Raw genomic sequence first — 54,697 nt, forward strand, 5'->3', positions numbered from 1 at the left:
TCTGCTCACGCTCGTCGTTGCCACCGCCTAAGCCGGCGCCGCGATGGCGGCCGACCGCGTCGATCTCGTCGATGAAGATGATGCAGGGGGCGTTCTTTTTCGCCTGCTCGAACATGTCGCGCACACGGGAGGCACCCACGCCGACGAACATCTCGACGAAGTCGGAGCCGGAGATGGTGAAGAACGGCACGTTGGCTTCACCCGCCACCGCGCGGGCGGTCAGGGTCTTACCGGTGCCGGGAGGGCCGACCAGCAGCACGCCGCGCGGAATGCGGCCGCCGAGACGCTGGAACTTCTGCGGGTCGCGCAGGAACTCCACGACCTCCTGCAGGTCTTCCTTGGCCTCGTCGATGCCGGCAACGTCATCGAAGGTGACGCGGCCATGCGCTTCCGTCAGCAGTTTCGCCTTGGACTTGCCGAAGCCCATGGCCCGGCCGGCGCCGCTCTGCATCTGGCGCGACAGAAACACCCAGGCGCCTATGAAGAGCGCGATGGGCAGGATGTTCATGAGAACCGCGATGAACCAGGGAGTCGAATCCGATTGCGGACGGGCCGTGATCTGCACGCCCTTCTGCTGCAGCTTCGTGACCAGCATCGGGTCGCTCGGCGCATAGGTCGTGAAGGTGCGACCATCCGTGTAGGTGCCGCTGATCTCCGGGCCTGAGATGACGACGCTGGTGATGCGCCCGGCATCGGCCTCGCTGAGGAGCTGGCTATAGGCGATGTCGCTGCCGCCACCGCGCTGGCCCGGGCTCTGGAAAAGGGTCACGAGCGCCAGCACCAAAAGGAAGATGACGACCCACAAGGCGAAGTTGCGGAAATTTGAATTCATCGGATCAGGTTCTGCCCCAGAGGGAGATGAAGCGTGAGGAAGTCTCCCCCCGCGGTTAAACTCAATGTAGGCACACCGTCTCGCCTTGCCAAGGGAATGCGGCGCCCGTGCGGCATCATCCAATAGCCTTGGCTAAGAGATTTGGCTAACGACCCCGGCGGCGTGGCGGTTCCGGCCCGATGGACACTCTGCCCGCACGATTCAGTCGTAGGAGCGCCCCGGCGATGGTGAGGCGCAATGCCTCCCCTGCTCTGACGGCCTCCCGCAGGCGCTCGGCACAGGTTTCGAGCCGGTGAAGACGGCTGTTCTCGAGCCCCGTCCGGGACAGGGCCCGCTCCAGCACCCGGACGGCAATCTCGAAAGGCTCGCTTGCAAGAATGCCGCCCTGGAAAGAGAGGGTTCCGTCCTCGAAAACGGGCCCGGCCCGGTCCAGCGCCTCCCCCGCCTTGAGATCGAGCGCCTCGTCGGCCTGGGCGGCGCGCTCGGCGAAGCGCACCAGGCGCTCGGCATCGAGCCCCTCCGCGGCCAGGAGCGGCATGAGCCTGCGCCAGCGGACGCGGGCATAAACTTCGTTGGCGTTGGACGGATCGGTGACGAAGCGCCAGCCCTGCCCCTGGCAGAGAGTGAGAAGGCTCGATTTCGGCCAGTCGAGCAGCGGCCTCGCATGGATGATGCCGTCCCGATCCGTCTCGCGACGCATGCCGGCGAGCCCGGACAGGCCGGACCCCCGGGCAAGGCGCATCATCACTGTCTCGGCCTGATCATCGAGGGTGTGGGCGGTGAGAAGATGCGATGCGCTGGCCTCGCGGGCGTATTCGACGAGAAGGCGGTAGCGCGCCTCGCGTGCAGCCTCCTGGATGCCGGTTCGAGGCTTGTCGCCGGTCCAGGCGAGAATACGGTGCGGTAGGTCGAGGGCTGTGGCCTCCCGTGCGACGAAGGCGGCCTCCTCGGCGGCTTCCGGCCGCAGCCCATGATCGATGGTGGCAACGAGAACGGGAGGTCGCGAACCGGTGGCGCGCCAGCGGGCGAGGCAATGCATCAGGGCCATCGAATCCGGCCCGCCGGAAACGGCCGTAACGATGCCCGAGGCTTGGTTCAGAGAGGCAAAAAGACGCTCCAGCCCTTCATCCGAGAGCGCATCGTCGGGAGGCGGGAGCGCGGCCATCGCTTGGCCCTTCAAAACTCGTCAGCGGCTCAGCTGCACTTGATGCGCTTCTGCTCGCGGTCGGAGGCCTGGCGGACGGGAGCCGAAGCCTGCGGGTACTTGCGGTCGAGCTCGGCAAAGACGGCGCAGGCGCGATCCTTGGCACCGAGACCGTTCAGCGAGATGCCGAGCCGCAGCAGGGCATCGGGCGCCTTGGCAGCATCGGGATGCTCGGCCGAGACGTTCAGGAACTGCTCCGCGGCCTCGCGATAGCGGCTGCGCTGGAGATAGGTCTCACCGAGCCAGAAGGTCGCCTCGGGCACCAGCTTGTCGCGCGGATTGGACTGGAGGAAGCGGCGAAAGCCCATCTCGGCCTGGTCGTACTGCTTCTGCGTGAAGGAGGCATAAGCCGCGTCGAAATCGGAGCGCGGATTGCCGACGCTCGTCGCCGCGACGCTCGGACCCGGGCGCTCGGCAATGGCGCCCTGGGGGATGGCCGCAGCGCGGTTATGGGAGTTCAGATCCATGGGAGCGCCGTCGGCACCCCCCTGCTCGTCCTGCTCGATCAGGTCGCCGATGCCGGCAAGCTGCCCGCCGGGCAACGGCATGGGACGGCCTGCGTCCGCCGTCAGGGGTGCCGACGGGGCCGTGGTGCCGAGCGGACGGGGAGCGCCGGGAGCATCCGGCGTCTCGGAGGGATCGAAGACGTCGCTGCGTCGCTGCGGCTGGGCCGGGGTCGGTTGCGCCGGGGGCTGGGCGGGACGCGAAGGAGTGGTCGTGGGCGACGAGGGTCGGGAGCCGCCGCGGCCTTCCTGGAAGCGGAATTCCACATCCTCCTGGAACTTGCGCAGCTGCTCCTTGAGCTGGCGGTTCTCGTACTGGAGCTGCTCCATCTGACCGGAGATCTGGCGGAACTGGCTCTCGAGCCGGTTCAGGCGCACGATCGCATCGGCCGCATCCTGCGCAGCGGCAGGGGCGGCCAGAGCAAGGGCAAAGGCGAAAAAGACAAACAGACGTCGAAACATGCTGGGATACCGTGAGGGTCCTCGATCGAGGAGGCCGATAACACAAAAGCGCCGCCACGGCGAGAATGTGGCGGCGCTCTGCGATTTCACGAGGGCTTGAACTCGAGCATCGGACCCAAAAGTAGACCCGCTTTTGGGGTCGAATCCGATGCTCCCCCTCTTGGCCGGCGCATCGTTGGGACGGAAAACCGGATCCACTTTCCTGCACGATGCGCCAGGTGAGGCTTTATGCCCCGGCGCCGCCGCCGAGCACGGTGACCGCGCGGCGGTTCTGCGACCAGCAGGAGATGTCGTTGCAGACTGCGACCGGGCGCTCCTTGCCGTAGGACACGGTGCGGAAGCGGTTGCCCGGGATGCCGCGGGAGATCAGGTAGTCGCGGACGACCTGGGCGCGGCGGGCGGAGAGCGAGTAGTTGTACTCGCGGGTGCCGCGCTCGTCCGCATGGCCTTCGAGGATGAAGGTGTAGTTCGGATAGCGCTGTAGCCACTGCGCCTGCTTGTCGAGAGTCGCGACGGCCGTGGGGGTCAGGTCGGTCGAATCGGTCTCGAAGAACACGCGGTCGCCCACGTTGACGACGAAATCCTGGGCGCTGCCCGGGGTGGCGGCACCGCCGGCTCCGAAGCCGCCGGCTCCATCGGCCCCATCTTTGTTGGACGAACACGCCGCCGCCCCGAGGGCGAGGACGATAGCAGCAGCGAACTTGACGGCGCGCAGCGTCATCATTGGCAATACTCCTTACACATACGTTTGCCGAACGTTGTGACTTTCATATCGGGAAGATGGTTAAAGGAGGGTTCCGTCAACCGTGAGGACGCATGCGGGATTAAGGTCAATTATGGCCAAGTTGTGGAAGTTGGGGTTAGGGTTAATCGGTCGTAAACAGCTTCGTGCTGCGTCGTTTATTCCTGCCGCAAGGGAAGGCAAATGAAGCTAGGCTGCCGCCGATCATCGGGTTCAAGCGTTGAGAGGTCATGAATATCGTGACGCCCCAGCCGGGAAGCCTCAGACAGCCCTATCGCAAAGCTCTGGACGATCTCCGCCTGGAGAGAGCTTTCGCGCGCATCGCCGACAGCGACCTGCGCCAAGGCAACGCCATCACCCTGCTGCGGGACTCAAAGGAGAATTACCCGGCCTGGCTGGAGGCGATCCGCTCGGCGCAGACCGTCATTCATTTCGAGAACTTCATCATCGCCGATGACGACACGGGTCAGGCGTTCGCGGAAGCCCTGATGGAGCGGGCGCGCGCCGGCGTGCGCGTGCGGGTGCTCTACGATTGGCTCGGATCTTCCTTCCGCGCCCTGCCCCATTACTGGCGGCGCCTGCGCGAGGCCGGCGTCGAGGCCCGCGTCTTCAATCCGCCCAGGCTGACCGACCCGTTCTGGATCCGCCGCAACCACCGCAAACTGATCACCGTCGACGGGCGCATCGCCTTCGTCTCCGGCCTGTGCGTGTCCGACAGCTGGGTGGGCAAGAACGGCACCGAGCCCTGGCGGGATACCGGCCTGTCGCTCGAAGGTCCCATCGTCGCCGATCTCGATGCCAGCTTTGCGGAGAGCTGGGTTCTTTCCGGCATGGCGCCGATCCCGAAATCGGAGTTGCCCCAAGCCGACCTGATCCCGCAGGCGGGATCGGTGGCGGCGCGGGTCATCAGCGGCGAGCCCGGCATGTTCCGCACCTACCGGGTGGACCAGTTCATCGCGGCGACCGCCCAGCGCAATCTTTGGCTGAGCGACGCCTATTTCGTGGCCACCACCTCCTATGTGCAGGCTCTGGGCGAAGCGGCGCGGGACGGGGTGGACGTGCGCCTCCTCGTTCCCGGATCGAGCGACGTGCCCGCCCTGCAGCCCGTCGTCCGGGCCGGCTACCGCTCGCTGATCGAGGCCGGCATCCGTGTCTATGAGTGGAACGGGTCGATGTTCCACGCCAAGACCGCCGTGGCGGACGGGCGCTGGGCCCGGGTCGGCTCCACCAATCTCAACATTGCGAGCTGGGCCACCAATTGGGAGCTCGACGTGGTGGTCGAGGATGCCGATTTCGCCGAGGCCATGGAGGCAGTCTATCTGGAGGATCTCGCCAACGCGACCGAGATCGTTCCCGGCTGGCAATCCCGGCGCCGTCAGGCGAGGAATATGCGTTCGCGCCGTGGCCATCGCTTCAAGAAGGGCGGCGTCCGCAGGCTCGCCGCCGGCGCCCTGGCGCTTTCGAGCACGGTCGGCAAGGCGGTCGGCTCGCGCTCGCTGACGGCAACGGAGGCGAGCAGCGTCGCCATCATCGGCTTCGCGCTGCTGGCGCTCGCGACCTTGATCACGTTCTTTCCGGTTCTGATCGTGTTGCCTATCGTCATCGCGATGGCCTGGTTCGGCATTGCGCTTCTGATCCGCGCCTTCCGGCTCAAGCGGCGCGTGCGCTTGAGGCGGCGCAAGCTTGCCCTGCGGCGCAAACTGACCAAGATCAAGGAGCATGAGGCCTCGCCGGGAGAGTAGGACCCGAAAAGAAGAAAAGGAAACCAATGGTCAAGCTTGGCGTTGATCTCGAGCAAGGCAGTACATTCCTTTTTCGAGGAGGACTCCTATGGCTACAGGCACAACCGGACCTTTCGATACCCTTGATCGCACCCACGCCATGAGCCAGCTTCTGGCGCAGAACTGGTGGGCCCTGGCGCTTCGCGGCGTCTTCGCGATCATCTTCGCGCTCATCGCCTTCTTCTCGCCCGGAGCCACGCTCCTGTCCCTGGTCTGGGTCTTCGCGGCCTATATGCTGGTCGATGGCGTGGTCGAGATTATCTCCGGCATCAGGGCAGCGTCCGAACACCAGCGCTGGGGCCTCCTCATCCTCGGAGGCATCCTGAACATCCTGGCCGGCGTTATCGCCTTCCTGATGCCGGGGCTGACGGTCCTGTTCTTCGTCACCCTGATGGCGGTGTGGTCGCTGATCACGGGCGTCCTGATGATCGTCGCCGCCTTCAAGCTGAACCCGACCTACGGACGCGGCTGGCTGATCTTCAGTGGCATCGTGTCGGTTCTCTTCGGTATCGCGCTCCTGCTCGCCCCCCTCGTCGGCGCCGTAGTGCTGACCTGGTGGCTCGGGGCTTACGCGATGGTCTTCGGCATCTCGCTTCTCGTTCTCGCCTTCAAGCTCAGAGGCCATAAGGACGAGACCGGCAGTGCGGCGCCGATGGCGGCTTGATCAAAGAAAAAGGGCGCTTCGAGCGCCCTTTTTCGATTGCGATCAGTTGCTCTGTCGGCTTTCGCTCAGGAGCGGCGACCAAGTCGGGTCGGACGCGAAGGACGGGGTCGGCACGGGCTGCTCGACGCGGCCGGTGATGTCGACCATGTAGAGCTTGCCGCCGGCCTGTCCGCCCGGATCGCGGAAGAACAGGATGTACTGACCGTTCGGCGCCCAGGTCGGGCTCTCATTGTGGAAGCCTTCCGTGAGGATGCGCTCGCCGGAGCCGTCCGGCTTCATGATGCCGATGGCAAAGCCGCCCGCACGCTGCTTCGTGAACGCGATGTAGTCGCCGCGGGGCGACCAGGCCGGCTGCGAATAGGAGCCGTCGCCGAAGGAGATGCGGCGCTGGTTCGAACCGTCAGCGTTCATGGCGTAGATCTGCTGCTTGCCGCCGCGATCGCTCTCGAACACAATCTGGCTGCCATCCGGCGAGAAGGACGGCGACGTGTCGATGGCGGCGGTCGAGGTCAGGCGCGTGGTGGCGCGCGAGCCCAGATCCATCATGAAGATGTTGGCATTGCCGCCCTGCTGCAGGCTCATGACGATGCGCTGCCCGTCCGGCGCGAAGCGCGGCGAGGAGGCCATGTCGGGGAAATTGCCGAGCACCTGGCGCGTGCCGGTCTCCAGGTTGATCACCTGGACGCGCGGCTGCTGGCCTTCGACCTGAGCCGAATAGGTGATGTCCTGCGTGGCGGGCGAATAGCGCGGCGTCACGACGGAGCTGTCGCCCTGCGTCAGGTAGCGCACATTCGCACCGTCCTGATCCATGATCGCGAGCTTCTTGCGGCGGTTCTCCTTCGGCCCCGATTCATCGACGAACACGATGCGCGTATCGAAGAAGCCGCCGAAGCCCGTCACCTTGGTGTAGACCGCATCGGAAATGATGTGGCCGACGCGGCGCCAGAAATTGGCGTCGGTGACGTATTGCTGGCCGGTGAGCTGCTGACCGGACTCGATGTCCCACAGGCGGAACTCCGCGCGAAGACGGCCCGAGGGATCGCGCGAGACGCGGCCCGTCACGAGAGCCTGTGCGCCCGCCATCTTCCAGGCGTCGAAGCGCGGCGCGGCATCGAACGACGGACGCTCGGGGAAGCGCGCCTTGTCGAGCGGCGCGAAATAGCCGGAGCGCTGCAGGTTGTTCGTAATGATGCCGGACACGCGCTGCCCGAGATCGCCCTCGCCGGAGAAATCGGCAATGGCGATGGGCATCGGCTGGAACTGCCCGCCCGGTCCGACGCGGAACGAGAGCTGCGCCTGGGCGGCAGGAACGAGCGCCGCCAGCGGCACGACAACGGCCAGCGCGACAAGAAGACGGGAGAGGAGGCGAGTGATCATTGGCTTATGTCCCAAGCTTTGGGCTTTAAGAGAGAGGAGGATCGAACTGGACGTTCAGGACCTTCCAATCCGCGTAGTAGGGTACGAATTTCGCGGGGATCTCGAACTGGCGGCACTTGCGGATGGCGCGAACGGCCGCATCGGCAACCGCACGATCGGTCGAGCTGCTCCCCGCTTGGAGGATCCTGGGCTCGGTGCTGAGCGATCCGTCCTGGTTCAGGCGGATATCGAGAATGGGAGCCGTGACCTGTCCGCCTGAGGCGGCAATCGGCGCGCTGTAGCAACGCTCGATCTGCGAGACCAAAAGGCCGATGAGCGCATCGCGCAGGCTAGGCGAAAGCTTCGCGGCCGATCCCGTCGCGGTGCCGAGCGAAGCGGTCTTCTGGACCTCCGCGCCGGTCGCGCCGGTGGACTGGTTCTTTTCCTTGCTGTCGAGGAACTGCTTCAGGTCGCCCATGTCGAGCTTCTTGGCGAGCTGAGCCTCCTTGCGCGCCTTGGCCTCGGCTTCTTCCTTGGCCTTGGCTTCCGCAAGCTTCTTCTCGGCTTCGGCTTTTGCCTTCGCTTCAGCCTCGGCCTTCGCCTTGGCTTTCGCTTCGGCGATCTTCTTGGCTTCCGCTTCCGCCTTGGCTTTCGCCTCCGCTTCGGCTTTCGCCTTGGCCTCGGCCTTGATCTTCGCCTGCTCGGCGGCCTTCGCCTTCTCGATGGCTTCGGCTTCCGCCTTTTCCTGCAGCTTCTTTTCTTCCTCGGCCTTGGCCTCGGCGGCTTTCTCTTCCTGCGAGCGCGTCGGTGGTGCCGGCGGCGGAGGCTGGGCGGCCACCGGCTCTTCCTTCTCGGCGACCTTCATCTCGGCCGGACGCTTCGGGGGAGCGGGTGCATCGCGCTTGTCCTCGCCCGGATCCTTCAGCTCGGTCTTGTCGGCGACGCGCTCGGCGCGGGGCTTGGGCTGCGGCGCCTTGGCGTTCGTCTCGCCCTTGGTGATCTGGGAGAGCTGGTTGTCGGTGATGATCTCGACCGGGATGCCTTCCTGCGCCTCGGGGAATTCGGTACCGACCGACAGGCCGATCAGGGCGGCAGCCAACAGCGAGGCGTGCGCGACGCCCGAGACCCAGAAGCCCGGCTCTGAGGTGTTGAATTTCAGCTTCAACGCCACGTGTGTTCGCCCCTTGTCCTCATCCCACTCAGCGCTGATCGACCTCGGTCACGAGGGCGACGCGCTTGTAGCCCGCCGTGGTCACGATCGACATCACCTGAGCGACCCGCCCGTAATCCACTTTCTTGTCGCCACGCACGAAAATCCGCTCGTCGAAGCCGGACTTCGACACTTCCGCGAGCTTGCCCACGATGGCCTCGTCCACCAGCTCGGTCTCGCCCAGGAACACCTGGCCCGTCGCCTTGATGGAGAGCGTCACCGGCGTCGCATCCGAGTTGAGCGGTGCGGCCTTCGTCTGCGGCAGATCGAGCGGCACGCCGGCCGTCATCATGGGTGCTGCCACCATGAAGATGATGAGCAACACGAGCATGACGTCGATGAACGGCGTCATGTTGATCTCGTTGATCGCGCCAGGCGTGCGGCCGCGCCTGCGCCGCCGTCTTCCGCCTCCTGCCGCTCCTGCCATCATGGCCATGTCGGATCTCCCTTAGGCCGCGTTGGCCGGGTGGTGGCCGGCATGGCCGATGCGCTCGTCCACCTGACGCGACAGGATGGCCGAGAATTCATCGGCGAAGCCCTCGAGCCGCGACTGCAGCTTGCCGACTTCCGATTGCAGCTTGTTGTAGGCGAGCACCGCCGGAATGGCCGCGAACAGGCCGATGGCCGTGGCGAACAGCGCCTCCGCGATGCCGGGAGCCACGACCGCAAGGCTCGTGTTCTTGGAGGCCGCGATGGAGGTGAAGGAATTCATGATGCCGATCACGGTGCCGAAGAGGCCGATATAGGGACCGGCCGAGCCGATGGAGGCGAGCACCGTCAGGCGGGCATTGAGCCGCTCCACTTCACGCTGAATGGTGACGTCGAGCACCTTGTCGATGCGCTGCGGCAGGGTCTGGAACGAGCGGCCCGAGCCCTCGAAGGAGCGCTTCCACTCGCGCATGGCGGCGACGAACACGGCGGCGAGGCCCGTGGCCGGGCGGCTCTGGAGCGAGCGATACAGCTCCTCGAGCGACTGGCCGGACCAGAACACGTCCTCGAAGCGGTCCATGGCGCGCTTGGTGCGGGCGTAGAGCAGGGTCTTGTCGATGATGATGGCCCAGCACCAGACGGAAGCCGCGAGCAGGCCCAGCATCACGAGCTTGACGATGAAATGGGCCTGCCAGAACAGGCCAAAGAAGGACATGTCGTGGGCCACAGGGACGGCCTGGGCCACATCAGCCGGGTTCATAGTCTGTCGTCCTCGCTCTTCGAGCAGCCTTGGAAGGCGATCCAAGGCCCACCGCAACTGGTTCTAGGAAAATCTGTTCTTGTATTACTGCTCGTTCGCCCCGGAATCTGTCGAAAATAAGGGCGGCAGGCGACAAGACTCGCAATCGTCCCGGACCGTTACCTGTTAAGCACAGAGTAAGGTTAAGGTCTGGTTTAAGTACGGCCGCGCAGAGGCGAATTACCTGAAATTGATATGGAAATTCCGGCTAGTATGCGCTGGAAGCAGGTCTCCTGAGCGCCCTACCCATAGGGCAAGGCACGGACCTATTGTTCCGCGGTCAGCGCCGCCCGCAGCTCGTCCGGGATCCGCACGGCCCGCCCTCCCCTGACGGCGGCGACCATGACATCGGCCGTGACCAGCACTTCGTCGCCGCGCCGGATCTCCTGGGCGAGCGTCATCGATGCGCCGCGCATCTCCTTCGGCCGGGTCACGATGGTCAGCACGTCGTCCATGACGGCCCCGCCGCGAAAATCGATATTCATCTTGCGGACCACGAAGGCGAGCCCGCCCATGTCCGCATGCAAATCCGACTGCGCCACCTCGACGGCCCGCAGCAGCTCGGTGCGTCCGCGCTCCATGAAGCGCAGATAGCTCGCGTGATAGACGCGAGCCGAAAAATCCGTGTCCTCGTAATAGACGCGGATGGGAAGCATATGCGCGCCATCCTGCATGAAGCCGGAGAGATGGGAGCCGATCATTCCGCCCTGATCGCGTTTCTCACTCATCATCGTCCCCGTTGAACAGCCCGAACTGCGCCGTGGTCTCGCGGGTGGGCTCCGGGATGCCGAGGTGCCTGAAGGCGTGGGGGGTGAGGATGCGGCCGCGCGGGGTGCGCTGCACGAAGCCCTTCTGGATCAGGTAGGGTTCGATGATGTCCTCGATGGCATCGCGCGGCTCGGAGAGGGCCGCCGCGATGGTCTCGATGCCGACCGGGCCGCCACCGAAGGAATTGGCGATCATCGTGAGATACTTGCGGTCCATCAGGTCGAGGCCGATGGGGTCAACGTCGAGCAGGCGCAACGAGCGGTCCGCGAGGTCGCGGGAGACTGTCTGGACGCCCTCGACGATGGCGAAGTCACGCACGCGGCGCAGCAGGCGGCCGGCGATGCGGGGTGTGCCGCGGGAACGGCGGGCGATCTCGTTTGCGCCCTCCTCGCTCATGCCGAGCCCGAGAACACGGGCGCCGCGGCGCACGATCAGCTCCAGCTCGTCGATGGTGTAGAATTCGAGCCGGATCGGAATGCCGAAGCGGTCGCGCAAGGGCGTGGTGAGCAGGCCCGCGCGGGTAGTCGCTCCGACCAGTGTGAATTTCGGCAGCTCGATCTTCACCGAGCGGGCGGCCGGGCCCTCGCCGATGATGAGGTCGAGCTGATAATCCTCCATGGCGGGATAGAGGATTTCCTCGACCGCCGGGTTGAGCCGGTGAATCTCGTCGATGAAGAGCACGTCGCGCTCTTCCAGATTGGTGAGCTGGGCCGCGAGATCGCCCGCCTTGGCGATCACCGGGCCGGAGGTCGAGCGGAAATTGACGCCGAGCTCGCGGGCGACGATCTGGGCAAGCGTGGTCTTGCCGAGGCCCGGCGGGCCGACGAAGAGCACGTGGTCCAGCGCGTCGCCGCGCGCCTTGGCGGCATTGATGAAGATCTGGAGATTGGCCCGCGCGGCCTTCTGGCCCGTGAAATCGTCGAGCGAGAGCGGCCGGATCGACGCATCAACATCGTCCTCACGCTTTTCAGGGCTGATCAGGCGGCGGGAATCGGTCAAAGAGGCTTACCTTCCAGAGGCTTCATATAAGCGATGACGCTCTAATACGCCATTCTTAACAAGATCAAAACAGGAACGCCCATGGGGCGATCAGGTCTTTGTCATTCCCGGCCAGAGCGTAGCGGAGAGGAAGGGAATCCATAGCGCCGCGCATGTGAATGGATCCCCTTCCCTCGCCTGCGGCTCGCCGGGGATGACAGCGGGTTATCGCGCCAACTCTCTCAATCCCAACCGGATCAGCGTCTTGGCCTCGGCCTCATCTCCCGCCTGCTTCATGGCGGCGGCGACGGCGGCGGAGGCCTGGACCTGCGGATAGCCGAGATTGACCAGGGCCGAGATGGCGTCCGCTACCGGGGCAGGCGCGCTCTTGTCCTCGACCGCTCCGGTGAGCCGGATGAGGGCCGGATCGATTGCGGCAAAGGCCGGGGCCTTGTCCTTGAGTTCGGAGACGATGCGCTGGGCAAGCTTCGGGCCGACGCCGGGGCCGCGGGCGACGGAGGCCTTGTCGCCGGTGGCGATGGCCGTGGCGAGGCTGCCGGGATCGAGCACAGAGAGGATGCCGAGCGCCACCTTGGAGCCCACGCCCTGGACCGACTGGAGCAGGCGGAACCATTCGCGCTCCGAATCCGAACGGAAGCCGAAGAGACGGATCATGTCCTCGCGCACATAGGTCTCGATGGACAGGGTCGCCGCCTCGCCGGTCGGCGGCAGGTTCTGGAGGGTGCGGGAGGAGCAATGGACCACATAGCCGACCCCGTGCACGTCGAGGATCACGAAATCCTCGCCATAGGAATCCACCACGCCTTTGAGTTTGCCGATCACGTTCTCATCCCCTCCTGTGTCATCCCCGCGAAGGTGGGGATCCATAACCGCTGACGGCTCTCGATCCTGCGATGCCGGTGGTTATGGATTCCGGGCTCGGCTTCGCCGCCCCGGAATGACAGTCGTTGCGTTGTAACACCCTAAAAGCTCGCCGCCAAAGCGCGGGCCTTGCGGTGGTGGGCGTGGGCGATGGCGATGGCGAGAGCATCGGCCGCGTCGGCTTTCTTGAAGTCGGCTTTGGGCAGCAGGATCTTCACCATGGCCTGGACCTGATCCTTGTCGGCATGGCCCACACCCACCACGGTCTTCTTCACCTGATTGGCGCCATATTCCGCCACCGGCAGGCCATGAAGGGCAGGAACCAGCAGGGACATGGCGCGGGCCTGGCCGAGCTTGAGGGTTGCCTGAGCATCCTTGTTGACGAAGGTCTCCTCCACGGACACCTCATCGGGCGTCCAGGTCCGGATCACGTCCGTCAGCCGGTCGTGGAGCTGCTTGAGGCGAAGCGCCAGCTCAAGGTCGCCGTCCGAGGTCACGACCCCGCAGGCGACGAAAGAGAGCTTGGTCCCCTCGACAGTGATGACGCCCCAACCGGTGTTGCGCAGGCCGGGATCGAGGCCGAGGATTCGGACGCGTTCACTCAAAGAATGTTCTCCACCGCCATGACTGCACTTGGTATGCGGCCATCCACGTCATCAACGGTTAAGAAGACGTGGATACCCGGGACAAGCCCGGGCATGACGCACAGCCAAAATTACCCAGCCATCTTCTGCATGAGGGCGTCAGATAGCTCGAAGTTACCGTAGACGCTCTGGACGTCGTCGTGCTCTTCGAGAGACTCCATCAGCTTCATGAGCTTCTCGCCGGTCTCGTCGTCGACGGCCACCGGAGTCTGGGGCTTCCAGACGAGCTTGGAGGCCTTCGGCTCGCCGAACTTGTCCTCGAGCGCCTTGGTCACCTCGTTGAGGGAGCCCTGGTCGCAATAGATCTCGTGGCCGTTCTCGGAGGAGACCACATCGTCCGCGCCGGCATCGATGGCCGCCTCCAGCATCGCATCGGCGTCCGCCACATCGGCCCCGAACTCGATATAGCCGACCCGGTCGAACATGAAGGAGACGGCGCCGGTTTCAGCCAAGTTGCCGCCGCTCTTGGTGAAATAGGAGCGGATGTCGGAGGCCGTGCGGTTGCGGTTGTCGGTCATGGCCTCGACGATGATGGCGGCACCACCGGGGCCGTAGCCCTCATAGCGGATCTCGTCGTAGTTCTCCGCGTCGCCGCCGGAGGCCTTGTTGATGGCGCGCTGGATGTTGTCCTTGGGCATGTTCTCGGCGCGGGCGGCGAGGATCGCGGCGCGCAGGCGCGGGTTCATGTTGGGATCGGGCATGCCCATCTTGGCCGCGACGGTGATTTCGCGGGCGAGCTTGGAAAACACCTTGGATCGCACCGCATCGACCTTGCCCTTGCGGTGCATGATGTTCTTGAACTGTGAATGTCCGGCCATCGGGGCCTCCGGAAAGTTCGGCCGAGAGCGGCTTGTGGTTCAAGCGCCCATCAGGCCGGAGAAGTTGACGATGGCAGGCTTATAAGGCGGCGAGGGGCTTCAGGCAAAGCCCCTTCCACGAGATCGGGAAAATACCTGCCGCTTCCTAAAACCCGAACCAGGACGGCAGGTTGTGAATGGCCGCCAGGATGAGGTGATAGGAGGCGCCCAGCACCGTGACCGTATAGGCGAGACCCGCCAGACCGATGAGGTAGCCGACGATCAGGAGATAGCCGTCCTCCTCCATGATGGCGATGGAGGCGATGACCAGCGCGATCGACGGCGGGAAATTGGTGCCAGGGAACGGGATCAGGACCGAAATCGCCACCAGGAAGGCGAAGAACCCGACCGCCCGATCTCCCAGGGGGCCGAAAAGCGGCAGCAGGCGCGGCCTGCAGAAGCTCTCGAGCTTCTGGAGCTTCGGCTCGGCGATGTCGATGAGGCGCTTGAACTTCGCGGTCGAGACGGTGCGCCGCAGGATGAAGCCGGGCAGCCAGGGCCGCGTGTGACCGAGCATCATCTGGATACCGAAGATCAGCACCGGAGTGCCGACGATACCGGCGATGCCCGGCGGGGCCGGCACGCAGTTCGGCAGGGAAAACAGAATCAGCACGAAGCCGAAAGCGCGCTCGCCGAAGGCCTCGATGATCTCTCGAATGGAGATCGCCTCGCCCTTGGCTTCGTCGATCACGGCGCGCAGGACCGCGGAGGCGCTCTGGTGCGCGTGCGCCCGATGGAACTCGCTTTCCTGGTGATAAATGCCCTTCTTCGGTCTTGCCGTCTCAGTATCCGCGTCCACCGGTTTCCTCCGTGACGGGAGAGATGGGAACGGTTCCGCTCCGCGCCAAGGGAGCGGCACCATGATCCCCTCCCCCTTGCGGGGAGGGGAAGGGGTGGGGTGGTTCAGCTGGATGAAGGACGAGACCAGCGAGGCGCTGTATTTACGTTGAGAAACCTGAATAGCGTGCGGCGCTCTGACTTTGCGACCCTCACCCTTGATCCCTCCCCGCAAGGGGGAGGGAAGAAGCCGAGGTCAATCCCAGAAGCGCGGCCAGGTTTCCTCCAGGTGAGGCCCGAGCCTCACGGCAGCCACCCGCTTGGCGAGACCCGTGCGATCGTCGGTCTCGATGGCGATGCCGGAAATCGTACCTTCGCCGAGGCCCGGCTCCAGGCGGGCGCCCGGCGTCTTCTGAAGGAAGCGGCGGATCGCCTCCTCCTTCTGCATGCCGAGCACGGAATCGTAGTCGCCGCACATGCCGGCATCCGACATATAGGCCGTGCCGCCCGGCAGAACCCTATGGTCGGCGGTGGGCACATGGGTATGGGTGCCGACGACGAGGCTCGCCCGCCCGTCGAGATAGTAGCCCATGGCCTCTTTCTCGCTCGTTGCCTCGGCATGCACATCGACGATGATCGCATCGGCGACCTGACCGAGCGGGCAGGTTTCGAGTTCCCGGTCGACGGCGGCAAAAGGATCGTCGAGCGCGTCCATGTAGAGGCGGCCCATGACGTTGACGACAAGCACCCGGTGGCCGGAGCGGGTATCGATGAGGTTCGCGCCGCGCCCCGGCGTTCCGGGCGGGTAGTTCACGGGACGAAGCAGCCTCGGCTGGCGCTCGATGAACACGAGCGTCTCGCGCTGATCCCAGGAATGGTTGCCGAGCGTGATGGCATCGGCTCCAGCCGCGAGGATCTCGTCACAGATCGCCTCGGTGATGCCGAAGCCACCGGCGGAGTTCTCGCCATTGATGACCACGCAGTCGAGCTGCCAGCGATCGCGCAAGGCCGGAAGGCGCTCGATCACCGCATTGCGGCCGGGCCGCCCGACGATGTCGCCGAGGAAGAGAAGACGCATGATGGGTCCTTAAGCGGATGCTGTCCGAATGAGTTCGGCTTCGGTGATGATAACGTCGAGGAGTCGGTCATGGGGCTCGACCGGCACTTCGTCGATCTCCTGAACCGCATAAGCCAAGCCGACGGTCAAGACCGGATGCTGTGTTTCCAGCGCCGCGATGGCCCGGTCGAAATGCCCCTTGCCGTAGCCGATGCGTCCTCCCCGGCGGTCGAAGGCGACGAGCGGCACGATGAGCGCCTTGGGAAAGACCTGCGGCGCATCGGGGCCGGGCTCGCGCACGCCGAAGCCGCCTTTGACCAGCACGTCGCCGGGCTGCCACAGGCGCCAGCTCAGGTGGGGATGGAGGATCTGGGAGAGGGCGACGTCCTGCCCGCGCGCGACCAGCTCTTCCATGAGAAGGCGCGGATCGACCTCGCTGCGGATCGGCCAATAGGCCCCGACGGGGGTGATGCCGTTCAATTCGGGAAGGTCGAGCACACGTCCAATAATTCGGTCGGAGGCCTGCTCGCGGAAATCGTCAGGGAGCGCGTCGCGACGCGCGATCATCTCGCGGCGTTGGCGCTCTTTCAGTTCGGGAGAGGGAGGAGATTGCATAGAAGGTGCGGAGCCACAGAAACCGTCGGAGAAGCGATCCCGGGAACCTACAAAGTAGGTGGGCGCCGTGTGTCCCAGTCCACGGACCGGGTCAGGGACAGCTCCCTTCAGGATCGATAAGGCCCCGGGGAATATGAACTCCTAACGCGCCCCGCAGCCCCGCCTTCTCTATGTAGGGAGGATGGGGGCCGGTTGAAAGGGGAAAAGTGAGGACGGGCTGAGATCTTTCGCGCCGCCAGGGATGCCGGCGCATCCGTAATATTACGGAATGGCCGTGGCTGCCGAAGCTCCGTCAAATGGCCGTGTGGGGGATGTGCCATCCACCAGGGAGGAGGAATCATGGCTCATCTGAAACAGAACAACGACGCCGAATTCCGGCGCAGAGACGGCACCGATTCTCCCAGCATCGACGCCATGATGCGAGAAGTGCTGCACATGCTCGGCAACATCGATTTCGAGTATGAAGTGGAACTGGAGCGAGCCGAAAGGAGCAGCTCGGACCAGAGGCTGAAAGTCCACGTCAAGCGCCGGATCAGGGCAGCCCATCACGAGCGGCGGGAGCCCTATGTGGAGCTTTTGGCCAAGCTCCGACAGCGCCAATACCGCCTGTCTCACTTGTCTTGAAACAGCGTCATCCCGGGCTGCGCAGCAGAACCCGGGATCGCTCTCGGAATGAGCGCTCAATCTGCTAGAGCATCGGACCCAAAAGTGGGTCCACTTTTGGGATTCAATCCGATGCCCCACTCTTTGAAGAGCGCATCGTTCGGTGCGGAAAACCGGGTCCACTTTTCACTGGCGTGGCCCTTCGGGTCGCTGACGTGGCCCTCTGGGTCCGCACGATGCACTAACGATCCCGGATCGCCTGACGGCGTCCGGGATGACGATGAGGCATGACGGGTTAACCCTGCCCTGCCGCGTTCAGGCTGCGCGCCAGCTCCTCGATCCGTTCGGCCGCCATCTGGACGCCCTCGGCGAGCCTGGCCTCAATCCGCTCCAAGCGCTCGTCCCGTGTGGCGTTGATGCTGTTCAGAGCCGCCACTTCCGCTTCCAGGGCGGCGACCCGCCTTTTCGTCTCATGCAGCTCGTCGGCTTGAGCGATGGCCGCCATCACGTGAAGGCGTAGGTCGCCGATCTCGCCGAAGGAGCCGCGCATGTCCTCGATCCGCGCATCGTAGGACGCAGCCAGGCCCTCGAGATGCCCCTCCTCACCCTCGGCGCAGGCCATGCGGTATGTCTGTCCGGCAATCGTCACCGTCACCTGAGGCATGGCCTAGCCCCCCTCCGGCTCGAGCTGACCGGCCTGGGCGAGCACCGTCTGGACGGCACCGATGGCCTGGCGGACCCTCCGGCCGACATCGTCGGTCGCGGCCTCGAAGCGGTGGAGGCGGGTGAGCGCACCATCGAGCTCCACGGCAAGGCGGGCCCGGTCGTCCTGCATGAGCTGAAGCTCGGTTTCCAGAGCGCCGCGCCGCTTCTCGGCCTCCAGGCGACGGGAGACCGATGCCTCGAGAAGCCCCAAGGCCATGTCGAGCCGCTTCATTGCTTCCTCGAGTGTCGGCGCCATCATGCCTCCTGAATCGCCGATACACTAGCGCATCGTGCGGAAAAGTGGATCCGGTTTTCCGAGAGGAACGATGCGCCGCTTAAGGGATTGAGCATCGGATTGGATCCCAAAGGTAGGTCCGCTTTTGGGTCCGATGCCCAGCATTTCCCGGCGCAGTGGACACCGGTTCACCCCAAAAATACGATAAATACCCGAACGCGCAGGCCGCGCCAAACAACGCTTCGTGAGGGGATTTGACCCCCGTGAAGCCTTTGACTCGCCCCTGTCGCGTGTTAAGGAGCCCACGCCTTTTCCAGACAGACCGCCCCACCGCCCCGTTGCGGGGCCCTCAAGACTTGTGGATCTCGCCGTGCAAGATACCGTCTCCGCCGATCGCGTCACCCATTCCGATCTGGCGAACGCCGTGCGCGTCCTCGCCATGGACGCCGTCGAACAAGCCAAATCCGGCCATCCGGGCCTGCCCATGGGCGCCGCCGACATGGCGACGGTGCTGTTCACCAAGTTCCTGAAATACGACACCGCCGACCCGACCTGGCCCGATCGCGACCGGTTCATTCTCTCGGCCGGTCACGGCTCGATGCTGCTCTACTCGCTCCTGCACCTGACGGGCGTGAAGGGTATGACCATCGAGGAGCTGAAGAACTTCCGCAAGCTCGACTCGAAAACCCCGGGCCACCCTGAGAACTTCATGACGCCGGGCGTCGAGACCACCACCGGTCCGCTCGGTCAGGGTATCGCCACAGCCGTGGGCTTCGCGCTCGCCGAGCGCATGCTGAACGCCGAATACGGCGACGACCTCGTCAACCATTACACCTATGTGCTCGCCTCCGACGGCGACCTGATGGAAGGCATCAGCCACGAGGCCATCGCGCTTGCCGGCCACCTGAAACTCAACCGGATGATCGTGCTGTTCGACGACAACGGCATCTCCATCGACGGTCCCCTGTCGCTCTCCGACTCGGTCGATCAGGTGAAGCGCTTCCAGGCCTGCGGCTGGAATGCGGTGCGCGTCGACGGCCACGACCCGCAGGCGATCCAGCGCGCCATTTCCCGCGCCCAGAAGTCGGACAAGCCGACCCTGATCGCCTGCAAGACGACCATCGGCTACGGTGCTCCGAAGAAGGCCGGCACCTCCAAGGCCCATGGCGAGCCGCTCGGCGCCGAGGAGCTCGCAGGCGCCAAGGCGGCGCTCCGCTGGAACCACGCGCCCTTCGAGATCCCGGACAACATCCGCGACGCCTGGGCGAAGGCCGGCAAGAAGGGCCGTCGCCTGCGCAAGGCCTGGGAAGATCGCCTGAAGGCGCTTGCGCCTGAGAAGCGCGCCGAGTTCGAGCGCCGCGTGAAGGGCGTGCGCCCGCAGGGGCTCGCCGATGCGGTCGCCAAGCTGAAGGACAAGCTTGCCGCCGAGCCGCAGAATGTCGCGACCCGTAAAGCCAGCGAGATCGCGCTCGAGGTCATCACCGAGGCCGTGCCGGAGCTGGTGCTGGGCTCGGCCGACCTGACGCCTTCCAACAACACCAAGACCAAGAACCTGACCGCGATCTCGCCCGGCAACTATGCCGGCCGCTACATCCATTACGGCATCCGCGAGCACGGCATGGCAGCCGCCATGAACGGCATCGCGCTCCATGGCGGCTACGTGCCGGCTGGCGCGACCTTCCTGGTCTTCACGGACTATGCCCGTCCCGCCATGCGCATCGCGGCGCTTGCCGGCGTTCCGGCGATCTACGTGATGACCCACGACTCGATCGGTCTCGGCGAGGACGGCCCGACCCACCAGCCGGTGGAGCATCTGGCCGCCCTTCGCTCCATGCCGAAGATGCGCGTGTTCCGCCCGGCGGACGCCATCGAGGCGGCGGAAGCCTGGCAGCTGGCTCTTGAGCGCACCGACGGCCCGTCGACGCTCGCGCTCACCCGCCAGAACCTGCCGCAGGTTCGGAAAGAAGGCGGCGCGAAAAACCTCTCGGCCACGGGTGCCTACGAGCTCTCCCCCGCCAGCGGCAAAGCCCGCGCGACCATCTTCGCGTCGGGCTCCGAGGTCGAGATCGCGCTCGCGGCCCAGAAGCTGCTGGAAGAGCAGAGCTTCCCGGTTCGCGTCGTGTCGGTGCCTTCGCTCGACCTCTTCCTGGCTCAGCCCGAGAAGGTCCGCCAGCAGATCATCGGCGATGCGCCGGTCAAGGTGGCCGTCGAGGCGGCCGTGCGGTTCGGCTGGGATTCGGTCATCGGCCCCGACGGTATTTTCGTGGGCATGCATGGGTTTGGGGCGAGCGCGCCCTACAAGGACCTTTACAAGCACTTCGGCATCACGGCCGAAGCCGTGGCTGAAAAGGTTCTTCGGACACACAATCTCTGAGGCACGAGAAACGTTTAAGCCTCGTTACACAAGGGAGCTAAGACTATGACGGTGAAGGTCGCGATCAACGGGTTCGGTCGCATCGGACGCAACATCCTCCGCGCCATCGTGGAGAGCGGCCGCAAGGACATCGAGGTGGTTGCCATCAACGATCTCGGCCCTGTCGAGACGAATGCCCACCTGCTCCGCTTCGATTCCGTCCATGGCCGCTTCCCGGCCGAGGTTGCGGTCGACGGCGAGTTCCTCATCATCAACGGCAAGAAGATCCGCGTGACGGCGATCAAGGATCCGGCAGCCCTGCCGCACCGCGAACTCGGCGTCGACATCGCCATGGAATGCACCGGCATCTTCACCTCGAAGGAGAAGGCCTCGGCCCACCTCACCGCCGGCGCCAAGCGCGTCATTATCTCGGCTCCGGCCGAAGGCGCCGATCTCACGGTCGTCTACGGCGTCAACCACGACAAGCTAACGAAGGATCACGTCGTCATCTCGAACGCTTCCTGCACCACGAACTGCCTCGCCCCGGTGGCGAAGGTGCTTCATGACGCGGTCGGCATCGAGAAGGGCTTCATGACGACGATCCACTCGTACACGAACGACCAGCCGACGCTGGATCAGATGCACAAGGACCTCTACCGCGCCCGCGCAGCGGCCCTGAACATGATCCCGACCTCGACCGGCGCCGCCAAGGCGGTGGGCCTCGTCCTGCCCGACCTCAACGGCAAGCTCGACGGCTCGTCGATCCGCGTGCCGACCCCGAACGTCTCCGTGGTCGACTTCAAGTTCGTCGCCAAGAAGGCGACGACGAAGGAGGAGATCAACGCGGCGATCAAGCGCGCGGCCGAGCAGGAGCTGAAGGGCATCCTAGGCACCACGGACCAGCCGAACGTCTCCTCGGACTTCAACCACGATCCGCACTCCTCCGTGTTCCACCTGGATCAGACCAAGGTGATGGAAGGCAACTTCGTGCGCGTGCTGTCCTGGTACGACAACGAATGGGGCTTCTCGAACCGCATGGCGGACACCGCCGTCGCCATGGCGAAGCTCATCTAAGGGAGGCCGCTTCATGACCGCCTTCCGCACGCTCGACCAGGCAGAGGTCAAGGGGAAACGCGTTCTCGTCCGGGTGGACCTCAATGTCCCGATGGAGAACGGCCGGGTGACGGACGCGACGCGCATCGAGCGCGTGCTCCCCACCATCCGGGAGATCGCGGACAAGGGCGGAAAGGTGATCCTTCTCGCCCATTTCGGACGCCCGAAGGGGCGCGACCCGAAGGAATCCCTGAAGCCCGTCGCGGAAGCGGTCTCGAAACATCTCCACAGGCCCGTGGCCTTCGCCGATGACTGCATCGGCGAGGCTGCAGCCAATGCTGTCAATTCCCTCAAAGAAGGCGGTGTACTGCTCCTCGAAAACACCCGCTTCCATGCGGGCGAGGAGAAGAACGATCCGGCCTTCGTGCAGGATCTGGCGAAGCTCGGCGACGTCTATGTCAACGACGCCTTCTCGGCGGCGCATCGCGCTCACGCCTCGACCGAGGGTCTTGCCCGCGTGCTGCCCGCTTTCGCCGGCCGCACCATGCAGGCGGAACTCGATGCCCTGACCAAGGGTCTCGAAGCGCCCAAGCGCCCGGTCGTCGCCATCGTCGGCGGCGCCAAGGTCTCGACCAAGATCGACCTGCTCGAAAACCTCGTCACCAAGGTCGATGCCCTCGTCATCGGCGGCGGCATGGCCAACACCTTCGTGCATGCGACGGGCCTCGGCATCGGCAAATCGCTGGCCGAGAAGGATCTGGCGGCGACCGCCATGCGCATCATCGACAAGGCACGCCAGTCGAACTGCGCCATCATCCTGCCCGTCGACGGCGTCTGCGCCTACGAGTTCAAGGCGGGCGCCCACAACCACACCTATGGTATCGATGCGATCCCCGAGGATCAGATGATCCTGGATGTCGGCTCGCAATCGGTCGAGCGTATCTCGTCTGCGATCAACGACGCCGCGACGCTCGTCTGGAACGGCCCGCTCGGCGCCTTCGAGATCGCGCCCTTCGACCAGGGCACGGTCGCGGCGGCCCGCCATGCGGCCCAGCGCACCAGGGAAGGCAAGCTCGTCTCCGTCGCCGGCGGCGGCGATACGGTCGCGGCCCTCAACCACGCTGGCGTTGCGGACGACTTTACCTATGTATCGACTGCAGGCGGCGCTTTCCTCGAGTGGCTCGAAGGCAAGTCGCTGCCCGGCGTGGACGCGCTGAGGGCCTGAACGATCGCTCTCGGGCAAGGGAATTAACCCTCCCTCGCAAGAGTAACGCGGCCCGAGGCTCGCTTAAGCTCAGGTTCAGTTTCGGCGCGCTTAAAACAGCCGCCCAATAAGGAGGACGAAATGGCACGCATCACCATGAGGCAGCTTCTGGATCACGCAGCCGAGCAAGGCTATGGCGTGCCTGCCTTCAACATCAACAACATGGAGCAGGCGCTCGCGATCATGGCGGCGGCCAACGAGGTCGATGCGCCGGTGATCATCCAGGCGAGCCGCGGTGCGCGCTCCTATGCCAACGACGTCATGCTCAAGCACATGATGGATGCGGTGACCGAGATCTATCCGCATATCCCGGTCTGCGTGCATCTCGATCACGGCAACGAGCCCGCCACCTGCATGACCGCAATCCAGGCCGGCTTCACCTCGGTGATGATGGATGGCTCGCTGAAGGCCGACGGCAAGACCCCGGGCGACTGGGACTACAATGTCGGCGTGACCAAGAAGGTGGTCGAGATGGCCCATCTCGGCGGCATCTCGGTGGAAGGCGAGCTCGGTGTGCTCGGCTCGCTGGAGAGCGGCACGGGCGAGGCCGAGGACGGCCACGGCGCCGAGGGCCAGCTCTCGCACGACCAGCTGCTGACGAATCCCGACGAGGCGGTGAAGTTCGTGGCCGAGACCAAGGTCGACGCGCTTGCCATCGCGATGGGCACCTCGCACGGCGCCTACAAGTTCACCCGCAAGCCGGACGGCGCGATCCTTGCGATGAATGTGATCGAGGAGATCCACAAGAAGCTCCCGAACACTCACCTCGTGATGCACGGCTCCTCCTCGGTGCCGCAGGACCTGCAGGACATCATCAACCAGTATGGCGGCCAGATGAAGCCGACCTGGGGCGTGCCGGTGGAAGAGATCCAGCGCGGCATCAAGCATGGCGTGCGCAAGATCAACATCGACACCGACAACCGCATGGCGATGACCGGCCAGATTCGCAAGATTCTGACCGAGAACCCGGGCGAGTTCGATCCGCGCAAGTATCTGAAGCCTGCCATGGAGGCAATGACGAAGCTCTGCAAGCAGCGCCTGCAGGAGTTCAACACCGCCGGCCAGGCCTCGAAGATCAAGCGCGTGTTCACGCTGGCCGAGATGGCGAAGCGCTACGCCTCCGGCGAGCTCGACCCGACCATCGCTACGAGCCGTCAGGCGGCGGAGTAAAGAGAGCCTTCAGGCATCGTGCCTCTTCCCTCCCCCTTGCGGGGAAGGATCGAGGGTGGGGGTCGCAAAGTCGAAGCGCTGCGTCTCATTCAGGGTGTCCCAGGCAGCTACAGCGCTTCGCTCGTTCAATCCCTCATCTGGTCGCACCACCCCCACCCCTGCCCCTCCCCGCAAGGGGGAGGGGAAAAGCGGCCGCGCTCAACATTCGCCTTAATCATGATCGACAAGCGGGGCCTCGCAAGATGGCCCCGTTTTCGTTATGGGAACGCTGTCTGTCCTTTTTCGTGACCTTAGAGCCCCATGGCCGATACCCTCGCCCGCCTCTATCTCATCACTCCTGTCCTGGAGGATGCCTCCTTCGCGCCGCGTCTCGCGCAAGCCTGCGGGACAGGCACTGTTGCGGCCGTCCTGCTGCGACTGGCGCCTGCTGATGAGCGAAGCCTCATCAATCTGGTGAAGACCCTGGCCCCCGCCGCGCAGGAGCATGGGGCAGCTGTGATCGTTGCAGCCGAGGGCAAGGCTGATCTCGCAAACGTCGCTGCCCGGGGCGGCGCGGACGGCGTTCATGTTCCGGCCGATCCGGCCCGCGTGCGCGAGCTGCGCGATCGGCTGAAGTCAGAGCGCGCCATCGGCGTCGGCGCGATCCGCACCAAGGACGACGCCATGACCTTAGGGGAAGCCGGGGTCGATTACCTGCTCTTCGGCGAGCCGCGTCCCGACGGTTTCCTCCCCTCCCTGGAGAGCGTGGTGGAGCGGGCCTCCTGGTGGGCCGAGATCTTTGAAACGCCCTGCGTTGCCTATGCCCCGAGCCTCGATGCGGTCGAGACCCTAGCCGCCACGAATGCGGAATTCGTCGCGCTGGGCGATGCAGTCTGGAATCATGCGGACGGCCCCACCGCCGCCGTGAAGGCCGCAGCGGAGATCCTGGAGCGGCAGGAGGCATCGCGCTGATGCGGCTCCCCTGGATCATCGGCGGCGCCCTTCTCGTGGCAGCCGCGACGTCAAGTCATGCGGCGGAGCCCGATCTCGCCTATGGCGCCTATCAGCGCGGCCTCTACCAGACGGCCTTCCGCGAGGCGAACCTGCGGCTGGAAAAGAACAGCAACGATGCCGCCGCCATGACCCTCTTAGGGGAGCTCTACAATCAGGGCCTCGGCATCACCATGGACCCGAAGAAGGCCTCCGAGTGGTATCGGCTGGCGGCGCAGCGCGGCGACGCCAATGCGTTGGCCTCGCTCGGTCTCATGGCCCTCGACGGGCGCGGCATGGCCAAGAACCCGGCGCAGGGCCGGGCCTGGCTCGAACAGGCCGCCGCGAAGGGCAGCCCCCTGGCCTCCCACAACCTCGCCCTGCTGCTGCTGACCAGCGGCAACGATGCGGATCTGCAGAAGGCCGTCGAGCTGTTGAAGAAGGCCGCGGCAGCGGAAATCCCGGACGCGCAGCATGCGCTCGGCGTGCTCTATCTCAAGGGCCGGGGCGTCGCCCAGAATGCGCAGGAGGCCGCCCGCCTGTTCGAGCGCGCGGCCCGCAACGGCAGCTCGATCGGCGAGGTGGAATACGCGATCCTGCTCTTCAACGGGGATGGGGTACCGGCCAGTGAGTCCCAGGCGGCGCGCTATTTCCGCCGCGCCGCCGCCAAGGGCAACGCCATCGCCCAGAACCGCCTTGCCCGCCTGCTCGTCGCAGGACGTGGCGTGCCTGCCAACAAGATCGATGCGGCCGCCTGGCATATCCTGGCGGCGGCACAGGGTCTGGCCGATCCCTGGCTCGACGACGCGCTCAAAGACCTGAGCGCCGAGGACCGCAAGCGCGTCGAAAAGCTGGCGGCGGAGCGCTTGGGGATGCGCTGAGCGCTCTAAATACTGCAAACCTGGATCATTCGCACGGCTGCTCGGTTGATCCACCGCTTGACGCAAACCTTCGCGTGGTTCATCGACCACACGTCTCTTTGAAAACCGCTCTTTGCCAGGACCTGCCCGATGATCCGTTCGCCCCTCATGACCGTCATGACCGATGCCGTGATGAAGGCCTCGCGCTCGCTGAAGCGCGATTTCGGTGAGGTCGAGAACCTGCAGGTCTCCCGCAAGGGCCCGGGCGATTTCGTGTCCGCCGCCGACCGCAAGGCGGAGAAGATCCTGCGCGAGGCGCTCGAAAAGGCCCGTCCCGGCTATGGCTTCGTCATGGAAGAGCAAGGCGTCGTCGAGGGCACCGATCCAAGCCATCGCTGGCATATCGACCCGCTCGACGGCACCACCAACTTCCTGCATGGCCTGCCGCAATTCGCGATTTCCGTCGGCCTGGAGCGCGACGGCCAGATCGTCGCCGGCGTGATCTACGATCCGGCCAAGGACGAACTTTTCATCGCCGAGCGCGGCAAAGGCGCCTATCTCAACAACCGCCGCATCCGCGTGGCGGCCCGCAGCGATCTCGCCGACGCGGTGGTGGCCAACGGCCTGCCCCATATCGGCAAGGGCGATCACGGCCTGTACCTGCGCGAGGCAGCCGCCGTCATGGCCTATGTGGGTGGCATGCGCCGCTGGGGCGCGGCCTCCCTCGACCTCGCCTATGTGGCCTGCGGACGCTTCGACGCCTATTGGGAGCGGGGCCTCAATTCCTGGGACATCGCCGCCGGCATCCTGATGATCCGCGAAGCGGGCGGCTTCGTCTCGGACGCCGACGGCGGCAGTGACCCGCTCACCAAGGGGACGATCGCCTGCGGCAACGAGATCATGCACCGCGAGCTGCTCAAGCTCCTGAAGAAAGCCAAGGCCTGATATTTCTGTTCGTGCCCGTCGAAGGGGACCATGGTCGCGCTTGATCCTTCGGACGGGCGCGGTCACATTGGTGCAGCCCCGAAGCACGAATGCACAGGATAACGATGGCGGACCAACCCCTTACCCCACCGCGGATATATCTGATCCGCATGGCGGTCTTCCTGGTTCTGGCGGGGTTTGTCGCCTTCATCCTCTACCGGCAGATCTGGGAAGCCTTCCAGGCCAATCCCGGCCTCAACGCCCTGATTCTGGGCGTGATGTTCATCGGCATCGTGCTCGCGATTCGGCAGGTCTGGCGCCTGTTTCCAGAGGTGCGATGGGTCAACACCCTCCGGCAGACCGAAGAAGGACTGGTCGCCCCCTCCCCGCCGGTCCTGCTGGCGCCACTGGCCGCTCTTCTCGGCAACCGCCCCGGCCAATCCGGATTTTCCGTCGCGGCAACCCGCTCGGTCCTCGACTCCATCGGCGCGCGCCTCGATGAGAGCCGGGAGATCGTGCGCTATCTCGCCGGCCTCCTGGTTTTCTTAGGCCTTCTCGGCACCTTCTGGGGCCTGATTGACACGGTGGGCTCAGTCGGGCGCATCATCGCCTCGCTCCGCACCGGCCAGGATACCGCCGTTCTCTTCGACGAGCTGAAGAACTCGCTCGCCGGCCCTCTGCAGGGCATGGGCCTGTCCTTCTCGGCCTCGCTCTTCGGCTTGGCGGGCTCCCTCGTCCTCGGCTTCCTCGACCTTCAGGCCGGCCAGGCCCAGAGCCGCTTCTATACGGAGCTGGAGGACTGGCTCGCCACCTCGACCATGGACACGCCTACCGATGCTGCCCTGCGCCCTGGAGCCACCTCGCACGATCTGACGGTGGCCCTGAACCGGCTCACTGCCGCCGTCAATGATGGCGCGGGCGGGCGGGCGGCGACCCAGGCCATGGCGAACCTTGCCGAGGGCGTCCAGGGCCTTGTGCAGCACATGCGGGCGGAGCAGCAGATGATCCGCGACTGGGTCGAGGCCCAGGCCGCCCGTGAGAAGGAGTTGAAGCAGGTCCTCGACCGCCTCTCCCGTGAAAGGCTGCCCTGATGCCAGTCTCGAGCGCGGGAGGACGTCGGCGCGGACGCGGGGGACAGATCAATTACTGGCCGGGCTTCGTGGACGCCCTGTCGACGCTGCTGCTCGCCATCATCTTCCTGATTTCGGTCTTCACGGTCGGGCAGTTCTTCCTGTCCCGCGAATTGTCGGGCCGCGACACGGTGCTCGACCGCCTGAACCGCCAGATCTCCGAGCTGACCGACCTTCTCTCCCTGGAACGCTCGAGCCGCCGCACCATCGAGGATACCGTCACCTCTCTGCAGACGACGCTGCGCGCCAACGAGGCCGAGCGGGCGCGCCTGCAGAGCCTTCTCGACAGCGGCGGTGCGGCGCAGGTCCAGGCGCAGGAGCTGGGCACGCAGCTCGAAACCGAGCGCCAAGCCACTGGCCGGGCTCTGAGCCAGGTCGAGATCCTCAACCAGCAGATCGCCGCCATGCGCCGCCAGCTCGCGGCGTTGGAGGAGGCGCTCTCGGCGTCAGAGAACCGGGACAAGGAGAGCCAGGCCCGCATCGCCGATCTCGGCAGCCGCCTCAACGTGGCCTTGGCGCAGCGCGTGCAGGAACTCGCCCGCTACCGGTCGGACTTTTTCGGGCGCCTCAGGCAGATCCTCGGCAACCGCCCCGATGTGCGCATCGTCGGCGACCGCTTCGTGTTCCAGTCCGAGGTGCTCTTCCCCGCCGGCCAGGCCACTCTGCGTCCGGAAGCCTCCGGCGAGATCGACCGCATCGCCTCGGCCCTGGTCGAGCTGGAGCGCCAGGTGCCTCCGGATATTCCCTGGGTGATTCGCGTCGATGGCCACACCGATCAGCGTCCCATCAACACGGCGCAATTTCCGTCGAACTGGGCCCTGTCCTCTGCCCGCGCCATCGCCGTGGTGCAGGCGCTGATCGCCCGCGGCGTCCAGCCCCAACACCTCGTCGCCGCCGGCTTCGGCGAGTTCCAGCCCCTCGACAACGGCACCACGGAAGAAGCCTTTGGCCGCAACCGGCGCATCGAGCTGAAACTCACGGAACGGTGAGTCGCGCGAAACGATCCGTCGCGGCGACGATGCTCTCCGTCATGCCAGGGTCGCGCGCATCGTGCCCGGCTTCGCCGACGACGATCAGCTCGCTGCCCGGCCAATTCTGCTGAAGCGTCCAGGGCGTGACGAGCGGGCCGCCGATGTCGAGGCGGCCGTGGATCAGGATACCGGGAATGCCGGCAAGACGGTTCGCATCCCGTACCAGAGCGCCATCCTCGAGCCAGGCCCTGTGCCGCCAGTAATGGGTGACGAGCCGCGCGAAGCCCAGCCGGAAGGCAGGATCGTCATATCGGGGATGTGGCTTGTGGTCGGGATGCACCGCGACGATGGCCATTTCCCAGTCGCACCAGTCCCGCGCGGCCTTCTCGTGGATGGCGGGATCCGGGTCCATGAGGAGACGGTGATAGGCCTCGACGAGGCTCCCCTCCCGATCCGCCTCTGGGGCGCCTGCCCGAAAAAGCTGCCATGCCTCGGGAAAGAAGGCGCCGACGCCGCGGGTGATCCAATCGATTTCCGATGCCGTGGTGGTGGCGATGCTGAACAGCACCATTTCGGTCACATGCGCAGGATGCCGCTCGGCGTAAGCGAGCGCCAGGGTCGAGCCCCAGGATCCGCCGAGCACCAGCCATCGCTCGATCCCGAGATGCTGCCGCAGCCGCTCGATATCGATCAGCAGATGCGCCGTCGTGTTCGTGGAGAGATCGATGTCCGGAGTGCTGGCGTGCGGCGTGCTCCGTCCGCTCCCGCGCTGATCGAACAGCACGATGCGATAGGCGCGTGGATCAAAATAACGCCGCGCATTCACGGTGCAGCCGGAACCGGGACCGCCGTGGAGAACGAGGGCGGGCTTCCCGGCAGGATTGCCGCAGGTCTCCCAATAGATGCGATGCCCGTCGCCCACGTCGAGCATGCCGGAATCGTAGGGCTCAAGGGGTGGGTAAAGGTCGGGCATGAGCCTGTTTATCATGCCCGGATTGCCACGCTAGGTCCGGCTGAAAGCCAGGCGGCAGGTCTCCGCCTACCTCTTGCCCAAAGCCTGCGCGACGTCGTGGACTTGGTCGCCGACGCGGCGGATGGTTTCGACCACCTGCCGGCGCGGGACGTTCCAGCGGTCCGACCAGTACTGGAGATCCCACGGCTCAAGGATGTTGATGCGGGGCGAGTCCTGGGGATGTCTCCTGCTGACCACCATGCGCCTCCTCCCAGCCGGACGAATCGCTCATGCCGGTCCTGTCTCTCACGAAAGCATGGCAAACATGGGTCCGCTGAGCGCGCTACTCCGCCGCCTCGATATGGCCCGTCGCACTCGTGAACTGGAGCCTGGCCAGGCGGGCGTAGAGGCCGCCCGTGGCGAGGAGCGACTCGTGCGTGCCTTCCTCCACGATCACGCCCTTGTCCATGACCAGGATGCGGTCGGCGGAGCGCACGGTGGCGAGGCGGTGGGCGATGACCAGGGTGGTGCGACCCTCCATCAGCCGGTCGAGAGCGGTCTGGACCTTGCGCTCGCTCTCCGCGTCCAGCGCTGAAGTCGCCTCATCGAGGAGTAGAATTGGGGCGTCCTTCAGGATGGCGCGGGCGATGGCCAAGCGCTGCCGTTGGCCGCCCGACAGGGTCACGCCACGCTCCCCGATCATGGTCCGGTAGCCCTCCGGCAGGGCCTGAATGAAGCCGTCGGCGGAGGCGAGCTCGGCGGCGCGCCGGACATCGTCCTCGCTGGCCTCCGGGCGGCCGTAGCGGATGTTGTCGAGCACGGATGCTGCAAAGATCGTCGGTTCCTGCGGTACCAGGGCCATGCGGGCGCGCAGCGCGAAGGGATCGGCCTCGGTGACCGGCACGCCATCGACCCAGATGGTGCCGCCCTGCGGATCGTAGAAGCGCAGGAGCAGCTGCAGGATCGTGCTCTTGCCGGCGCCGGAAGGGCCGACGATAGCGACCCGTTCGCCGGAGGAAACGGTCAGGCTCAGGCCGTGCAGGGCTCTCTGCTCGGAGCGGGTCGGATAGGCAAAATGCACATCCTGGAAGGCCACGGTGCCAAGGGGCGGATTGGGCAGCGGCCTGGGGTTGCGGGGCCGCTCGATGGCGGGCTTCGCCGCCAGGATCTCGCCGAGGCGCTCCGCCGCACCCGCCGCCTGGGCCAGTTCGCCATAGACCTCGGAGAGCTGTCCGAGGGAGCTTGCGGCAAAGACCGCATAGAGCACGAACTGCGACAGGCGCCCGCCCGTCATCTCGCCCGCCAACACGTCCTGCGCGCCATACCACAGCACGCCAACCACGCTGGCCGAGACCAGGAAGATGCCCGCGCCTGTCAGAAAGGCCCGCATGGTGGTGGAGAGCCTAGCTGCGCCGAAAGCCTCCTCGGCGGCAGCGGTGAAGCGGGAGGCGGTGAAGCTTTCCATGCCGAAGGCCTGCATGGTCCGCACCGCGCCGATAGCCTCCGCCGCATAGGCCGAGGCATCGGCGAGGCGATCCTGCGCTGCCCGCGAACGCCGCCGCACGGCCCGGCCGGAAAACACCAGGGGCAGGACGATGACCGGAATGGCGAGGAGTACGAGTGCCGAGAGCTTCGGGCTCGTGATGATCATGAGCACCGTCGCGCCGAGAAAAAGAAAGAGATTGCGCAGCGCGATCGAGATGCTGACCCCGAAGGCCGACTTGACCTGCGTGGTGTCGGCCGTGAGCCGCGAGACGATTTCGCCGCTCTTGGTCTGGTCGAAAAAGGCCGGGTCGAGGGAAGTCAGATGCCGGAATACGGCGGAGCGTAAATCCGCCACCACCCGCTCGCCGAGCGTGATGACGCAGTAGTAGCGAAGGGCACTGGCCAGGGCGAGGACACCCACCACCACGATCAGGAGGACGAAATAGGCGTTGATGTAGGCCCGTCCCTGCTCCGAGAAGCCGAAATCGATGACCCGGCGCACGGCGACGGGCACGACGAGCGTGGCCGCGGACGCCATCGCCAGGGCCACCAGCGCCGCCGCGATCCGTCCCTTGTAAGCCAGGCCGTAGGGAATGAGCGGCTTTAAGGCGCTGAGCGCAGCCTTGGGGCGGTTCTGCCCCTGGGAATGATCGGCCATGACACCTTCGTTTTCCGGAATCGGGATACCGGGCGGTTTAGCACCTTTGCCCCGGCTTGTTTCAAGGTCTTAAGTGAGGTATAGGCGCGCATTCATCAATTCAGGCTCGATCTCAACATTGCGGGCTGACCAGATCCGGCTGGCCGCAAGAAGGACTATGGCAATGGCGCGCAAAGAAACCGAACATCCCGATTACCACTTCATCAAAGTGGTCATGACCAACGGCACCGAGTACACCACCCGCTCGACCTACGGCAAAGAGGGCGACACCCTCAACCTGGACATCGACCCGAACACCCACCCGGCCTGGACCGGCGGTACGCAGCAGCTGCTCGACCGCGGCGGCCGTCTGTCGCGCTTCAACTCGAAGTTCGGCAACCTGGGCCTCGGCGGCAAGAAGTAAACCGGCGTCTCGCGCTGGATACTTTGAACCAGAATACAAAAAGCCCCGCTCAAGGCGGGGCTTTTTCTTTGGCGGTGGGATTTTCACAGCCCTCGTGAAGCGCCATGCTGATCCAGCTCAGCGCCGGCACCCCCACCCTTAATCCCTCCCCACAAGGGGAGGGAATTAGCGCCTGCGCCTCAGTGATGATGTGCCAGACGTACAGACCTGAGGGCAGTCCGAACGAGAATCCTTACTCCGCCACTCCAAAAGCCCGTTGCAGCATGCCGAGCTGGGTCGCAACCGGGTTGGGAGCGGAGGGCCGAGGGGCCTCACCCGCCTCCGCGATAAGGCGTTCGAGATGGAGGATCCGGGCGTGGAGCCGGGTCGCGAGGCCCATCAGCTCCCGCAGGCGGGCAGGCAGCGCCTCGTATTCGGTGATGGTCGTCGCGGTGTCGTGCGAGTTCAGGCGGACGCGGTTCTTCTCCAACTGGGCCTGATCGGAGGAGATCTCCCCTTCCGCCACGGCGCGCTGCAGCAGGAGCCAGGAGGCGACCTGCATCAGGCGGGTGGTGAGCCGCATGCTCTCGCTGGCATAGACGAGACTTTCCTGTCGCGGCAGGTTGCGGGATTCCTCGCGGCCCGGGCCATCGAGATAGGCGGCGGTTTCCTCGATGAGCTCCATGCCCTCCTGGAAGAGGGCCCTGAAGGCCTCGGAACCCACGAAGCTCTGCCCGAACCGGACAGGATCGACGTCGAGCTGGATCACGTCGGGTTCGTTCACGCACATCTCCCAAAACCTATCCTCCGCCTGAGATTGTCGGAGGTTTTGAACTGTTGGGATGATTATAGGACGGACCGTCGAGACTTGCCTCGGTAACCTCTTCTTAAGGTTAAACCAGCGCATCGTGCGGTCCCAGCGGGCCACGCTAGCGACCCGAAGGGCCACGCCAGTGAAAAGTGGGCCCGGTTTTTCGCGCCAATCTGATGCCGAAATCGCATAAAAATCGAGCCGCTCGGGGCGGCTCTTCAAGTCTAACAGGGAAGCGTCGAACAGAGTGGGCTTCAGAGCCACTCGGCATCCAGGGAGAGACCTGGATGACCGATTCCTATCCGAGAATGGTTAACGCGCCGTTAAGGGCGTTTCCTCGTTACAATGGCCTCAACCCTGGCTGAGCTTGAAGAAAGCGCTCGCGGCAGCGCGGGAGTTTTCCTTTCGGGCCCTCGCCTCCTTGAGGCGGGCGATCTCCTGCTCCAGCATTTCGACGCGCTCGTCGAGCTCGTCGATGGAGAGCATCGAGAGATCCTGGCCGATCTCGTGCCCGCTCATGATCTGGCGCGGTTCATCGGCGAAGGGATCGAGGGCCATGGCATTCTCCTCTTCAACTGTTGATCGTGAATTTAATCCGGCATGTATTCCTTGCCAACGGGGCCTATATCCCGGGAGCTTGTTGACCAAAGGAGGGAAAAATGGGGCAAACTCCGGACATGATGCGCGCCGTCGTTACCGAGGGGAGCGGCGGGCCCGAGGTTCTCAAGGTCGTCCAGCGTCCGGTTCCCAAGCCCAAGGAGGGCGAGATCCTGGTGCGTGTGAAGGTGGCGGGTGTGAACCGCCCCGACGTGATCCAGCGCCAAGGCGGCTATCCCCCTCCTCCCGGTGCCCCGGATATTCTCGGGCTCGAGATCGCCGGCGAGGTGGTGGCCACGGGCCACAACGCCGCGCGGTTTGCCATTGGCGACCCGGTCATGGCTTTGGTGCCGGGCGGGGGCTATGCCGATTACGCCGTCGTCCACGAGAGCAACGCCCTGCCCATTCCTGCCGGCCTGTCTTTCGAGGAAGCCGGCGCCATCCCGGAAACCTATTTCACCGTCTGGACCAACGTGTTCGACCGGGGCCGCCTGCAACCGGGCGAGACGCTGCTGATCCATGGCGGGACCTCCGGCATCGGCACCACGGCGATCCAGCTCGCCAAGGCCTTTGGCGCTACGGTCATCGCCACGGCCGGCAGCCAAGAAAAATGCGAGGCCTGCCTGAAGCTCGGCGCGGATGTGGCGATCAACTACCGGAGCCAGGATTTCGTCGCAGTCGTGAAGGAAACGACCGGGGGCCGCGGCGCGGACGTGATCCTCGACATGGTCGGCGGCGACTACATTCCACGGAACTACGAAGCAGCGGCGCAGGATGGCCGGATCGTGCAGATCGCCTTCCTTCGGAGCCCGAAAGCCGAGGTCGATTTCCGCCGTCTGATGGTCAAGCGACTCACCCACACGGGTTCGACCCTGCGCCCCCGCTCGCCGGCGGAAAAGGCCGAGATTGCCGAAGCGCTCGAAGACAAGGTCTGGCCGCTCCTGATGCAGGGCCGTTGCCGGCCAGTGATGGATTCGAGCTTTGCCTTCGAGGATGTGGTCAAGGCCCATGCCCGCATGGACGGTGGCGAGCATATCGGCAAGATCGTTCTCATCCTCTAGCACACCGGATCGATCGCGAAGTGGTGTCCACTTTTGGAACCCATGCTCTAAAATTTGCAACATCCCGGCACGATCCCTATAATCATCTCGTTTCCCTCACATCGTGAGACGAGATGCTCCGGTCCGGGCCGGTTCGGAGCGCGAGAGAGTTTTGCCGTGCGGCGCCGAAATGTCCGGCGCCCGGCCTGAAGGAGGTTCACTTAATGTCCCAGGGACCGTTGATGCCGAAGGCGACAGCCGTTTGGCTCGTCGAAAATACATCGCTGTCGTTCGATCAGATTGCCGATTTCTGCAAGCTCCACCCGCTCGAGGTGAAGGGCATTGCCGACGGCGAAGTCGCGGCCGGCATCAAGGGCCTCGACCCGGTGACCACGGGCCAGCTGACCCGTGAAGAGATCGAGAAGGCCCAGAAGGACCCGAACCACCACCTCCGGCTCGCCGAGTCGCGGGTGAAGCTGCCCGAGCAGAAGCGGGTCAAGAAAGGACCGCGCTACACCCCCGTGTCCCGCCGCCACGACCGCCCGAACGCGATCCTCTGGCTTGTGCGCAACCATCCCGAGCTGAAGGACGCGCAGATCATGCGTCTGGTGGGCACCACCAAGACCACGATCCAGCAGGTCCGCGACCGCACCCACTGGAACTCGGCCAGCCTCTCGCCGATGGACCCGGTGACGCTCGGCCTATGCTCGCAGATCGATCTCGATTTCGAGGTGCAGCGCGCCGCCAAGGACCGCCCGCACGTGGAGCCCCAGGAGCATGGCGGCACCCTGATGCCGGCGGAGATCTCCACGGCTCCCGAGCGCGTCGACCCCTTCGCCGACATGAGCCGTCCGAAGCCAGCCGAGGAAGAGACCATCGACGTCAACTCGGTCTTCGCCAAGCTCAAGCAGCTCAAGCGTGACGACGAGGACGAGGAATAAGATTTTTCACGAAAAAGGCCCGGAGCGATCCGGGCCTTTTTTGTTTTCGTAGAATGTCATCCCGGACGGCAAAGCCGATCCGGGATCGCGAGACGAGTAAAGCGCTGGAACCCTCTCCATCACAGGGAGGGGACCCGCACCACACTTCGAAATGGTGGCGCACTTAACCCGGCCGTTTCGGCTGCCGCCGGCGTGGCTTTGCCGGCCTGTCGCGGGTACGCTCGAAGCTTGCCTTGGCTCCGACGGCATCAGATCGAGCCGCGCTGCGCAGATCCTTGGCGGCCCGATGCGCCAGCGCCTTGTCATCGTCTCCGAGGGCCTGTGCCAGCAGAGCTTCGAAACGGGCCTGTTCGTCCTCTTCCGGCTTCGTCATCCGTAAGCCCTTTTACCCTACAAGCCCCCTCGCCCGCAGCACATCCCCGATCTCGGTCAGGATCATGGGATCGTCGATGGTGGCAGGCGTCGACCAGGCGTCGCCATCGGCAATTTTCTTCATGGTGCCGCGCAGGATCTTGCCCGAGCGGGTCTTGGGCAGGCGGGCGACGGTGATCGCGAGCTTGAAGGCGGCCACGGGGCCGATCTTGTCGCGCACCAGGGCCACGAGCTCCGCCTCGATCTCCTCGGGCAGCCGGTCGATACCGGATTTGAGCACCACGAAGCCGCAGGGCACCTCGCCTTTGAGCGGGTCCTTCATGCCGATGACGGCGCATTCCGCCACGGCCGGATGGGAGGCCAGCACCTCTTCCATGCCGCCGGTCGAGAGGCGGTGGCCGGCGACGTTGATGATGTCGTCGGTCCGGCCCATGACCCAGATATAGCCATCCTCGTCGAGATAGCCCGCATCCGAGGTGTTGTAGTAGCCGGGATAGACCGAGAGGTAGGATTCCTGGAATCGCTGATCCGCATGCCAGAGGGTCGGCAGAGCGCCGGGCGGCAGCGGCAGCTTGATGACGATGGCGCCCATGGTGTTCGGGCCGACCGATTTGCCGCCCTCGTCCAGCACGTCGAGGGTATAGCCCGGCATCGGCACCGTGGGAGAGCCGTGCTTTACGGGAAGCGCACCGAGTCCCAGCGGGTTGCCGGCCACGGGCCAGCCGGTCTCCGTCTGCCACCAATGGTCGATGACGGGTACGCCCAGGATATCCTCGGCCCATTTGACCGTGTCGGGATCAGCCCGTTCGCCGGCCAGGAACAGGGCGCGAAACGCGGAGAGATCGTATTTTTTCAGGAGTTCCGCCTTCGGGTCCTCCTTCTTGATGGCGCGGAAGGCCGTAGGTGCCGTGAAGAGCGTCACGACCCCATGGTCCGAGATCACCCGCCAATAGGCGCCGGCATCGGGCGTGCCCACCGGCTTGCCCTCGTAGAGGATGGCGGTGCAGCCATGGAGAAGCGGCCCGTAGACGATGTAGGAATGGCCGACGACCCAGCCTACATCGGACGCGGCCCAGAACACCTCGCCCGGCTTCACGCCGAAGAAGTGGCCCATGGACCATTTGAGTGCGACCATGTAGCCGCCATTGTCGCGCACCACGCCCTTCGGGATGCCGGTCGTGCCCGAGGTATAGAGCACGTAGAGCGGATCGGTCGCCGCCACCGGCACGCATTCGGCCTTGCGGCCGTCGGCTCGCGCCGCATCCACCGCGTTCGTCCAATCCCGGTCGCGGCCTTCACTAAGATCGCAGGCGAGCTGCGGACGCTGGAAGATGAGGCAGGCTTCCGGCTTCGACATGGAGAGCGCGATCGCCTCGTCGAGCAGCGGCTTGTAGGGGATGACGCGGGCGCCCTCGACGCCGCAGGAGGCGGAGAGGACGATCTTCGGCTTGGCATCGTCGATGCGCGTCGCCAACTCCTTCGCGGCGAACCCGCCGAAGACCACCGAATGGATCGCACCGATGCGGGCGCAGGCCAGCATCGCGAAACTCGTCTCCGGGATCATCGGCATGTAGATGACGACGCGGTCGCCCTTCGTGACGCCCATCTCCTGCAGCACGGCGGCGAGCGTCGCCACCTCGTCCTGCAACTCGGCATAGGTGATGCTGCGCTTCGTGTTGGTGACGGGGCTGTCGTAGATGATCGCGGCCTGATCGCCGCGCGTCGCCACATGCCGGTCGACGGCGTTGTAGCAGGTGTTGCATTCCGCGCCGACGAACCAGTGGCCGTAGATACCGGCCTGCGGGTCGAACACCTTGTCGGCCGGCTTGATCCAATCGATCTCCCGCGCGGCCTCCTCCCAGAAGCCCACCGGATCGGATTGCCATCCGGCATAAACCTCGTGATAGCGACTTTGGGTTGATGACATGGCGTTCCCCGTTGCGTTCACGGCATGAGACTTCAAGCGCCTGCTGTGGTAGCAGGCCACCAAGCCGTGGTCAGGGGCGACTTTCGGTGAGTCGACTTTCGGCGAGTGCCTTCGTGATTACCGATCCTCTCTTCTATGCCGCCGCCATTCCCGCGGTGATCCTGCTCGGGCTTGCCAAGGGCGGCTTCTCGGGTCTCGGCGCGCTCTCGCTGCCGCTGATGGCGCTGGTGGTCTCGCCCGTGCAGGCAGCCGCCATTACGCTGCCAATCCTGATCGTCCAGGACGTGGTATCCGTCTGGGCCTACCGACACACCTGGGATCGCCGCAACGTCGTGATCATGGTTCTGGGCGCGACATCGGGCATTCTCACGGGCTATCTCCTGGCCGCCCAAGTGTCCGATGCCGCGGTCAAGCTGGTGGTCGGAGTCATTTCGGTGGCGTTTGCCGTTCGCCGCATCGTCGTGGAGCGCAGAGCGACCCCGCCGAAGCCTGCGCCGGCCGATGTGCCGCGCGGGATCTTCTGGGGCTGGGTGACGGGGTTTACCAGCATGATTGCCCATGCGGGCGGGCCGCCCTTCCAGATCTATGTCATGCCCCAGCGGCTGCCGCGCGACGTCTTCGTCGGCACGGGCGCCATCGTGTTCGCGCTCGTCAACTGGATCAAGGTGCCGCCCTATCTGGCGCTCGGGCAGTTCACGATGGAGAACATGGCCACCGCCGGAGCCCTGTTTCCGCTGGCCATCGCCTCGACCTGGGCCGGTGTGCTGCTCGTGCGGCGCGTCTCCGGGCAGTCGTTCTACACCGCCGTTTATGTCCTGCTGGTCTTCGTGGGCGCCAAGCTGATCTACGACGGCGCGGGTGCGATTCTTTGAGATATTTCAATGAAAAGCCGCCGCTCCTTCAGTGAAGCGACGGCTTCTTCGGGTGGGAAAATTTAAGGAATCGTTCGGCTAATGCAACGCCGTTTCAGAGCTTCTCAGTCGTGTGATCTCGTCCTTGAGTTGAAGCTTCTTTCGCTTGAGTTCTGCCAGCCTCATGTCATCTGCCGACGGTCTGTTGAGCGTATCCTGGATTTCGCGCTCGAGAGCCCGATGCTTCCGTTCCAGTTCCGTCAGGTGATTCTGCAGCGGCATGTCAGTTCCTCCTATTCGATCTACTGACGGGGAACATTGTGGCAGACAGAGTGTGGCGAGTCGAAGGCGAAATTCAAAGAATCGCGAGGTGAAGATGCGTGAGCGATCTTGCTCTCCACAGGGCCCAAGAGCATACTTCCGCCCCTCTTGGCCTGGCCGCAGGGCAGCCGGGTATCTAGCGCATCGTGCGGAAAAGTGGATCCGGTTTTCCGCGCCCGACGATGCGCCACTTAAGGGATTGAGCATCGGATCAATCCCAAAAGTGGAGTCCACTTTTGGGTCCGATGCTCTGGGTAATTTTTATGACCGAATTGGCTGAACTGGAAACGGAACTGGCCCGTCTCAAGCAGGAACACCGCGATCTCGACATGGCCATCGACGCCCTGGAGAGCATGGTTGCCGGAGACCAGCTGCAGGTCCAGCGCCTGAAGAAGCGCAAGCTTGCCCTCAAGGACCAGATCATCCGGCTCGAAGATCAGCTCACCCCCGACATCATCGCCTGAGAAAGCCTTGCCTGGCTGGAGCGGCTTCGCTATTCCGGCTGGACAGTTAAGGCCTTTAAAGCCGGAGCCACGCCATGGCGCGTCCCCCCATTGCCATCATCATGGGCAGCCAGTCCGACTGGGCCACCATGCGCCATGCCGCCGAGACGCTCGATGCGCTCGGCGTTCCTTACGACACCCGTATCGTTTCCGCTCATCGTACGCCGGACCGGCTGGTGGCCTTCGCCAAGGGCGCCAAGGCGGAAGGCTTCCAGGTCATCATCGCCGGCGCCGGCGGAGCTGCCCACCTGCCCGGGATGACCGCCGCCATGACCCCCCTGCCCGTCTTCGGCGTGCCGGTGGAATCCAAGGCGCTCTCGGGCCAGGACAGCCTGCTCTCCATCGTGCAGATGCCCGCCGGCATCCCGGTGGGAACGCTCGCTATCGGCCGCGCAGGCGCCGTGAACGCGGCCCTGTTGGCCGCTGCCGTGCTGGCCCTGCACGATCCTGCCCTCGCTGAGCGTCTCGACGAATGGCGGAAGCGTCAGAGCGACAGTGTGGCCGAGCGCCCCTCTAACGAAAGCTGATCACCTCATGATCCGTCCCGGCTGCACCCTCGGCATTCTCGGCGGCGGCCAGCTCGGCCGCATGATCGCCATGGCGGCGGCGCAGCTGGGCCTGAAGACGCATATCTATGCGCCGGAGGAAAACAGTCCGGCTTTCGAGGTGGCGACCGAATACACCATCGCGGCCTATGAGGACGAAGCGAACCTGGTGCGCTTCGCCAAGGCCGTGGACGTGGTCACATACGAATTCGAGAACGTGCCGAGCGAAACGGCCGCGATCCTGAGCGCCCATGCTCTGCTTGCCCCCAATGCGCAGGCGCTGGCCGTGTCGCAGGACCGCTTTCTCGAAAAGAGCTTCATCGCCGGTCTCGGCATCGCCGTTGCGCCCTTCGCGCCCGTCTCCAGCGAGGCCGAGCTGGCCGAGGCCGTCGAGCGCATCGGCAGGCCCGCCGTGCTCAAGACCCGCCGCTTCGGCTATGACGGCAAGGGGCAGGTGAAGATAACACCCGAGGCCCACCCCGTCGCGGCCTGGGAGGAGATCGGCCGCGCTGCTTCCATCCTGGAAGGCTTCGTGCCCTTCGAGCGGGAGGTTTCGGTGGTCGCCGCCCGCGCCGCCTCTGGTGCCTTCGCGGCCTACGATCTGTGCGCCAACGAGCACCGCAACCATATCCTCGACACCACCCAGGTTCCGGCCGGCGTTTCGCCTGAGACCGAGGAACAGGCCTTCCGGATCGCCCGCTCCATCGCCGAGGCTCTGGACTACGTGGGTGTGCTCGCAGTCGAGCTGTTTCTCGTCACCGAGGACGGTCAGGAGCGCCTCGTCGTCAATGAGATCGCCCCCCGGGTGCACAATTCCGGCCATTGGACGCTTGGCGGCGCCGCGACCTCGCAATTCGAGCAGCATGTGAGGGCGGTCTGCGGCTGGCCCTTGGGTGAGACCGCCCGCCTCGGCCGGGTCGAGATGAAGAACCTGATCGGGCACGATGCCGATGCCTGGGAGGAGATCCTAGCCGAGCCCGGTGTCCATCTCCACCTCTACGGCAAGACGGAGGCCCGGGCCGGGCGCAAGATGGGGCATGTCACCCGGGTTTTTTCGGAACGAGGCTGAACCTTTTCGAACCGGGGCCGTTATCACCCTTGACCGGCGCTTTTCTTGAGGGGCAACCCTGGACAGGCAAGGCTTCTTCTGGTATCGACGCCGGCCAGTGAGAGGTGCGCATGACGCACCTCGTTGTTTTTTATCACAATCGAAACGGTTCAAATACGAGGAATTCGCGTGCAGGTTCTTGTCCGGGATAACAACGTCGATCAGGCGCTCCGCGCTCTCAAGAAGAAGATGCAGCGTGAGGGCATCTTTCGCGAAATGAAGCTTCGCGGTCACTACGAGAAGCCGTCTGAGAAGAAGGCCCGCGAGAAGGCTGAGGCTGTTCGCCGCGCTCGTAAGCTGATCCGCAAGCGGATGCAGCGCGAAGGCCTGCTGCCTTCCAAGCCCCGCCCGACCCGCTAAGCTTCGAGCAGGCCTGAAAAGGCTAGCCTATCGGTTGTGAACCAGCGCCCGTCGCGCAAGCGGGGCGCTGTTTGCATGTCTGGCCCCCTCTTCCCTGGGCCAATGGCCGAACCGCTCTCTCAATTTCTCCCTCACTGGCGCCTTTTTGATGCCTTGTTTCACGGCTGTTAAGGATTTCCCGCCAGAGTGCCGCTCCCGGTACTGTGAGTTTGTTTTAAGTTGGAGACGAAGGTGTTCGCCCGATCGATTCGCCATTTGGCCCCCTTGAGCCTGACCCTCGTTGCCATCGGCCTGTCCGCCTGCGGCACCATGAGTGACGGTCCCACGCAGCGCATCGCCGTGGTGGAGGAGGACACCCAGGGAACGAGCACGGTCAACATCTCGTCGCTCTCGGACGTGATCCAGCGCAACCCGAACGATCCGGGCGCCTATAACACCCGCGGCGCGGCCTATGCCCGCGTGGGGAACTACAGCAGCGCCATCTCCGATTTCTCCAAGGCGGTGCAGCTCGATCCGAACTATGCGCCGGCCTATACCAACCGTGCGCTGGCCCTGCGGCAGACGAACCGCAACGACCAGGCGCTTGCCGACTTCACCCGCTCGATCCAGGCCGACCCGAATTACGGCCCGGCCTATATCGGCCGCGCCAATCTCTACCGCGCCCAGAACCAGTACCAGGAAGCCTTGAGCGACCTGAACATGGCAACCCGTCTGCTGCCCGAATCGGCCGAGGCGCTCCATTCCCGCGGCCTGCTCTATCAGCGCCAGAACATGCACCAGCAGGCGATCCTGGACTTCGACGCCACCATCGACCGCAATCCCTTCGTCGGCGCACCTTACGCCGCCCGCGGCCAGAGCTTCGTGGCGACGAACCAGTACGACAAGGCCATCGAGGACTTCAACGCGGCTCTCAACGTCGACAACAAGGACGCCAATTCCTGGGCCTGGCGCGGCGTCGCCCTCGAACGCAAGGGTGACCGGAGCCAAGCCCTCGAGAGCTATTCGCGTGCGCTCGCCCTCGACAACAGCAACAGCGTCGCCCGCCAGGGCTCGTCCCGACTCCAGGGCGGTGTCGCGGGCCTGTTCCGCTCTTAAGGGCCGTGGAGGAAGGCGGCATGAACCCCGCCCCTCCCCTGCGGACTCTCCGCAATATCGAACGCCTTCTCGAAGCGCATGCGGACCTGCATGCGCTTCTTTTGCATGTGGAGCGCCTCGGTCTTCCGGATTGCTGGATCGGAGCCGGCTTCATCCGCAACACGGTCTGGGATGTACGGCACGGATGCGCAATTGATGTGTCCCGTCTCAACGACGTGGATGTGATCTACTTCGATCCGAGCGACACACGAAGAGAGCGGGAAGGCGACCTTGAGCGGTGCCTCCGCGCATCCGCTCCCGGCGTGATCTGGTCCGTGAAGAACCAAGCGCGCATGCATCTTCGCAACGGCGATGCGCCCTATCGCAATACATTCGATGCCGTTGCTCACTGGGCAGAGACCGCAACTGCCATCGCGGCCCGTTCAATCCGTGGCAAGGTCGAGGTGATGGCGTCTCACGGGATTCAGGATCTTCTGAACCTGGTCGTGAGGCCGACACCAGCCTTCGAACATAAGATGGATATCTATCGCGAACGGGTACGGAGCAAGGACTGGCCAACTCGTTGGCCGAAACTGACGATGCTCATGGCGTGGGATGAGGCCTATCCGGCCGCTCACACTTCCTTCGACATGATCGACACGTATGGCTCGAAGCCGAAGGCGCGATAGGTGCGCTCAGCCCGTTCATTGGCAACGAGGACACCGATGAAGAGGCGCTTCAGACCGGCCTCCTTCGTCAGGCGCTCGGCCTCCTTGAGAAACATCTGGCCGATGCCGCGCCCGCGCCAATCGTTGTGCACGATAAGGTCCGTCACCGTGCCGTGATTGCGAAGAGTATCGGCCACATAGGCTGCATCCTGATCGAGCGAAAAGCCCATGGCGCCGATAATCACCCGTTCCGCCGCCGCCAGGACGACACGGCCGTTACGCCGGGACAAGCGCTGCATCAGCTCGTCGTAATATTCGGCCGCCGCTCCGTAATCGCGCCGACGATCGCCGACGAGATCGGCCTCGAAGACATTGAGCTGGTGGATCAGCTCGATGACGGCATCCCGGTCGGAAGGAAGGGCAGTGCGGAGTGTGATGGAGGACATGAGGCGAAGTCCAGGCGAAGCACGTCAGGGGCTCGCGTTAAAGCAGATTTCGCCGGCCTCGTCATGGCCTCTCCCTCGTCATGGCCGTCCCCGGACTTGATCCGGGGATCAGTCCCGGCCATCCACGTCTTAAGAACTGCGATGCGTCAAAGACGTGGATCCCCGGAACAAGTCCGGGGATGACGGCTCCGCAAAGGCAACTCCAAACAAAATGCCCGGCACAAGGCCGGGCATGAAACACTCATCTGATCGTCGGATCAGAGGTTCTTCAGAATCTCGTCGACCACTTTCTTGGCATCGCCGAAGAGCATCATGGTGTTGTCGCGGAAGAACAGCTCGTTCTCGACGCCGGCATAGCCCGAGCCCATGCCGCGCTTGATGAACAGCACTGTCTTGGCGCGCTCCACGTCGAGGATCGGCATGCCGAAGATCGGCGAGGCCGAGTCGGTCTTGGCGGCCGGGTTCGTCACGTCATTGGCGCCGATCACGAAGGCGACATCGGCCTGCGGGAATTCGCCGTTGATATCCTCGAGCTCGAACACCTCGTCATAGGGTACGTTGGCTTCCGCGAGCAGCACGTTCATGTGGCCGGGCATGCGGCCCGCGACCGGATGAATGGCGTATTTCACTTCGACGCCCTCGGCCTTCAGCTCGTCCGCCATCTCGCGCAGGGCGTGCTGCGCCTGGGCCACCGCCATGCCGTAGCCCGGCACGATGATGACCTTGGCGGCGTTCTTCATGATGAAGGCGGCATCGTCCGCCGAGCCCTGCTTCACGGGACGGGTTTCGACCGCACCGCCGGCGGCGGCTGTCGTCTCGCCGCCGAAGCCGCCGAGGATCACGGAGATGAAGGAGCGGTTCATGCCCTTGCACATGATGTAGGACAGGATCGCACCCGAGGAGCCGACCAGCGCGCCGGTGATGATGAGCGCGAGGTTGCCCAGCGTGAAGCCGATGCCCGCCGCCGCCCAGCCCGAATAGGAATTGAGCATCGACACCACCACCGGCATGTCGGCGCCGCCGATGGGGATGATGAGCGTCACGCCGAGCACGAAGGAGACCACCACGATCAGCCAGAAGACCGCATGGCTCTCCGTGCGAATGAAGAAGACGAGCAGCACGAGAAGCAGCAGGCCGAGGCTGGCATTGATCAGATGCCGGCTCGGCAGCAGGATCGGCTTGCCGGACATGCGCCCGTCAAGCTTCAAAAACGCGATCACGGAACCGGTGAAGGTGACGGCGCCGATGGCGACGCCGAGCGCCATCTCGAACAGCGATCCGCCATGGATGGTACCGACCGAACCGATGCCGAAGGCCTGCGGCGCATAGAGCGCGCCCGCCGCCACGAGGACCGCCGCGAGACCGACCAGGGAGTGGAAGGCGGCGACGAGCTGCGGCATAGCCGTCATTGGCACGCGCTTGGCGACCACCGCGCCGATGCCGCCGCCGATGCCGAGGCCCAGCACCACCAGCGCCCAGCCGCCAAAGCCGCTCGGCGGGGAGACGAACAGGGTGGTGAGGATGGCGATCCCCATGCCCACCATGCCGTAGAGATTGCCCTGCCGGGAGGTGGTCGGGTGCGACAGGCCGCGAAGGGCCAGGATGAACAGGACGCCCGAGACGAGGTAGAGGATCGAGGCTAGATTGGCCGACATCGCCTCATCCCTTCCTGCGGTACATGGCGAGCATGCGCTGGGTCACCAGGAAGCCGCCGAAGATGTTGATGGACGCCAGGATAAGCCCGATGAAGCCGAGCGCCCGCGCCCAGATCGGCCCCTCGCCGAGGCCAGGGGCCACATCGACGCCCACCGCCAGCAGTGCGCCGACCACAATGACGGAGGAGATGGCGTTGGTGACCGACATCAGCGGCGTGTGCAGCGCCGGGGTCACCGACCAGACCACGTAATAGCCGACGAAGATCGCCAGCACGAAGATGGCGAGGCGGAACACCGTCGGGTCGACGGCCCCGTGGGTCACGGCGGCGGCGGCGGCTCCTGCCGCATCGGCCACCTGATCGGCGATAGTCTGGGCCGCCTCGGCCGAGCGGCGGGCAGCCTCTGCCGCCGCTTGGGCCTGCTCGACGGCCTGTTCGGGCGTAAGCGTTGCCATGGTGTCCTCCCTGGACGGTTTAAGCGGTCGGCTGGAAGGCGGTGTGAACGATGGCGCCGTCACGGGTCAGGCAGGTGGCCTTGACCAGCTCGTCGTCCCACTTCACGGCCAGAGCCTTGGTTTCCTTGTCCACCAGCGTCTCGACGAAGGCGTAGAGATTCTTCGCATAGAGGCTGGATGCCGTGGCGGCGAGGCGTCCGGGCACGTTGAGGTGGCCCACGATCTTCACGCCGTTATGCTCCACCACTTGGCCGGGTTGGGCCAGCTCGCAATTGCCGCCGCGCTCCACCGCCAGATCGACGATGACCGAGCCGGGCTTCATGGATTCGACCATGGCGCGCGAGACGAGCTTCGGCGCCGGGCGGCCGGGGATCAGGGCCGTGGTGACGACGATGTCCTGCTTGGCGATGTGGGAAGCGACAAGTTCGGCCTGCTTGGCCTTGTAGGCGTCCGACATCTCCTTGGCGTAGCCGCCAGCCGTCTCGGCCTGCTTGAACTCCTCGTCCTCGACCGCGATGAACTTGGCGCCCAGGCTCTCGACCTGCTCCTTGGCGGCGGGACGCACGTCGGTGGCGGTCACGACGGCGCCGAGACGGCGGGCGGTGGCGATGGCCTGGAGACCGGCCACACCGGCGCCCATGACGAAGATGCGGGCCGCGGGCACCGTGCCGGCGGCGGTCATCATCATCGGCAGTGCCCGGCCGTATTCGGCGGTGGCATCGATGACGGCCCGGTAGCCGGCGAGATTGGCCTGGGAGGACAGCACGTCCATCACCTGCGCACGGGTGATGCGGGGCATCAGCTCCATGGCGAAGGCGGCAACCTGCGTGTCGGCCAGGGCCTTGAGGGCCGCTTCCTGGCCATAAGGGTCCATGATGGCGATGACCAGGGCGCCGGGCTTGGCGCCCTTCAGCTCGCCCTCGGCGGGGCGGCGGACCTTGAGGAGGACGTCGGCGTCCTTCAGGGCGTCCTTGGCCGTCTTGGCGATGGATGCGCCGGCAGCCTCGAACTCGGCATCGGGGATACCGGCCTTGGCACCAGCGCCGGCCTGGACGACCACGTCAGCGCCGAGGCTTTTGTATTTCTTGACCGTTTCAGGGGTGGCGGAAACGCGTGTCTCCGCTCCATCGGTTTCGGAGAGAACGGCGATCCGCATGTAGGCCCCCCTGGGATGTGGTCAACGGCTTGGAATCAAGCTCTTTCTATGTCTGTCAAAAGTCATCCGCCGCTCAATAGAAAATGAGCGCCAGCAGAAGGAGAACGCCGACAGCGGCCGGAGCCCGCGCGCCGACGGAAGGAGCCATGGCGCCGATGCCGCCTGCAACCAGCGAGAGAATGACACCGAAGATCGCTGTGACCCAAGCATGCTTGATGCCGCCGACGGCCAAAGCCAGCACGTGGCAGACGATGACGGCGGTCGCGATTTCGGCGAACTGAATGAACCCGTAATAGGTCGCCTCATGAGCGCGAGCGTCCATATCCGGACTGTAGCCCCCGTGCGGCGCATGTTTTGTATCGGCCATGTTTCAAAGCCCTGTTCAGCGTCACGTATTAACTGCTGCGTTTAGCGCATGCGGTGAGGAGCCGCAATCTTTCGAATGGCTCCAATGAAAACTTTATGAATGCTTTTCGAAGTTATTTGATTCCCAGAAACTCCCGCCATTGCGGCAGGCAAACCGTTTCGTAATCGTATTTCGCAACGGCGATCCGCCGGGCCTCCGCGGCCATGGCGGCGGACCTTTCCTTGTCCATGAGAGTCTCGCGCACGCGCTCGGCCAGGGCCTTCTCGTCGAAGAAGGGGAAGAGGCGCCCGTTGACTCCGTCCTGGATGACCTCACGCACCGGCTCCGTATCGGAGGCCACGATCCGGCATTCGAGCGCCATGGCCTCGATGGACGACCAGGACAGTACGAAGGGGTAGGTCATGTAGACATGGGCCGAGGAGGTCTGCAGGACCTTCACGAACTGGTCGTAGGGCAGGTTTCCGACGAAATGGACCCGGGACCAGTCGACCGGCCTCTCGATCCGGGACCTGAAGACATCGAACCAGGATTGCCCGTTCGGCGCGGAGCCGGAATAGCTGGCGCCCTTGCCTCCGATGATGACCACCCTGAGTTCAGGATCGATCTCGAGCAGATAAGGCAGGCTCTTGAAGACGATATGGGCGCCGCGCATCGGCTCGATGTTGCGGGTCACATAGGTGACGACGGGCTTTTCTCGGGTGAGTTGCGGCCCGTCCTGGCCGAGCTGGATCCTGACGTTCGGGTCGGGGAGGAGTTGATGGGTGTCGATGCCGTCATGGATGATGGCGAGCCGGTCGCGCAGATAGGTCGGGAAGGTGTCGCGCTGGTAGCGGGTCGGTGCCACGGCTGCGTCGGCAGCGTCGAGAGCGCCGAGCTGCATGGAATTCTTCAGGCGCAATCGCCAGATCACCTCCTCGTTGGTGACCGGGAATTCGGGATCGAAATCGAGGTCCTGGCCCTTGGCGTGGTAATAATATTCGAAGTAGGCCACGTGGCGGGCCTTGGGCCAGATATCCTTCAGGAACAGGTTCTCGCCCCAGCCAGTATTGACCACCACTACGTCCGGCTCGAAGCCTTGGCCGGCAAGCTCGCGAGCCTTGTGGGCCACTCCATAGGCGCGGCGCAGGCGCGGGATGACGGGAGAATAGCGGTTCTGGTAGGGCGCGTCCTCCGGGCCGGGGACCGCATCGTAGGAAAAGTACTTCACGCCCGGGATAAAGCATTGCTTGACCATCCCAAGGCCCACGACCTCATGCCCCTCGGCCACGAAGGTCCTGGCGAGACGCAGGAATTGACCCGGAAAATTCTGGTGAACGAAAGCAATCTTCATCGGCTGCCCCTAACCTACCGTTAGCCTCTAGGGCCGAACGGCAAAAGATGCAACCTCATTACACGGGGCTTGGTAAACCGGAAGCTTTCAGCGCCTCCTTCTGTTTCTGCTCCAGGCTTTCCAGGGAGAAGCGCTCGATCTCGTTCTCGAACAGCCGGTGATAGTTCAGCTCGGCCTTCAGATGCAGGAAGACGGCACCCAAGCCCACCGCAGCCCGGTCCATGAACACGAATTCGCGCGGGACGGTGACGGGGCCCTTCTCCTTCAGGGCCTTGTGAACCTCGAAGGCCTGACGGCGGCCATATTCGCCGGGCTTTACCCCGTCGGCCACGGTGCGGACCCGGTCGTCGAGGAGCGGGGCATAGATGAAGCGGGCCCAGATGTTCAGAATGTCGATCAGCTCGTTCGAGAGTTTCTTGAAACCCCAGGTCTCGTAGGCATGGACGACACGGGCGCGGTCGTCGGTCTGGAGACCGCGATAAAGGTCGACCACGCCGCCGACGAAGCGCGGATGGAAGATGCGGATGCAGCCGTAATCGAGGAGATTGATGCCTCCCGGCTCCCCGCTTTCGGAGAACACCGTGTAATTGCCGAGGTGAGGATCGCCGTGGATGACGGCCGCATGGCTGAACGGGTGCCACCAGGCCTTGAACATGGCGACCGCCAGCCGGTTGCGGATCTCGACCGGTGCTTCGGTGAACCCGAGAATCTTCTCGCCGTCCAGCCATTCGAGCGACAGGAGTCGCCGGGTGGAGAGTTCCGGATGAACCCGCGGCACCCGGACCTCCTCCACATCGGCGAGGGTCTTTGCGTAGAGCGCCGCATGCTTGGCCTCGCGCTCGTAATCGAGCTCCTCGCGCACGCGCTCGCCGATCTCCTTGGCGATCTCGCGGGTGTCGATGGCGGGATCCATGCGGCGATGGACGGCGAAGACCCATTCGAGCTGCTGCAGATCCGCCTCCACGGCGGATTGCATGTCGGGATATTGCAGCTTGCAGGCGATTGGCTCGCTGTCTTTCGTGGTTGCGCGATGAACCTGACCGAGCGATGCGGCCGCCGCGGGATTGAGATCGAAGGAACCGAACCGACTCTGCCATTGCGGTCCGAGTTCTGCCTGCATGCGCCGTTTCACGAAGGCTGCCCCCATGGGCGGCGCCTCGCTCTGGAGCTTCTGCAGCTCGGCTGCATATTCCGGCGGGATGAGATCGGGAATGGTGGCGAGAAGCTGCGCCACCTTCATGATCGGCCCCTTCAGTCCGCCGAGCGCCTGCGCCAGCACCGCCGCGTTGGAGGCATCGCGCACATCACCCCCGAACAATCGTGATCCTGCCATGCGGGCCGCGACCCCACCCATATTGGCGCCCACGCGGGCATAACGGGCGGCGCGCGCGGAGAAGCGGTTCGCTTCGCGGTCGGAATCGGCCATGACGTGGAATCTCTTGCTCTGAACCGGAGAGCTTAAGATATGGCTTGCTGCGCGAAGCGCTAGGCTGCGCGGACGATTCGACCGGGATTGCGACATCGGCGACCGCAGCGCCGATCAGCCGCGGGCGAGCTTCGCAGCCTGCTCGAGGCCGATGCGGTGGACGAGCAGGTCAGCATGCCGATAGACCAGCTGCCATTCGCTTCCTTCGCGGCGATAGACCTGGGTGACGCGAAGCGGCCATTCCTGGTCCGGCAGACCACCGACTTCGCCATGCTGCCGCTCGATCATCACAAGAACGACGAGGTCGCCTGACGCATAGGTTTGCACCACTTCCAGCGTCGCCTCGCCGGCTTTGAAATAATCGGCGACCTCCAGCAGACTCTCACTTCGGTTATCGTAGCGGGCGGGCTCTCCGCCGAAAGGGTTCATCAGCACGAAGCCGGAAGCATGAGGCGTCAATGCGAGATAGCGATGCATATCCCCGCGCATGAACGCCGACGTGGCTTCCTCTGTCCGCTGGACGAGCTCGGCGAGCTCCTCGTCCGTGATGCTTTCATGTGCCATGGCCGCATCCTATGTCCCGACGACCGGATATGCCTTCTCGGCAACCGTCGGATTAAAGGATGAAATCGCCGGATCTCAGGCTGCGGATACCGCTAAGACGGATGATGCCTTCCGCAGCGAGGTCGGCATCCGTATTCAGGAGGACCCGCGTCTCCGATCCCGCGGCCTCGTACCGGACCTGACCGGCTGCCGTGAACTCCGCATTGCCGATGAAAGCGAACGCCTGATTTCCACCGCGCAGAGCATTGGCATCGATCCTCGACAAATCCAGATGATCTTGGGCGCTGCGGCTGAAATCGCGCACGACATCTGCACGGCTCAAAGCGGAGCCGACGGAGCCGATGGATTGCCAGCGAAACACATCCGCCCCTGATCCGCCGTATAACCAATCCTTGTCGGGGCCGCCGACAAGCGTATCGCGCCCGAGATCGCCATAGAGCCTGTCGTTCCCGGCATTACCGGAGAGGCTGTCGTTGCCGGCTCCACCACGAAGCGTCTCGTCCCCTGACGCGCCTTTCAGCACATCGTTGAACGCGCTGCCCCACACGCCCTGGATGCTCGAGAAGCGATCTCCGGACGCATCGCTTCCGGCCTGGGTCCTCTTCGCGAGATCGATGAGCACACGGCCCGGTGAATCGCGGTAATCGGCATAATCGAAGCCGCTGCTGCCCGACAGGAAATCGGCGCCCGGTCCGCCCCGAAGATTATCGTTGCCGCTGCCTCCAAACAGCGTGTCGTTTCCACCGCCGCCAAAGATCCGATCGTTGCCGCCGCCACCACTGAGAACATCGGCAGCATCGTCGCGGGGATCCGGACCGCTGCCTGACTTGAGATCCAGGCGGAAGACCTTGCCCCCAAAATCGACGATGTAGAGATTTCCAGATCCATCCTCTCCCATTGACGAAACGGAACCGATCGGGCCGCCGCCCACTGCGACCTGACCCGTCAGATCCTTGAAAGACCACGAGCCGGAGACGCGTTGCAACGACCAGATCCCGCTGCTGCCGAAATCGGAGAAGAAATACGTTCCCTGAAAATCCTGCTCGGGCCCGCGATAGACGTAACCTCCCGTGACCGCCTGGCCGAGATCGCGGCCATAGGCATGGACCGGGTTCGTATAGTTCGGGAATGATCCGGAATTGAACGGCCCCTCGGTGGCGCTCCACCCGTAGTTGGCGCCAACTCTCCCGAGATTGATCTCTTCATAGGTGCCCTCGCCGACATCGCCGATATACATCTCGCCGGTCAGCCGGTCGAAGCTCACGCGCCAGGGATTGCGCAGTCCTGCGGCATAGATCCCGGTTTGCGCCGCGTTACCCGCGATGCCATCGATCGCCGCCGGATTATCTGGAGGCAGGGCATAGTTCCTGTTGGCATCCATGGGGAAGGCATCGCTGCCGCTCACGTCGAGCCGGAGGATCTTGCCCAATTGGCTGAGGTTTTGCGAGTTGGCGCTGTTCGCGCCGTCGCCGGTCGCCACGTAGAGATAGCCGTCCGGTCCGAACCCGATCCAGCCACCCCGATGGTTGGTGGTGGACGACGGGTAGTCGATCCGATCGATGAGCCGCATGCTGCTGGCATCGGCGACGAGCGGGTTAGACGCCAGCGTTCTGTATTCGCGGATCTCCACATCGCCGGCGGTGGTGCTGAGATAGACATAGAATTTCCGGCTCGTCGCAAAATCGGGAGCGAAAGCGAGACCGAGCAGCCCCTGCTCACCATCGGTCGCGACCTGAGAAGAGACGTTGAGGAACGATGTGCCGAGGGTCTGGCCCGTGCCGGTATCGTAGACCTTCACCAGACCGCGCTTCTCCAGGATGAAAAGATGCTGGGAATTGCCCGGCGCCGCTGTCAGGTACAGGGGATTTTCCAGGCCGGAGACGATCGCATTGGCCGCCATCGTCGGCGGGGTTCTGGCGTTGGGATCGTAGCCGTAGATCACATCGGCGGCTCCGGTGCCGCTCAGCCTGTCTGCGGCCTGACTCCCGATACGAACTGCCATGGTCGACCTCCCGGTCTGCCCCCAATGCAGCCATTGTTATGGAATTCGGTACTTTAATTCGGCGGTCCTGAGCGGCAAGTCGTCCCGCCGCTCAGGACAGAACAATCACGCTGTTTCTTTTTCCATGGCCTCCAGCTCGCCGATCAGGCGCTCGATCATCGAGAGGCCGATCTGCCAGAAGGCCGGATCGCTGGCATTGAGGCCGAAGGGAGCGAGCAACTCCGAGTAATGCTTGGTGCCGCCCGCCGAGAGGAGCGCGAAATAGCGGTCCACGAAGCCTTCGTTGGAACGCTCGTAGACGCCGTAGAGCGAGTTCACGAGGCAATCGCCGAAGGCATAGGCGTAGACGTAGAACGGCGAATGGATGAAATGGGGGATATAGGTCCAGAAGCTCTCGTAGCCCGGACCCAAGCGGATCGCCGGCCCGAGGCTCTCGTCCTGCACCGACATCCAGAGTTCGCACAGTTTGTCGGCGGTGAGCTCGCCGTTGCGGCGCTCCACATGAACCTTGCGCTCGAAGGAATAGAACGCGATCTGGCGCACGACCGTGTTGATCATGTCCTCGACCTTTGCCGCCAGCATCGCCTTACGCTGCACCGGGTCTGTGGTCTGGTCGAGCAGGCGGCGGAAGGTCAGCATCTCGCCGAAGACGGAGGCCGTCTCTGCAAGCGTCAGGGGTGTGGGCGCCATGAGCGCACCATTCGGGCCGGCCATGACCTGATGCACGCCGTGTCCCAATTCGTGCGCCAGGGTCATCACGTCCCGCGGCTTGCCCTGGTAGTTCAGGAGCACGTAGGGGTGAGCGGACGGCACCGTCGGATGGGCGAAGGCGCCGGGCGCCTTGCCGGGCCGGGTCGGCGCATCGATCCAGTCCTCGTCGAAGAAGCGCTGCGCGATGTCGGCCATGCGCGGCGAGAAGGCGGAATAGGCCGAGAGCACCGTGTCTTTCGCCTCGTTCCAGGAGATGGTGCGCTGCTCGACCTTCGGCAGGGGCGCGTTGCGGTCCCAATGGTCGAGCTTGTCCTTGCCGAACCACTTGGCCTTCAGGGCGTAGTAGCGGTGCGACAGGCGCGGATAGGCCTCTTGCACGGCGGAGATTAGCGCCTCCACCACCTCGCGCTCGACCCGGTTCGCCAGATGGCGGGAATCGGCCACGTCCTCGAAGCCGCGCCAGCGGTCCGAGATCTCCTTGTCCTTGGCGAGCGTGTTGGTGATGAGCGTGAAGGTGCGCAGGTTCGCCTTGAAGGTCTTGGCCAGCGCATCGGAGGCGTCCTTGCGCACGCTCTCGTCCGGATCCTGCAACTTGTTCAGGGTCGGCTCGATGGGAAGCTCGTCGCCTCGCACCGTGAAGCGCAAGGAAGCGATGGTCTCGTCGAACAGGCGATTCCAGGCCGAGCGGCCGGTCACCGACTTCTCATGGAAAAGCTGCTCGATCTTGTCTTCCAGCTGATAAGGCTTGTCCTTGCGCAGATCCTCGATCCAAGGCTTGTAATGCGCGAGCGGCGCCTCGCTCGTGGCCTTGTCGAGCACGGCATCGTCGATGCGGTTGAGTTCGAGCGCGAAGAAGAGCAGCTCCGTCGAGGCCGCCGTCAGGCGCTCCTGCGTGTCGCCATAGAACTTCGCGCGGATCGGATCCGTGGTGTCGCCGGAATAGATGAGGCCCGCATAGGACATGAGGCGACCAAGAAGGTCTTCGAGCGCCTCATAGCGCATTACCACCTCGTTCAGTCGTTCAGACGCCTGCTCGCCCCGTGCCATCTCATCGAGCGTGCCGCGATAGGCGGCCGCGAAGGCCTTGCACTCGGATTCGGCCTTCGCGAGGTCCTGCTTGAATGCTTCGCTGTCCACGCCGGGATAGAGATGGGACAGGTTCCATTCGGGCAGCGGCCCAAGTTCGGCCTGCGC

Annotated in this window: 58 protein-coding genes and 1 other RNA gene (1 of these 59 cut by a window edge); 22 read left to right on the top strand and 37 right to left on the bottom strand. The window is 64.6% G+C overall.

The annotated features are described in order from the left end of the window. From ACS5Q1_RS12940 to pal, 4 genes are all read right to left on the bottom strand, one after another. A partial coding sequence (locus ACS5Q1_RS12940) for an ATP-dependent metallopeptidase FtsH/Yme1/Tma family protein (RefSeq protein ID WP_473098597.1) occupies positions 1-832 on the bottom strand: 832 nt, incomplete at its 3' end. A 145-nt stretch (positions 833-977) separates the two neighbouring features. Then, complete coding sequence (gene tilS, locus ACS5Q1_RS12945; RefSeq protein ID WP_473098598.1) at positions 978-1,997, bottom strand: tRNA lysidine(34) synthetase TilS; 1,020 nt, start codon at positions 1,995-1,997, stop codon at positions 978-980. Between the two features lie 29 nt (positions 1,998-2,026). Beyond that, positions 2,027-3,001 carry a tol-pal system protein YbgF gene (ybgF, locus tag ACS5Q1_RS12950; RefSeq protein ID WP_473098599.1) on the bottom strand — a complete coding sequence of 325 codons (975 nt, stop codon included), beginning with the start codon at positions 2,999-3,001 and terminating at the stop codon, positions 2,027-2,029. A gap of 226 nt (positions 3,002-3,227) precedes the next feature. After that, a complete protein-coding gene (pal, locus tag ACS5Q1_RS12955; protein WP_473098653.1) occupies positions 3,228-3,725 on the bottom strand; it encodes a peptidoglycan-associated lipoprotein Pal in 498 nt (165 codons plus the stop codon). 248 nt (positions 3,726-3,973) lie between these two features. Between pal and ACS5Q1_RS12960 the strand changes: the two genes are divergently transcribed. Beyond that, positions 3,974-5,485 carry a phospholipase D-like domain-containing protein gene (locus ACS5Q1_RS12960; RefSeq protein ID WP_473098600.1) on the top strand — a complete coding sequence of 504 codons (1,512 nt, stop codon included), beginning with the start codon at positions 3,974-3,976 and terminating at the stop codon, positions 5,483-5,485. A gap of 88 nt (positions 5,486-5,573) precedes the next feature. Next, complete coding sequence (locus tag ACS5Q1_RS12965; protein ID WP_473098601.1) at positions 5,574-6,188, top strand: HdeD family acid-resistance protein; 615 nt, start codon at positions 5,574-5,576, stop codon at positions 6,186-6,188. Positions 6,189-6,230: 42 nt separating this feature from the next. Here ACS5Q1_RS12965 and tolB read toward each other — a convergent pair whose 3' ends face one another. From tolB to ssrS, 13 genes are all read right to left on the bottom strand, one after another. After that, complete coding sequence (gene tolB / locus ACS5Q1_RS12970) at positions 6,231-7,565, bottom strand: Tol-Pal system beta propeller repeat protein TolB (RefSeq protein WP_473098602.1); 1,335 nt, start codon at positions 7,563-7,565, stop codon at positions 6,231-6,233. Between the two features lie 25 nt (positions 7,566-7,590). Next, complete coding sequence (gene tolA / locus ACS5Q1_RS12975; RefSeq protein WP_473098654.1) at positions 7,591-8,709, bottom strand: cell envelope integrity protein TolA; 1,119 nt, start codon at positions 8,707-8,709, stop codon at positions 7,591-7,593. Between the two features lie 34 nt (positions 8,710-8,743). Then, the gene (locus ACS5Q1_RS12980) at positions 8,744-9,190 is read right to left on the bottom strand and encodes an ExbD/TolR family protein (RefSeq protein ID WP_473098603.1); all 447 of its coding nucleotides are present in this window, start codon (positions 9,188-9,190) and stop codon (positions 8,744-8,746) included. 12 nt (positions 9,191-9,202) lie between these two features. Next, on the bottom strand, positions 9,203-9,943 hold the full coding sequence (gene tolQ / locus ACS5Q1_RS12985; protein WP_203441131.1) for a protein TolQ: 741 nt from the start codon (positions 9,941-9,943) through the stop codon (positions 9,203-9,205). A 305-nt stretch (positions 9,944-10,248) separates the two neighbouring features. Beyond that, a complete protein-coding gene (gene ybgC / locus ACS5Q1_RS12990) occupies positions 10,249-10,683 on the bottom strand; it encodes a tol-pal system-associated acyl-CoA thioesterase (protein ID WP_473098655.1) in 435 nt (144 codons plus the stop codon). A gap of 19 nt (positions 10,684-10,702) precedes the next feature. Further along, positions 10,703-11,749: a Holliday junction branch migration DNA helicase RuvB gene (gene ruvB / locus ACS5Q1_RS12995; RefSeq protein ID WP_473098604.1), complete on the bottom strand. Its 1,047-nt coding sequence runs from the start codon at positions 11,747-11,749 to the stop codon at positions 10,703-10,705. Between the two features lie 204 nt (positions 11,750-11,953). Next, positions 11,954-12,571: a Holliday junction branch migration protein RuvA gene (ruvA, locus tag ACS5Q1_RS13000; protein ID WP_473098605.1), complete on the bottom strand. Its 618-nt coding sequence runs from the start codon at positions 12,569-12,571 to the stop codon at positions 11,954-11,956. Between the two features lie 140 nt (positions 12,572-12,711). After that, a complete protein-coding gene (ruvC, locus tag ACS5Q1_RS13005) occupies positions 12,712-13,215 on the bottom strand; it encodes a crossover junction endodeoxyribonuclease RuvC (RefSeq protein WP_473098606.1) in 504 nt (167 codons plus the stop codon). A 110-nt stretch (positions 13,216-13,325) separates the two neighbouring features. Beyond that, entirely contained in the window at positions 13,326-14,072 is a 747-nt protein-coding gene (locus tag ACS5Q1_RS13010; protein WP_473098607.1) for a YebC/PmpR family DNA-binding transcriptional regulator, read from the bottom strand. A 145-nt stretch (positions 14,073-14,217) separates the two neighbouring features. Then, the gene (locus ACS5Q1_RS13015) at positions 14,218-14,910 is read right to left on the bottom strand and encodes an exopolysaccharide biosynthesis protein (RefSeq protein ID WP_203441137.1); all 693 of its coding nucleotides are present in this window, start codon (positions 14,908-14,910) and stop codon (positions 14,218-14,220) included. A 234-nt stretch (positions 14,911-15,144) separates the two neighbouring features. After that, a complete protein-coding gene (locus ACS5Q1_RS13020; protein ID WP_473098608.1) occupies positions 15,145-15,966 on the bottom strand; it encodes a TIGR00282 family metallophosphoesterase in 822 nt (273 codons plus the stop codon). A gap of 9 nt (positions 15,967-15,975) precedes the next feature. Further along, the gene (locus ACS5Q1_RS13025; RefSeq protein ID WP_473098609.1) at positions 15,976-16,560 is read right to left on the bottom strand and encodes a 5-formyltetrahydrofolate cyclo-ligase; all 585 of its coding nucleotides are present in this window, start codon (positions 16,558-16,560) and stop codon (positions 15,976-15,978) included. Between the two features lie 6 nt (positions 16,561-16,566). Further along, positions 16,567-16,723: non-coding RNA, 6S RNA (gene ssrS / locus ACS5Q1_RS13030), on the bottom strand. Positions 16,724-16,899: 176 nt separating this feature from the next. Between ssrS and ACS5Q1_RS13035 the strand changes: the two genes are divergently transcribed. Continuing rightward, the gene (locus ACS5Q1_RS13035) at positions 16,900-17,184 is read left to right on the top strand and encodes a hypothetical protein (protein WP_473098610.1); all 285 of its coding nucleotides are present in this window, start codon (positions 16,900-16,902) and stop codon (positions 17,182-17,184) included. 274 nt (positions 17,185-17,458) lie between these two features. Here ACS5Q1_RS13035 and ACS5Q1_RS13040 read toward each other — a convergent pair whose 3' ends face one another. Both ACS5Q1_RS13040 and ACS5Q1_RS13045 read right to left on the bottom strand, forming a co-directional pair. Beyond that, complete coding sequence (locus ACS5Q1_RS13040) at positions 17,459-17,827, bottom strand: cell division protein ZapA (protein ID WP_473098611.1); 369 nt, start codon at positions 17,825-17,827, stop codon at positions 17,459-17,461. Positions 17,828-17,830: 3 nt separating this feature from the next. Further along, positions 17,831-18,127, bottom strand: coding sequence for a DUF4164 domain-containing protein (locus tag ACS5Q1_RS13045; RefSeq protein WP_371826813.1), 297 nt, complete (start codon positions 18,125-18,127; stop codon positions 17,831-17,833). A 346-nt stretch (positions 18,128-18,473) separates the two neighbouring features. On the opposite strand from ACS5Q1_RS13045, the gene tkt reads away from it, so the two are divergent. The 9 genes from tkt (at position 18,474) to ACS5Q1_RS13090 (ending at position 28,815) form a co-directional block, all read left to right on the top strand. Beyond that, positions 18,474-20,477, top strand: a complete 2,004-nt coding sequence (gene tkt, locus ACS5Q1_RS13050; protein WP_473098612.1) for a transketolase — start codon at positions 18,474-18,476, stop codon at positions 20,475-20,477. Positions 20,478-20,522: 45 nt separating this feature from the next. Continuing rightward, positions 20,523-21,530, top strand: coding sequence for a type I glyceraldehyde-3-phosphate dehydrogenase (gene gap, locus ACS5Q1_RS13055; RefSeq protein ID WP_473098613.1), 1,008 nt, complete (start codon positions 20,523-20,525; stop codon positions 21,528-21,530). 13 nt (positions 21,531-21,543) lie between these two features. After that, positions 21,544-22,734 carry a phosphoglycerate kinase gene (locus tag ACS5Q1_RS13060; RefSeq protein ID WP_473098614.1) on the top strand — a complete coding sequence of 397 codons (1,191 nt, stop codon included), beginning with the start codon at positions 21,544-21,546 and terminating at the stop codon, positions 22,732-22,734. A gap of 120 nt (positions 22,735-22,854) precedes the next feature. Continuing rightward, a complete protein-coding gene (gene fba / locus ACS5Q1_RS13065) occupies positions 22,855-23,943 on the top strand; it encodes a class II fructose-bisphosphate aldolase (protein ID WP_473098615.1) in 1,089 nt (362 codons plus the stop codon). 300 nt (positions 23,944-24,243) lie between these two features. Next, a complete protein-coding gene (locus tag ACS5Q1_RS13070) occupies positions 24,244-24,894 on the top strand; it encodes a thiamine phosphate synthase (protein ID WP_473098616.1) in 651 nt (216 codons plus the stop codon). Beyond that, positions 24,894-25,793 carry a tetratricopeptide repeat protein gene (locus ACS5Q1_RS13075; RefSeq protein ID WP_473098617.1) on the top strand — a complete coding sequence of 300 codons (900 nt, stop codon included), beginning with the start codon at positions 24,894-24,896 and terminating at the stop codon, positions 25,791-25,793. The genes ACS5Q1_RS13070 and ACS5Q1_RS13075 overlap by 1 nt, the downstream gene beginning before the upstream one ends. Positions 25,794-25,922: 129 nt before the next feature. Continuing rightward, positions 25,923-26,717, top strand: a complete 795-nt coding sequence (locus ACS5Q1_RS13080; RefSeq protein WP_473098618.1) for an inositol monophosphatase family protein — start codon at positions 25,923-25,925, stop codon at positions 26,715-26,717. Between the two features lie 104 nt (positions 26,718-26,821). Next, positions 26,822-27,787, top strand: coding sequence for a flagellar motor protein MotA (locus ACS5Q1_RS13085; protein ID WP_203441150.1), 966 nt, complete (start codon positions 26,822-26,824; stop codon positions 27,785-27,787). After that, positions 27,787-28,815: a peptidoglycan -binding protein gene (locus ACS5Q1_RS13090; protein ID WP_473098619.1), complete on the top strand. Its 1,029-nt coding sequence runs from the start codon at positions 27,787-27,789 to the stop codon at positions 28,813-28,815. The genes ACS5Q1_RS13085 and ACS5Q1_RS13090 overlap by 1 nt, the downstream gene beginning before the upstream one ends. Here the strand turns inward: ACS5Q1_RS13090 and pip are convergent. The 3 genes from pip to ACS5Q1_RS13105 form a co-directional block, all read right to left on the bottom strand. Further along, positions 28,802-29,770, bottom strand: a complete 969-nt coding sequence (gene pip / locus ACS5Q1_RS13095) for a prolyl aminopeptidase (protein WP_473098620.1) — start codon at positions 29,768-29,770, stop codon at positions 28,802-28,804. The two genes, ACS5Q1_RS13090 and pip, sit on opposite strands and share 14 nt — an antisense overlap. Positions 29,771-29,836: 66 nt before the next feature. After that, positions 29,837-30,010, bottom strand: a complete 174-nt coding sequence (locus ACS5Q1_RS13100; RefSeq protein WP_203441153.1) for a DUF3606 domain-containing protein — start codon at positions 30,008-30,010, stop codon at positions 29,837-29,839. Positions 30,011-30,092: 82 nt separating this feature from the next. Beyond that, complete coding sequence (locus ACS5Q1_RS13105) at positions 30,093-31,892, bottom strand: ABC transporter transmembrane domain-containing protein (RefSeq protein WP_473098621.1); 1,800 nt, start codon at positions 31,890-31,892, stop codon at positions 30,093-30,095. A gap of 163 nt (positions 31,893-32,055) precedes the next feature. Between ACS5Q1_RS13105 and rpmE the strand changes: the two genes are divergently transcribed. After that, entirely contained in the window at positions 32,056-32,295 is a 240-nt protein-coding gene (gene rpmE, locus ACS5Q1_RS13110; protein ID WP_203441155.1) for a 50S ribosomal protein L31, read from the top strand. 232 nt (positions 32,296-32,527) lie between these two features. Here rpmE and rcdA read toward each other — a convergent pair whose 3' ends face one another. After that, a complete protein-coding gene (gene rcdA, locus ACS5Q1_RS13115; RefSeq protein ID WP_473098622.1) occupies positions 32,528-33,064 on the bottom strand; it encodes a protease adaptor protein RcdA in 537 nt (178 codons plus the stop codon). Between the two features lie 372 nt (positions 33,065-33,436). Beyond that, complete coding sequence (locus ACS5Q1_RS13120; RefSeq protein WP_203441158.1) at positions 33,437-33,643, bottom strand: DUF1192 domain-containing protein; 207 nt, start codon at positions 33,641-33,643, stop codon at positions 33,437-33,439. A gap of 101 nt (positions 33,644-33,744) precedes the next feature. On the opposite strand from ACS5Q1_RS13120, the gene ACS5Q1_RS13125 reads away from it, so the two are divergent. After that, positions 33,745-34,743 carry an NAD(P)H-quinone oxidoreductase gene (locus ACS5Q1_RS13125; protein ID WP_473098623.1) on the top strand — a complete coding sequence of 333 codons (999 nt, stop codon included), beginning with the start codon at positions 33,745-33,747 and terminating at the stop codon, positions 34,741-34,743. A gap of 203 nt (positions 34,744-34,946) precedes the next feature. Further along, positions 34,947-35,663 carry a DUF1013 domain-containing protein gene (locus tag ACS5Q1_RS13130; protein WP_203441160.1) on the top strand — a complete coding sequence of 239 codons (717 nt, stop codon included), beginning with the start codon at positions 34,947-34,949 and terminating at the stop codon, positions 35,661-35,663. Positions 35,664-35,826: 163 nt separating this feature from the next. Here the strand turns inward: ACS5Q1_RS13130 and ACS5Q1_RS13135 are convergent, their stop codons facing one another. Both ACS5Q1_RS13135 and ACS5Q1_RS13140 read right to left on the bottom strand, forming a co-directional pair. Further along, positions 35,827-36,036, bottom strand: a complete 210-nt coding sequence (locus tag ACS5Q1_RS13135) for a hypothetical protein (protein ID WP_473098624.1) — start codon at positions 36,034-36,036, stop codon at positions 35,827-35,829. Between the two features lie 12 nt (positions 36,037-36,048). Continuing rightward, a complete protein-coding gene (locus ACS5Q1_RS13140) occupies positions 36,049-37,962 on the bottom strand; it encodes a propionyl-CoA synthetase (protein WP_473098625.1) in 1,914 nt (637 codons plus the stop codon). 86 nt (positions 37,963-38,048) lie between these two features. On the opposite strand from ACS5Q1_RS13140, the gene ACS5Q1_RS13145 reads away from it, so the two are divergent. Then, positions 38,049-38,834, top strand: coding sequence for a sulfite exporter TauE/SafE family protein (locus ACS5Q1_RS13145; RefSeq protein WP_246776650.1), 786 nt, complete (start codon positions 38,049-38,051; stop codon positions 38,832-38,834). A gap of 78 nt (positions 38,835-38,912) precedes the next feature. Here ACS5Q1_RS13145 and ACS5Q1_RS13150 read toward each other — a convergent pair whose 3' ends face one another. Further along, positions 38,913-39,095: a YdcH family protein gene (locus ACS5Q1_RS13150; RefSeq protein ID WP_203441163.1), complete on the bottom strand. Its 183-nt coding sequence runs from the start codon at positions 39,093-39,095 to the stop codon at positions 38,913-38,915. Positions 39,096-39,397: 302 nt separating this feature from the next. On the opposite strand from ACS5Q1_RS13150, the gene ACS5Q1_RS13155 reads away from it, so the two are divergent. From ACS5Q1_RS13155 to ACS5Q1_RS13180, 6 genes are all read left to right on the top strand, one after another. Next, the gene (locus tag ACS5Q1_RS13155; protein ID WP_203441164.1) at positions 39,398-39,598 is read left to right on the top strand and encodes a YdcH family protein; all 201 of its coding nucleotides are present in this window, start codon (positions 39,398-39,400) and stop codon (positions 39,596-39,598) included. Between the two features lie 74 nt (positions 39,599-39,672). Beyond that, positions 39,673-40,164, top strand: coding sequence for a 5-(carboxyamino)imidazole ribonucleotide mutase (gene purE / locus ACS5Q1_RS13160; RefSeq protein ID WP_473098626.1), 492 nt, complete (start codon positions 39,673-39,675; stop codon positions 40,162-40,164). 7 nt (positions 40,165-40,171) lie between these two features. Continuing rightward, on the top strand, positions 40,172-41,251 hold the full coding sequence (locus ACS5Q1_RS13165) for a 5-(carboxyamino)imidazole ribonucleotide synthase (RefSeq protein WP_473098627.1): 1,080 nt from the start codon (positions 40,172-40,174) through the stop codon (positions 41,249-41,251). Between the two features lie 168 nt (positions 41,252-41,419). Continuing rightward, on the top strand, positions 41,420-41,650 hold the full coding sequence (rpsU, locus tag ACS5Q1_RS13170) for a 30S ribosomal protein S21 (RefSeq protein ID WP_009763401.1): 231 nt from the start codon (positions 41,420-41,422) through the stop codon (positions 41,648-41,650). Between the two features lie 231 nt (positions 41,651-41,881). Further along, on the top strand, positions 41,882-42,745 hold the full coding sequence (locus ACS5Q1_RS13175; RefSeq protein WP_473098628.1) for a tetratricopeptide repeat protein: 864 nt from the start codon (positions 41,882-41,884) through the stop codon (positions 42,743-42,745). A gap of 20 nt (positions 42,746-42,765) precedes the next feature. Further along, positions 42,766-43,413: a nucleotidyltransferase family protein gene (locus ACS5Q1_RS13180; protein ID WP_473098629.1), complete on the top strand. Its 648-nt coding sequence runs from the start codon at positions 42,766-42,768 to the stop codon at positions 43,411-43,413. Here ACS5Q1_RS13180 and ACS5Q1_RS13185 read toward each other — a convergent pair. From ACS5Q1_RS13185 to ACS5Q1_RS13230, 10 genes are all read right to left on the bottom strand, one after another. Next, positions 43,359-43,838, bottom strand: a complete 480-nt coding sequence (locus ACS5Q1_RS13185; protein WP_473098630.1) for a GNAT family N-acetyltransferase — start codon at positions 43,836-43,838, stop codon at positions 43,359-43,361. The two genes, ACS5Q1_RS13180 and ACS5Q1_RS13185, sit on opposite strands and share 55 nt — an antisense overlap. A gap of 257 nt (positions 43,839-44,095) precedes the next feature. Continuing rightward, positions 44,096-45,493 carry an NAD(P)(+) transhydrogenase (Re/Si-specific) subunit beta gene (locus ACS5Q1_RS13190; RefSeq protein WP_203441170.1) on the bottom strand — a complete coding sequence of 466 codons (1,398 nt, stop codon included), beginning with the start codon at positions 45,491-45,493 and terminating at the stop codon, positions 44,096-44,098. A 4-nt stretch (positions 45,494-45,497) separates the two neighbouring features. Next, entirely contained in the window at positions 45,498-45,947 is a 450-nt protein-coding gene (locus ACS5Q1_RS13195) for a proton-translocating transhydrogenase family protein (RefSeq protein WP_203441171.1), read from the bottom strand. A gap of 19 nt (positions 45,948-45,966) precedes the next feature. After that, positions 45,967-47,103: a Re/Si-specific NAD(P)(+) transhydrogenase subunit alpha gene (locus tag ACS5Q1_RS13200; RefSeq protein ID WP_203441172.1), complete on the bottom strand. Its 1,137-nt coding sequence runs from the start codon at positions 47,101-47,103 to the stop codon at positions 45,967-45,969. 73 nt (positions 47,104-47,176) lie between these two features. Beyond that, complete coding sequence (locus ACS5Q1_RS13205; protein WP_203441173.1) at positions 47,177-47,470, bottom strand: aa3-type cytochrome c oxidase subunit IV; 294 nt, start codon at positions 47,468-47,470, stop codon at positions 47,177-47,179. 112 nt (positions 47,471-47,582) lie between these two features. Next, on the bottom strand, positions 47,583-48,800 hold the full coding sequence (locus tag ACS5Q1_RS13210; protein ID WP_473098631.1) for a glycosyltransferase: 1,218 nt from the start codon (positions 48,798-48,800) through the stop codon (positions 47,583-47,585). A gap of 58 nt (positions 48,801-48,858) precedes the next feature. Then, entirely contained in the window at positions 48,859-50,226 is a 1,368-nt protein-coding gene (locus tag ACS5Q1_RS13215) for an ABC1 kinase family protein (RefSeq protein WP_473098632.1), read from the bottom strand. A gap of 114 nt (positions 50,227-50,340) precedes the next feature. Then, the gene (locus ACS5Q1_RS13220; RefSeq protein ID WP_473098633.1) at positions 50,341-50,790 is read right to left on the bottom strand and encodes a YybH family protein; all 450 of its coding nucleotides are present in this window, start codon (positions 50,788-50,790) and stop codon (positions 50,341-50,343) included. Between the two features lie 52 nt (positions 50,791-50,842). Next, positions 50,843-52,792 (bottom strand): PQQ-dependent sugar dehydrogenase, encoded by a 1,950-nt coding sequence (locus ACS5Q1_RS13225; protein ID WP_473098634.1) that lies wholly within the window; start codon positions 52,790-52,792, stop codon positions 50,843-50,845. Between the two features lie 105 nt (positions 52,793-52,897). Then, a protein-coding gene (locus tag ACS5Q1_RS13230) for a M3 family oligoendopeptidase (RefSeq protein WP_473098635.1) crosses the window boundary here: on the bottom strand, positions 52,898-54,697 show its 3' portion. It continues 24 nt past the right edge of the window; 1,800 of the gene's 1,824 nt are visible here — the last part of the coding sequence; its start codon lies beyond the right edge, outside the window; its stop codon occupies positions 52,898-52,900.

This window comes from Microvirga sp. GN3 (assembly GCF_055792825.1).

What these genes read in the sequence shown, in the direction of transcription:
- tilS (WP_473098598.1), bottom strand. Translation starts at nt 1,997, where the DNA reads ATGGCCGCGCTCCCGCCTCCCGACGATGCGCTCTCGGATGAAGGGCTG.
- ybgF (WP_473098599.1), bottom strand. Translation starts at nt 3,001, where the DNA reads ATGTTTCGACGTCTGTTTGTCTTTTTCGCCTTTGCCCTTGCTCTGGCC.
- pal (WP_473098653.1), bottom strand. Translation starts at nt 3,725, where the DNA reads ATGATGACGCTGCGCGCCGTCAAGTTCGCTGCTGCTATCGTCCTCGCC.
- ACS5Q1_RS12960 (WP_473098600.1), top strand. Translation starts at nt 3,974, where the DNA reads ATGAATATCGTGACGCCCCAGCCGGGAAGCCTCAGACAGCCCTATCGC.
- ACS5Q1_RS12965 (WP_473098601.1), top strand. Translation starts at nt 5,574, where the DNA reads ATGGCTACAGGCACAACCGGACCTTTCGATACCCTTGATCGCACCCAC.
- tolB (WP_473098602.1), bottom strand. Translation starts at nt 7,565, where the DNA reads ATGATCACTCGCCTCCTCTCCCGTCTTCTTGTCGCGCTGGCCGTTGTC.
- ACS5Q1_RS12980 (WP_473098603.1), bottom strand. Translation starts at nt 9,190, where the DNA reads ATGGCCATGATGGCAGGAGCGGCAGGAGGCGGAAGACGGCGGCGCAGG.
- tolQ (WP_203441131.1), bottom strand. Translation starts at nt 9,943, where the DNA reads ATGAACCCGGCTGATGTGGCCCAGGCCGTCCCTGTGGCCCACGACATG.
- ybgC (WP_473098655.1), bottom strand. Translation starts at nt 10,683, where the DNA reads ATGATCGGCTCCCATCTCTCCGGCTTCATGCAGGATGGCGCGCATATG.
- ACS5Q1_RS13010 (WP_473098607.1), bottom strand. Translation starts at nt 14,072, where the DNA reads ATGGCCGGACATTCACAGTTCAAGAACATCATGCACCGCAAGGGCAAG.
- ACS5Q1_RS13020 (WP_473098608.1), bottom strand. Translation starts at nt 15,966, where the DNA reads ATGCGTCTTCTCTTCCTCGGCGACATCGTCGGGCGGCCCGGCCGCAAT.
- ACS5Q1_RS13025 (WP_473098609.1), bottom strand. Translation starts at nt 16,560, where the DNA reads ATGCAATCTCCTCCCTCTCCCGAACTGAAAGAGCGCCAACGCCGCGAG.
- ACS5Q1_RS13035 (WP_473098610.1), top strand. Translation starts at nt 16,900, where the DNA reads ATGGCTCATCTGAAACAGAACAACGACGCCGAATTCCGGCGCAGAGAC.
- ACS5Q1_RS13040 (WP_473098611.1), bottom strand. Translation starts at nt 17,827, where the DNA reads ATGCCTCAGGTGACGGTGACGATTGCCGGACAGACATACCGCATGGCC.
- ACS5Q1_RS13045 (WP_371826813.1), bottom strand. Translation starts at nt 18,127, where the DNA reads ATGATGGCGCCGACACTCGAGGAAGCAATGAAGCGGCTCGACATGGCC.
- gap (WP_473098613.1), top strand. Translation starts at nt 20,523, where the DNA reads ATGACGGTGAAGGTCGCGATCAACGGGTTCGGTCGCATCGGACGCAAC.
- ACS5Q1_RS13060 (WP_473098614.1), top strand. Translation starts at nt 21,544, where the DNA reads ATGACCGCCTTCCGCACGCTCGACCAGGCAGAGGTCAAGGGGAAACGC.
- fba (WP_473098615.1), top strand. Translation starts at nt 22,855, where the DNA reads ATGGCACGCATCACCATGAGGCAGCTTCTGGATCACGCAGCCGAGCAA.
- ACS5Q1_RS13070 (WP_473098616.1), top strand. Translation starts at nt 24,244, where the DNA reads ATGGCCGATACCCTCGCCCGCCTCTATCTCATCACTCCTGTCCTGGAG.
- ACS5Q1_RS13075 (WP_473098617.1), top strand. Translation starts at nt 24,894, where the DNA reads ATGCGGCTCCCCTGGATCATCGGCGGCGCCCTTCTCGTGGCAGCCGCG.
- ACS5Q1_RS13080 (WP_473098618.1), top strand. Translation starts at nt 25,923, where the DNA reads ATGATCCGTTCGCCCCTCATGACCGTCATGACCGATGCCGTGATGAAG.
- ACS5Q1_RS13085 (WP_203441150.1), top strand. Translation starts at nt 26,822, where the DNA reads ATGGCGGACCAACCCCTTACCCCACCGCGGATATATCTGATCCGCATG.
- ACS5Q1_RS13090 (WP_473098619.1), top strand. Translation starts at nt 27,787, where the DNA reads ATGCCAGTCTCGAGCGCGGGAGGACGTCGGCGCGGACGCGGGGGACAG.
- pip (WP_473098620.1), bottom strand. Translation starts at nt 29,770, where the DNA reads ATGCCCGACCTTTACCCACCCCTTGAGCCCTACGATTCCGGCATGCTC.
- ACS5Q1_RS13100 (WP_203441153.1), bottom strand. Translation starts at nt 30,010, where the DNA reads ATGGTGGTCAGCAGGAGACATCCCCAGGACTCGCCCCGCATCAACATC.
- ACS5Q1_RS13105 (WP_473098621.1), bottom strand. Translation starts at nt 31,892, where the DNA reads ATGGCCGATCATTCCCAGGGGCAGAACCGCCCCAAGGCTGCGCTCAGC.
- rpmE (WP_203441155.1), top strand. Translation starts at nt 32,056, where the DNA reads ATGGCGCGCAAAGAAACCGAACATCCCGATTACCACTTCATCAAAGTG.
- rcdA (WP_473098622.1), bottom strand. Translation starts at nt 33,064, where the DNA reads ATGTGCGTGAACGAACCCGACGTGATCCAGCTCGACGTCGATCCTGTC.
- ACS5Q1_RS13120 (WP_203441158.1), bottom strand. Translation starts at nt 33,643, where the DNA reads ATGGCCCTCGATCCCTTCGCCGATGAACCGCGCCAGATCATGAGCGGG.
- ACS5Q1_RS13125 (WP_473098623.1), top strand. Translation starts at nt 33,745, where the DNA reads ATGGGGCAAACTCCGGACATGATGCGCGCCGTCGTTACCGAGGGGAGC.
- ACS5Q1_RS13130 (WP_203441160.1), top strand. Translation starts at nt 34,947, where the DNA reads ATGTCCCAGGGACCGTTGATGCCGAAGGCGACAGCCGTTTGGCTCGTC.
- ACS5Q1_RS13135 (WP_473098624.1), bottom strand. Translation starts at nt 36,036, where the DNA reads ATGACGAAGCCGGAAGAGGACGAACAGGCCCGTTTCGAAGCTCTGCTG.
- ACS5Q1_RS13140 (WP_473098625.1), bottom strand. Translation starts at nt 37,962, where the DNA reads ATGTCATCAACCCAAAGTCGCTATCACGAGGTTTATGCCGGATGGCAA.
- ACS5Q1_RS13150 (WP_203441163.1), bottom strand. Translation starts at nt 39,095, where the DNA reads ATGCCGCTGCAGAATCACCTGACGGAACTGGAACGGAAGCATCGGGCT.
- ACS5Q1_RS13155 (WP_203441164.1), top strand. Translation starts at nt 39,398, where the DNA reads ATGACCGAATTGGCTGAACTGGAAACGGAACTGGCCCGTCTCAAGCAG.
- purE (WP_473098626.1), top strand. Translation starts at nt 39,673, where the DNA reads ATGGCGCGTCCCCCCATTGCCATCATCATGGGCAGCCAGTCCGACTGG.
- ACS5Q1_RS13165 (WP_473098627.1), top strand. Translation starts at nt 40,172, where the DNA reads ATGATCCGTCCCGGCTGCACCCTCGGCATTCTCGGCGGCGGCCAGCTC.
- ACS5Q1_RS13180 (WP_473098629.1), top strand. Translation starts at nt 42,766, where the DNA reads ATGAACCCCGCCCCTCCCCTGCGGACTCTCCGCAATATCGAACGCCTT.
- ACS5Q1_RS13185 (WP_473098630.1), bottom strand. Translation starts at nt 43,838, where the DNA reads ATGTCCTCCATCACACTCCGCACTGCCCTTCCTTCCGACCGGGATGCC.
- ACS5Q1_RS13190 (WP_203441170.1), bottom strand. Translation starts at nt 45,493, where the DNA reads ATGTCGGCCAATCTAGCCTCGATCCTCTACCTCGTCTCGGGCGTCCTG.
- ACS5Q1_RS13195 (WP_203441171.1), bottom strand. Translation starts at nt 45,947, where the DNA reads ATGGCAACGCTTACGCCCGAACAGGCCGTCGAGCAGGCCCAAGCGGCG.
- ACS5Q1_RS13200 (WP_203441172.1), bottom strand. Translation starts at nt 47,103, where the DNA reads ATGCGGATCGCCGTTCTCTCCGAAACCGATGGAGCGGAGACACGCGTT.
- ACS5Q1_RS13205 (WP_203441173.1), bottom strand. Translation starts at nt 47,470, where the DNA reads ATGGCCGATACAAAACATGCGCCGCACGGGGGCTACAGTCCGGATATG.
- ACS5Q1_RS13210 (WP_473098631.1), bottom strand. Translation starts at nt 48,800, where the DNA reads ATGAAGATTGCTTTCGTTCACCAGAATTTTCCGGGTCAATTCCTGCGT.
- ACS5Q1_RS13215 (WP_473098632.1), bottom strand. Translation starts at nt 50,226, where the DNA reads ATGGCCGATTCCGACCGCGAAGCGAACCGCTTCTCCGCGCGCGCCGCC.
- ACS5Q1_RS13220 (WP_473098633.1), bottom strand. Translation starts at nt 50,790, where the DNA reads ATGGCACATGAAAGCATCACGGACGAGGAGCTCGCCGAGCTCGTCCAG.
- ACS5Q1_RS13225 (WP_473098634.1), bottom strand. Translation starts at nt 52,792, where the DNA reads ATGGCAGTTCGTATCGGGAGTCAGGCCGCAGACAGGCTGAGCGGCACC.